General features: G+C 73.4%; 47 protein-coding genes and 4 pseudogenes (1 of these 51 running past the window's edge). 27 read left to right on the forward strand and 24 right to left on the reverse strand.

Going from position 1 to position 56071, the window contains the following annotated elements; translation table 11 throughout:
* Positions 1-136: 136 nt before the first annotated feature.
* Positions 137-1639 (reverse strand): LVIVD repeat-containing protein, encoded by a 1503-nt coding sequence (locus ACZ4YY_RS22825; protein ID WP_468293058.1) that lies wholly within the window; start codon positions 1637-1639, stop codon positions 137-139.
* Positions 1640-1835: 196 nt separating this feature from the next.
* Between ACZ4YY_RS22825 and ACZ4YY_RS22830 the strand changes: the two genes are divergently transcribed.
* The 3 genes from ACZ4YY_RS22830 to ACZ4YY_RS22840 all read left to right on the forward strand — a co-directional run bounded on the left by ACZ4YY_RS22830 (position 1836) and on the right by ACZ4YY_RS22840 (position 5877).
* Positions 1836-2483 carry a DUF305 domain-containing protein gene (locus tag ACZ4YY_RS22830; RefSeq protein WP_468293061.1) on the forward strand — a complete coding sequence of 216 codons (648 nt, stop codon included), beginning with the start codon at positions 1836-1838 and terminating at the stop codon, positions 2481-2483.
* A 577-nt stretch (positions 2484-3060) separates the two neighbouring features.
* The gene (locus ACZ4YY_RS22835; RefSeq protein ID WP_468293064.1) at positions 3061-4431 is read left to right on the forward strand and encodes an FAD-dependent oxidoreductase; all 1371 of its coding nucleotides are present in this window, start codon (positions 3061-3063) and stop codon (positions 4429-4431) included.
* 99 nt (positions 4432-4530) lie between these two features.
* On the forward strand, positions 4531-5877 hold the full coding sequence (locus ACZ4YY_RS22840) for a nucleobase:cation symporter-2 family protein (protein WP_468293066.1): 1347 nt from the start codon (positions 4531-4533) through the stop codon (positions 5875-5877).
* Between the two features lie 152 nt (positions 5878-6029).
* Here the strand turns inward: ACZ4YY_RS22840 and ACZ4YY_RS22845 are convergent, their stop codons facing one another.
* A complete protein-coding gene (locus ACZ4YY_RS22845) occupies positions 6030-7343 on the reverse strand; it encodes an extracellular catalytic domain type 1 short-chain-length polyhydroxyalkanoate depolymerase (protein WP_468293068.1) in 1314 nt (437 codons plus the stop codon).
* A 441-nt stretch (positions 7344-7784) separates the two neighbouring features.
* Here ACZ4YY_RS22845 and ACZ4YY_RS22850 point away from each other — a divergent pair, with 441 nt between their 5' ends.
* A complete protein-coding gene (locus tag ACZ4YY_RS22850; protein ID WP_468293071.1) occupies positions 7785-8573 on the forward strand; it encodes a pectate lyase in 789 nt (262 codons plus the stop codon).
* A gap of 83 nt (positions 8574-8656) precedes the next feature.
* On the opposite strand, the pseudogene ACZ4YY_RS22855 reads toward ACZ4YY_RS22850, so the two are convergent.
* Positions 8657-9072 (reverse strand): annotated as a pseudogene (locus ACZ4YY_RS22855) (hypothetical protein); the annotation flags it as partial.
* Positions 9073-9312: 240 nt separating this feature from the next.
* Between ACZ4YY_RS22855 and ACZ4YY_RS22860 the strand changes: the two are divergent.
* Positions 9313-11298 (forward strand): HEAT repeat domain-containing protein, encoded by a 1986-nt coding sequence (locus tag ACZ4YY_RS22860; RefSeq protein ID WP_468293074.1) that lies wholly within the window; start codon positions 9313-9315, stop codon positions 11296-11298.
* Positions 11299-11566: 268 nt separating this feature from the next.
* Here the strand turns inward: ACZ4YY_RS22860 and ACZ4YY_RS22865 are convergent, their stop codons facing one another.
* Entirely contained in the window at positions 11567-12151 is a 585-nt protein-coding gene (locus ACZ4YY_RS22865; protein ID WP_468293077.1) for an Rv1733c family protein, read from the reverse strand.
* A 267-nt stretch (positions 12152-12418) separates the two neighbouring features.
* Between ACZ4YY_RS22865 and ACZ4YY_RS22870 the strand changes: the two genes are divergently transcribed.
* The 4 genes from ACZ4YY_RS22870 (at position 12419) to ACZ4YY_RS22885 (ending at position 16323) form a co-directional block, all read left to right on the forward strand.
* The gene (locus ACZ4YY_RS22870) at positions 12419-13504 is read left to right on the forward strand and encodes a WD40/YVTN/BNR-like repeat-containing protein (protein ID WP_468293080.1); all 1086 of its coding nucleotides are present in this window, start codon (positions 12419-12421) and stop codon (positions 13502-13504) included.
* A gap of 73 nt (positions 13505-13577) precedes the next feature.
* The gene (locus tag ACZ4YY_RS22875) at positions 13578-14255 is read left to right on the forward strand and encodes a uracil-DNA glycosylase (RefSeq protein ID WP_468293082.1); all 678 of its coding nucleotides are present in this window, start codon (positions 13578-13580) and stop codon (positions 14253-14255) included.
* Positions 14252-15241, forward strand: a complete 990-nt coding sequence (locus tag ACZ4YY_RS22880) for an N-acetylglucosamine kinase (protein ID WP_468293085.1) — start codon at positions 14252-14254, stop codon at positions 15239-15241. The genes ACZ4YY_RS22875 and ACZ4YY_RS22880 overlap by 4 nt, the downstream gene beginning before the upstream one ends.
* A 158-nt stretch (positions 15242-15399) precedes the next feature.
* Positions 15400-16323 carry a sirohydrochlorin chelatase gene (locus tag ACZ4YY_RS22885; RefSeq protein ID WP_468293088.1) on the forward strand — a complete coding sequence of 308 codons (924 nt, stop codon included), beginning with the start codon at positions 15400-15402 and terminating at the stop codon, positions 16321-16323.
* Between the two features lie 563 nt (positions 16324-16886).
* Here the strand turns inward: ACZ4YY_RS22885 and ACZ4YY_RS22890 are convergent.
* Positions 16887-17930, reverse strand: coding sequence for a lactonase family protein (locus tag ACZ4YY_RS22890; protein ID WP_468293091.1), 1044 nt, complete (start codon positions 17928-17930; stop codon positions 16887-16889).
* A 206-nt stretch (positions 17931-18136) separates the two neighbouring features.
* The gene (locus ACZ4YY_RS22895; protein WP_468293094.1) at positions 18137-19630 is read right to left on the reverse strand and encodes an FUSC family protein; all 1494 of its coding nucleotides are present in this window, start codon (positions 19628-19630) and stop codon (positions 18137-18139) included.
* A gap of 275 nt (positions 19631-19905) precedes the next feature.
* Between ACZ4YY_RS22895 and ACZ4YY_RS22900 the strand changes: the two genes are divergently transcribed.
* On the forward strand, positions 19906-20382 hold the full coding sequence (locus ACZ4YY_RS22900; RefSeq protein WP_468293097.1) for an Lrp/AsnC family transcriptional regulator: 477 nt from the start codon (positions 19906-19908) through the stop codon (positions 20380-20382).
* 301 nt (positions 20383-20683) lie between these two features.
* On the opposite strand, the gene ACZ4YY_RS22905 is transcribed toward ACZ4YY_RS22900, so the two are convergent.
* Positions 20684-21496: a LysR family substrate-binding domain-containing protein gene (locus ACZ4YY_RS22905; protein ID WP_468293100.1), complete on the reverse strand. Its 813-nt coding sequence runs from the start codon at positions 21494-21496 to the stop codon at positions 20684-20686.
* Between the two features lie 58 nt (positions 21497-21554).
* Between ACZ4YY_RS22905 and ACZ4YY_RS22910 the strand changes: the two genes are divergently transcribed.
* From ACZ4YY_RS22910 to ACZ4YY_RS22925, 4 genes and pseudogenes are all read left to right on the forward strand, one after another.
* On the forward strand, positions 21555-21950 hold the full coding sequence (locus tag ACZ4YY_RS22910) for a DUF5997 family protein (RefSeq protein ID WP_468293103.1): 396 nt from the start codon (positions 21555-21557) through the stop codon (positions 21948-21950).
* A gap of 500 nt (positions 21951-22450) precedes the next feature.
* Positions 22451-22837, forward strand: a complete 387-nt coding sequence (locus ACZ4YY_RS22915) for a cold-shock protein (protein WP_468293105.1) — start codon at positions 22451-22453, stop codon at positions 22835-22837.
* 101 nt (positions 22838-22938) lie between these two features.
* Positions 22939-24090, forward strand: a pseudogene (locus tag ACZ4YY_RS22920) (hypothetical protein); the annotation flags it as partial.
* 73 nt (positions 24091-24163) lie between these two features.
* Positions 24164-24715, forward strand: coding sequence for a DinB family protein (locus tag ACZ4YY_RS22925; protein WP_468293108.1), 552 nt, complete (start codon positions 24164-24166; stop codon positions 24713-24715).
* Positions 24716-24840: 125 nt separating this feature from the next.
* Here the strand turns inward: ACZ4YY_RS22925 and ACZ4YY_RS22930 are convergent, their stop codons facing one another.
* Together ACZ4YY_RS22930 and ACZ4YY_RS22935 are read right to left on the reverse strand one after the other, a co-directional pair.
* On the reverse strand, positions 24841-26184 hold the full coding sequence (locus ACZ4YY_RS22930; protein ID WP_468293244.1) for a cytochrome P450 family protein: 1344 nt from the start codon (positions 26182-26184) through the stop codon (positions 24841-24843).
* Positions 26185-26449: 265 nt separating this feature from the next.
* Complete coding sequence (locus tag ACZ4YY_RS22935; protein WP_468293111.1) at positions 26450-26872, reverse strand: secondary thiamine-phosphate synthase enzyme YjbQ; 423 nt, start codon at positions 26870-26872, stop codon at positions 26450-26452.
* Between the two features lie 164 nt (positions 26873-27036).
* On the opposite strand from ACZ4YY_RS22935, the gene ACZ4YY_RS22940 reads away from it, so the two are divergent.
* Positions 27037-28122, forward strand: coding sequence for an NAD(P)-binding domain-containing protein (locus ACZ4YY_RS22940; RefSeq protein WP_468293114.1), 1086 nt, complete (start codon positions 27037-27039; stop codon positions 28120-28122).
* 10 nt (positions 28123-28132) lie between these two features.
* On the opposite strand, the gene mltG is transcribed toward ACZ4YY_RS22940, so the two are convergent.
* Positions 28133-28984 (reverse strand): endolytic transglycosylase MltG, encoded by an 852-nt coding sequence (gene mltG, locus ACZ4YY_RS22945; protein ID WP_468293117.1) that lies wholly within the window; start codon positions 28982-28984, stop codon positions 28133-28135.
* A 50-nt stretch (positions 28985-29034) separates the two neighbouring features.
* Entirely contained in the window at positions 29035-30840 is a 1806-nt protein-coding gene (locus tag ACZ4YY_RS22950) for an ABC transporter ATP-binding protein (RefSeq protein ID WP_468293120.1), read from the reverse strand.
* 93 nt (positions 30841-30933) lie between these two features.
* Between ACZ4YY_RS22950 and ACZ4YY_RS22955 the strand changes: the two genes are divergently transcribed.
* On the forward strand, positions 30934-31383 hold the full coding sequence (locus ACZ4YY_RS22955) for a MarR family winged helix-turn-helix transcriptional regulator (protein ID WP_468293123.1): 450 nt from the start codon (positions 30934-30936) through the stop codon (positions 31381-31383).
* Between the two features lie 337 nt (positions 31384-31720).
* Here the strand turns inward: ACZ4YY_RS22955 and ACZ4YY_RS22960 are convergent, their stop codons facing one another.
* Complete coding sequence (locus tag ACZ4YY_RS22960; RefSeq protein WP_468293126.1) at positions 31721-33169, reverse strand: cation:dicarboxylate symporter family transporter; 1449 nt, start codon at positions 33167-33169, stop codon at positions 31721-31723.
* Positions 33170-33464: 295 nt separating this feature from the next.
* Between ACZ4YY_RS22960 and ACZ4YY_RS22965 the strand changes: the two genes are divergently transcribed.
* The 4 genes and pseudogenes from ACZ4YY_RS22965 to ACZ4YY_RS22980 all read left to right on the forward strand — a co-directional run bounded on the left by ACZ4YY_RS22965 (position 33465) and on the right by ACZ4YY_RS22980 (position 38112).
* Positions 33465-35276, forward strand: a complete 1812-nt coding sequence (locus ACZ4YY_RS22965) for an ABC transporter transmembrane domain-containing protein (protein WP_468293129.1) — start codon at positions 33465-33467, stop codon at positions 35274-35276.
* Complete coding sequence (locus tag ACZ4YY_RS22970) at positions 35273-37054, forward strand: ABC transporter ATP-binding protein (protein ID WP_468293132.1); 1782 nt, start codon at positions 35273-35275, stop codon at positions 37052-37054. Before ACZ4YY_RS22965 ends, ACZ4YY_RS22970 begins: the two co-directional genes overlap by 4 nt.
* A 295-nt stretch (positions 37055-37349) precedes the next feature.
* Positions 37350-37820 carry a DUF5709 domain-containing protein gene (locus ACZ4YY_RS22975; RefSeq protein ID WP_468293135.1) on the forward strand — a complete coding sequence of 157 codons (471 nt, stop codon included), beginning with the start codon at positions 37350-37352 and terminating at the stop codon, positions 37818-37820.
* A gap of 38 nt (positions 37821-37858) precedes the next feature.
* Positions 37859-38112 (forward strand): annotated as a pseudogene (locus ACZ4YY_RS22980) (type B 50S ribosomal protein L31).
* A 10-nt stretch (positions 38113-38122) separates the two neighbouring features.
* On the opposite strand, the gene ACZ4YY_RS22985 reads toward ACZ4YY_RS22980, so the two are convergent.
* Positions 38123-38917 carry a metal-dependent hydrolase gene (locus ACZ4YY_RS22985; protein WP_468293138.1) on the reverse strand — a complete coding sequence of 265 codons (795 nt, stop codon included), beginning with the start codon at positions 38915-38917 and terminating at the stop codon, positions 38123-38125.
* 144 nt (positions 38918-39061) lie between these two features.
* Here ACZ4YY_RS22985 and ACZ4YY_RS22990 point away from each other — a divergent pair, with 144 nt between their 5' ends.
* Entirely contained in the window at positions 39062-41575 is a 2514-nt protein-coding gene (locus ACZ4YY_RS22990; protein WP_468293141.1) for a DEAD/DEAH box helicase, read from the forward strand.
* Positions 41576-41604: 29 nt separating this feature from the next.
* Positions 41605-42474, forward strand: coding sequence for an acyl-CoA thioesterase (locus ACZ4YY_RS22995; protein ID WP_468293144.1), 870 nt, complete (start codon positions 41605-41607; stop codon positions 42472-42474).
* A gap of 7 nt (positions 42475-42481) precedes the next feature.
* Here ACZ4YY_RS22995 and ACZ4YY_RS23000 read toward each other — a convergent pair whose 3' ends face one another.
* Positions 42482-42754: a hypothetical protein gene (locus tag ACZ4YY_RS23000; RefSeq protein WP_468293147.1), complete on the reverse strand. Its 273-nt coding sequence runs from the start codon at positions 42752-42754 to the stop codon at positions 42482-42484.
* A 107-nt stretch (positions 42755-42861) separates the two neighbouring features.
* On the opposite strand from ACZ4YY_RS23000, the gene ACZ4YY_RS23005 reads away from it, so the two are divergent.
* On the forward strand, positions 42862-43623 hold the full coding sequence (locus tag ACZ4YY_RS23005; protein WP_468293150.1) for a ZIP family metal transporter: 762 nt from the start codon (positions 42862-42864) through the stop codon (positions 43621-43623).
* A gap of 110 nt (positions 43624-43733) precedes the next feature.
* On the opposite strand, the gene ACZ4YY_RS23010 is transcribed toward ACZ4YY_RS23005, so the two are convergent.
* The gene (locus tag ACZ4YY_RS23010; protein WP_468293153.1) at positions 43734-44675 is read right to left on the reverse strand and encodes an alpha/beta fold hydrolase; all 942 of its coding nucleotides are present in this window, start codon (positions 44673-44675) and stop codon (positions 43734-43736) included.
* Between the two features lie 88 nt (positions 44676-44763).
* Here ACZ4YY_RS23010 and ACZ4YY_RS23015 point away from each other — a divergent pair, with 88 nt between their 5' ends.
* Positions 44764-45411 carry a TetR/AcrR family transcriptional regulator gene (locus tag ACZ4YY_RS23015; RefSeq protein ID WP_468293156.1) on the forward strand — a complete coding sequence of 216 codons (648 nt, stop codon included), beginning with the start codon at positions 44764-44766 and terminating at the stop codon, positions 45409-45411.
* Positions 45412-46077: 666 nt separating this feature from the next.
* On the opposite strand, the pseudogene ACZ4YY_RS23020 reads toward ACZ4YY_RS23015, so the two are convergent.
* Positions 46078-46862 (reverse strand): annotated as a pseudogene (locus ACZ4YY_RS23020) (DUF6397 family protein); the annotation flags it as partial.
* Positions 46863-46990: 128 nt separating this feature from the next.
* Complete coding sequence (locus ACZ4YY_RS23025; protein WP_468293159.1) at positions 46991-47404, reverse strand: roadblock/LC7 domain-containing protein; 414 nt, start codon at positions 47402-47404, stop codon at positions 46991-46993.
* 110 nt (positions 47405-47514) lie between these two features.
* On the opposite strand from ACZ4YY_RS23025, the gene ACZ4YY_RS23030 reads away from it, so the two are divergent.
* A complete protein-coding gene (locus ACZ4YY_RS23030) occupies positions 47515-47943 on the forward strand; it encodes a PPOX class F420-dependent oxidoreductase (protein ID WP_468293161.1) in 429 nt (142 codons plus the stop codon).
* Positions 47944-48117: 174 nt separating this feature from the next.
* On the opposite strand, the gene ACZ4YY_RS23035 is transcribed toward ACZ4YY_RS23030, so the two are convergent.
* From ACZ4YY_RS23035 to ACZ4YY_RS23055, 5 genes are all read right to left on the reverse strand, one after another.
* Entirely contained in the window at positions 48118-48723 is a 606-nt protein-coding gene (locus ACZ4YY_RS23035) for a GTP-binding protein (RefSeq protein WP_468293164.1), read from the reverse strand.
* A 199-nt stretch (positions 48724-48922) separates the two neighbouring features.
* Positions 48923-49333, reverse strand: a complete 411-nt coding sequence (locus tag ACZ4YY_RS23040) for a DUF742 domain-containing protein (RefSeq protein ID WP_468293167.1) — start codon at positions 49331-49333, stop codon at positions 48923-48925.
* A 22-nt stretch (positions 49334-49355) separates the two neighbouring features.
* A complete protein-coding gene (locus ACZ4YY_RS23045) occupies positions 49356-49793 on the reverse strand; it encodes a roadblock/LC7 domain-containing protein (protein WP_468293170.1) in 438 nt (145 codons plus the stop codon).
* Positions 49790-52348, reverse strand: a complete 2559-nt coding sequence (locus ACZ4YY_RS23050) for a sensor histidine kinase (RefSeq protein ID WP_468293172.1) — start codon at positions 52346-52348, stop codon at positions 49790-49792. Before ACZ4YY_RS23050 ends, ACZ4YY_RS23045 begins: the two co-directional genes overlap by 4 nt.
* 47 nt (positions 52349-52395) lie before the next feature.
* A complete protein-coding gene (locus ACZ4YY_RS23055) occupies positions 52396-53190 on the reverse strand; it encodes an MHYT domain-containing protein (RefSeq protein WP_468293175.1) in 795 nt (264 codons plus the stop codon).
* Positions 53191-53342: 152 nt separating this feature from the next.
* Here ACZ4YY_RS23055 and ACZ4YY_RS23060 point away from each other — a divergent pair, with 152 nt between their 5' ends.
* Positions 53343-53942 carry a class I SAM-dependent methyltransferase gene (locus ACZ4YY_RS23060; protein WP_468293178.1) on the forward strand — a complete coding sequence of 200 codons (600 nt, stop codon included), beginning with the start codon at positions 53343-53345 and terminating at the stop codon, positions 53940-53942.
* Between the two features lie 4 nt (positions 53943-53946).
* On the opposite strand, the gene ACZ4YY_RS23065 is transcribed toward ACZ4YY_RS23060, so the two are convergent.
* Positions 53947-54705 (reverse strand): alpha/beta fold hydrolase, encoded by a 759-nt coding sequence (locus ACZ4YY_RS23065; RefSeq protein WP_468293181.1) that lies wholly within the window; start codon positions 54703-54705, stop codon positions 53947-53949.
* Between the two features lie 132 nt (positions 54706-54837).
* Here ACZ4YY_RS23065 and ACZ4YY_RS23070 point away from each other — a divergent pair, with 132 nt between their 5' ends.
* Positions 54838-55362, forward strand: a complete 525-nt coding sequence (locus tag ACZ4YY_RS23070; protein WP_468293184.1) for a PadR family transcriptional regulator — start codon at positions 54838-54840, stop codon at positions 55360-55362.
* Here the strand turns inward: ACZ4YY_RS23070 and ACZ4YY_RS23075 are convergent.
* A protein-coding gene (locus ACZ4YY_RS23075) for an oxygenase MpaB family protein (protein ID WP_468293187.1) crosses the window boundary here: on the reverse strand, positions 55348-56071 show its 3' portion. It continues 173 nt past the right edge of the window; only the last 724 of its 897 coding nucleotides appear in the window; its start codon lies off the right edge, out of view; it ends in the stop codon at positions 55348-55350. The genes ACZ4YY_RS23070 and ACZ4YY_RS23075 overlap by 15 nt on opposite strands.

Below are 56071 nucleotides of genomic sequence, written 5' to 3' on the forward strand. Positions count from 1 at the left end.
TTCCGGCGCCGAGCGGTTTGTGGTCCGTGGGGTGGGGGGGGGGGGGGGGGGTTCCCCCCCCCCCCCCCCCCCCCCCCCCCGGGACCCGTGACACGGATCTGTCGCGGTTCTTCGCGACACAACCGCCCGGCGGGACTCAGTCGAAGTAGTCCGGCTGGGTCTGGACGTTCAGTTCACGCAGCTTGACGCGCTGCGCCGGGTCGGTGCGCCGGTCGTGCAGCTTCAGGACGTCGAGGCCCTTGGCGATGTCGTTCGAGTAGATGTAGCCGTTGTAGTAGTACGCCGACCAGGAGCCGGCGGTGGTGAGCCGCTCGAGGTTCACCGGGCCGCGCTCGAAGTAGGCGATCTCCTCCGGGTGCGCGGAGTCGGTGAAGTCCCAGACGGAGATGCCGCCCTGGTACCAGGCCTGGACCATGAGGTCCTTGCCCCTGACGGGGATCAGCGAGCCGTTGTGGGCCACGCAGGCCTCGGTGGGACCCTGGTGGCGGTCGATCTTGAAGTAGCTGCGGAAGACGAGCTTGCGGCCGTCGCCCCTGCCGACGATGTCGTAGATGCCGTCGGCGCCGCGGTTGGGGCCGATCTCCGCGGTGCAGGTGGCCGCGCCGCCGCCGCCGAGTTCGTCGGTGAAGACGACCTTGTTCGCCTTCTGGTTGAAGGTCGCCGAGTGCCAGAACGCGAAGTTGACGTTGTCCTGGACGCGGTCGATGACCTTCGGGTGCTCCGGATCCTCGATGGAGAACAGGATGCCGTCGCCCATGCAGGCACCGGCGGCCAGGTCCTTCTCCGGCAGCACGGTGATGTCGTGGCAGCCGGTGGTCTTGGAGACTCCCGGGTTGGTGGGCCCGCCCGGGTTGCCGCCGCCGTCGGGTCCCTCACCGGGGAAGAGGACGGGGAAGCCGACGACCGCGGCCTGCTCCGGCGCGTTGCGCGGCACCTTGATGACCGAGATGCCGTCGTGCGGGGGCCGGCAGTCGGGGTAGGCCGCGTTCGGCGAGTAGGAGGAGACGTAGACGTAGACGTTGCGGCGCTCGGGCACCAGGGTGTGGGTGTGCGAGCCGCAGGCGGTCTCGACGGCGGCGACGTACTTCGGGTTCGCCTTGTCGCTGATGTCGAAGACCTTCATGCCCTCCCAGGAGGACTTTTCGGTCGCGGGCTGCGTGGTGCTGTTGCAACTGCTGTCGCTGCGCGAGGAGTCGGTGGACAGGAAGAGCAGGTTCCCGGAGACGGAGATGTCGTTCTGCGAACCCGGGCACAGGACCTGGGCGACGGTCTTCGGGGACCTCGGGTTGCTGATGTCGAAGATGCGGAAGCCGTCGTAGTTGCCGGCGAAGGCGTACCTGCCCTGGAAGGCCAGGTCCGAGTTGGTGCCGGGCAGCACGTCCTTGGGGACGTTGACGACGTGTTCGATGTTGGCGGAGTGGACGATCTCGTCCTGGCCGGGTATCTCGCCCTCGGCGATCGCCTCGGCCACCTCCGTCCGGGCGTCCTGCGACACCTCTCGCTCCACGGCGGGACCGTCCCCCGGGTCGGGGGTCGCGGCCGCCGGGGCCGCCGTGAGCAGCGCGGCCAGCAGGCCGGCACAGGCGGCGACGGCTCCCAGCCGTCTGTGCCGCGTTCGGGGATCGTTCAACAGGGTCACTGCGTCCTCCCTTGTTGCCCTTCACTGGGACCGGTTCACGGTCCTCCGAAGTATCGTCTTCATCATGGACAGATCAACAGTCGGCAACGCACTCGTAATGAAGCTGTCCGACCGGCGGCACCCCGAGCCGTGCTAGGACGGTGTCCGGTCGTCGCTGTCCCTCCGCTGCCCAACCCACCCTTTCCAGGAGGTCGTTGTGCCGTTCCGCCGCGTGCCCCTCGTCGCCGCCGCCACGCTGCTCGTCGCCGTGCTGGCGGGTTGTGACTCCGGGTCGGACTCCGAGTCGGGTGCGGCGAGCGGGCCTTCCGTGATCGCGCCGGGCAGGCCGGGCGAGGGCAACCGGACCCTGTCCGCGCAGGACGCGGCCGAACAGCGCGCCGAGGACGACACCCCCAACTCGGCGGACGTGTCCTTCGCCCACATGATGATCGAGCATCACACCCAGGCCCTGGAGATGACCGGACTCGCCCCGGACCAGGCCGAGTCGGCGAAGGTCAAGTCGCTCGCCGCGCGCATCGCGGCCGCGCAGGGCCCGGAGATCGAGGCCATGAAGGCCTGGCTCACTGCCCACGGCAAGCCCGCCGTGAGCACGCCGAGGGCGGGGCACGACCACGCCGCAATGCCCGGCATGGCGACCGGGGCGCAGATGAAGAACCTGCGGGCGGCGCGCGGAGCGGCGTTCGACGAACTGTTCCTGACCCTGATGATCACCCACCACGAGGGCGCCCTCACCATGGCCGTGGACGTCAAGACGCAGGGGAACAACATCCGGATCGAGGAGATGGCGGACGACGTGGTCGCCCAGCAGACGGCGGAGATCGCGCGCATGCGGTCGATGCTGTGAGCACGGGCGGGGGGTGACGACGCCACCGCGTGCGGACGGTGCTGTGGAGGCGCGCGCGGTGCTGTGGGGGCGTGCGCGCGGTGGTGCGTGCGGGTGAGGGAGCGTGGGGGTGCGGGTGATGGTGCGGGGAGTGGAGTGACGCCGGTGACAGGCGGTCCGCGGACGATGCGTAGAGCGTGCGGGTGACGCCGGTGACACGCGGTCCGCGGACGATGCGTAGAGCGTGCGGGTGACGGTGACAGGCGGTCCGCGGGCGATGCCGAGAGCCCGCGCGGCCGACCGCCGTCACCCACGGGCGATGTTGCAGGGCGAGTGCTGCGTGACGGGCGGTCCGCGGGCGGCCCGGGTCGTGTCCGCGCCCGCTCCCCCGGGCACCGCTCGCGCCGTCGGCCGGTGCCCGGGGTCCCCGATCGCCGCCCGTGCGTCCATGCTTCGGTGCCTCCCCCGCCCGGCAACCCCGCCTCCACGCCTCGTCGCGTCCACGTGCGGCCTACCGCACCCTGCCGATGGGGCGTCGGCGGTGGGATGCTGGAAGCACCAGCGATCTCCTCCGTCCCGCGGGGTAAGGAGTTCCGCCGTGCTGCGTGTCGCCGTCGTCGGTTCGGGGCCGAGTGGGGTCTACACCGCCCAGAGTCTCGTCCAGCAGGACCCCGGGGTGCTCGTCGACGTCCTGGACCGGCTGCCGTGCCCGTACGGGCTGGTGCGGTACGGCGTCGCCCCGGACCACGAGAAGATCAAGTCGCTCCAGCAGAACCTGCGGACGGTGCTGGAGCACGAACGGGTGCGCTTCCTCGGCGGGGTGGGGGTCGGGCCCGGCGGGGTGTCCGTGGACCGGCTCCGGGAGCTGTACCACGCGGTCGTGTACTGCGTGGGCGCCGCCGCCGACAGGCGCCTGGGGATCCCCGGCGAGGAGCTGCCGGGCAGCTGGTCGGCCACGGAGTTCGTGGCCTGGTACAGCGCCCATCCGGACGCCGTCACGGGCGCCTTCCTGGCCGGCGCCCGCTCGGCCGTGGTGGTGGGCGTCGGGAATGTCGCGGTGGACGTCACCCGGATCCTCGCCCGGGGCGCGGCGGAGCTGAGCCCCACCGACATACCGCAGGCGGCGCTGACCGCGCTCACCGCGAGCGAGGTCACCGAGATCCACATGGTGGGGCGGCGCGGCCCCTCCCAGGCCCGGTTCACCACCAAGGAGCTGCGCGAGCTGGGCGGCCTGCCGGACACCGACGTGATCGTCGACGAGGCGGAGCTGGCGCTCGACCCGGACTACGCCGACCCGTCCGCGCTGCCGGCGGCGCAGCGCCGCAACGTCGAGGTGCTGCGCGGCTGGGCCGCCCTGCCGCCACGGGGGCTGCGGCGCCGGATCCGGCTGCGGTTCTTCCTGCGGCCCGTCGAACTGGTGGCTGACGGCGGCCGGGTGGGCGCGGTGCGCTTCGAGCGGACGGTCCCGGACGGACGCGGCGGCGTCACGGGCACCGGCCGCCACGAGGACGTCGCGGCCCAGCTGGTGCTGCGGTCGGTGGGCTACCGCGGCGTGCCGCTGGAGGGGTTGCCCTTCGACGCCGAGCGGGGCACGGTGCCGCATCGGGCGGGGCGGGTGCTGCGCGGGGGTGCGGTGGCGCCGGGCGAGTACGTGGCGGGCTGGATCAAACGGGGCCCGACCGGTGTCATCGGCACCAATCGCCCGTGTGCGAAGGAGACGGTGACGTCGCTGCTGGAGGACGCCCCCGCTCTCGTACGGCGGGAGCTCTCCGGTGATCCGCTCGCACTGCTGCGGGCCGCCGGCGTCGAGCCGGTCGAGTGGGCGGGGTGGCTGGCCATCGAGCGGGCCGAGGCGGAGTGGGGTGCCGCACTGGGGCGCAGTGTGGTGAAGCTGCCGGACTGGGCGGCGCTGCGGACGGCGGCGGGCCGGGCGATCGGTGTACAGGACACACAGCCGCAACGCCCGTGACATCGACGAACCCTTCGAGGACCGTACGGTCTCGTGCTGTTCACCCGCCGCCCCCTCCCCCTTGCTCGCCGCCCCCGTCCCCGCCGCTCTGGAGTGCCCATGGCCCCGACCGCGCCCGTTCATCCCGTCGACGAAGTGCCTCCCGCACGGCAGTTGGCCGCCTTCGGGCTGCAGCACGTGCTCGCGATGTACGCGGGCGCGGTGGCCGTGCCGCTGATCGTGGGCGGCGCGATGAAGCTGTCGCCCGCCGACCTGGCGTATCTGATCACCGCGGATCTGCTGGTGTGCGGGATCGCCACGCTCGTGCAGTGCGTGGGTTTCTGGCGGTTCGGCGTGCGGTTGCCGATCATGCAGGGCTGCACGTTCGCCGCCGTGTCGCCCATGGTCCTGATCGGGACGACGGGCGGCGGACTGCCGGCCATCTACGGCTCGGTGATCGTCGCGGGGCTTGCGATCGTGCTGCTCGCGCCGGTGTTCGGCCGGCTCCTGCGGTTCTTCCCGCCGCTCGTCACGGGCACGGTGATCCTGGTCATCGGCCTCTCGCTGCTGCCGGTCGCGGGCAACTGGGCCGCGGGCGGCGCCGGTTCGAAGGATTTCGGGGAGCCGAGGAACCTCGCGCTCGCCGCGTTCGTGCTGGCGGTGGTGCTGGGCGTCCAGCGGTTCGCCCCGGATTTCCTCAGCCGGATCGCGGTGCTGATCGGCATCGTGGTGGGGCTGGCGGTCGCCGTCCCCCTCGGCTTCACGGACTTCCGCGGGGTCGGTGACGCCGACTGGGTGGGGATCAGCACGCCGTTCCACTTCGGCGCGCCCGTCTTCGAGGTGTCGGCGATCGTCTCCATGCTGGTCGTGGCGCTGGTGACGATGACCGAGACGACGGGTGACTTCATCGCGGTCGGCGAGATGACGGGCCGCGAGGTCGAGCCGCGCTCGCTCTCGGACGGTCTGCGGGCCGACGGTCTGTCGACCGTGCTCGGCGGCGTCTTCAACACCTTCCCCTACACGGCGTACGCGCAGAACGTGGGTCTGGTCGGCATGACCCGGGTGCGCAGCCGCTGGGTCGTCGCCACCGCCGGCGGCATCCTCGTCCTGCTCGGGCTGCTGCCCAAGCTGGGCGCGGTCGTGGCGGCCGTTCCGGCGCCGGTGCTCGGCGGCGCGGGCCTGGTGATGTTCGGGACGGTCGCGGCGAGCGGTCTGCGCACCCTCGCCGAGGTCGATTTCAGGAACAACCACAACCTGACGGTGGTCGCCGTGTCGGTCGCGATGGGTGTGCTGCCGGTGGGTGTGCCGACGGTCTACGAGAAGTTCCCGGACTGGTTCCAGACGGTGATGAACAGCGGCATCAGCGCGGGTTGTGTGACCGCGATCGTGCTGAACCTGCTGTTCAACCACCTTCCTTCGAAGACCGGCCCGGCACCGGCGCCACAGGGATACAAGCGCTCCGCGTGAGCGGGCACCGGCCGGCCGGCGGGACGGCACCCTCGGGCGGACACCCGCCCGGCCGCCTGGCGGGACGGCACCCTCGGGCGGACACCCGCACGGCCGTCCGGCGGGACCGCGCCGCAGGGCGCACGCCGTCCCGCCGGAGGCCTGACGTTCCGTCACCTACTCGTGCACGCAGCACCGTTGAGCGTGAAGGTGCCCGGGGCCGCACTGTTCCCGGTGTGGTTCGCCTGGTAGCCGATGGTGACGCTCGCGTTGGGTGCGAGCGTGCCGTTGTACGGGGCGTTCGTCGCCGTCACCGCGCCGGAGGCCGGTGCGTAGGCGGCGCCCCAGCCGTTGGTGATGGTCTGGCCGGCGGGCAGGGTGAGGCCGAGCCGCCAGCCGTTCACCGTGGAGGTGCCGGTGTTGGTGATCGTCACCGAGGCGGTCAGACCGGTGCTCCAGGCGTTCGTCGACGCCGTCACCCTGCAGGGGCCGGCCGGGGGTTCGGGCGTGGGGCCGCCCCCGGCGTCGAGGCCGAAGAAGGCGATCACGCGGTCGGCCATGTCCCAGGTGTACAGGTCGTGTCCGACGCCCTGGAGGCGGATGGCCTCCACGGGGGCCTGGTCACCGGTACCGCCGTAGCGGGTGCGGGTCCAGTTGGTCTGCGGCGAGTCGGTGGCGGCCGGCGTCTGACCGAGACCGCGCACGTTGGTCCACTGCTTGATCGCCTCACCGAAGTTGGGGAAGCGCAGCACGTCGTCCTCGGTGCCGTGCCACAACTGCATGCGCGGGCGCGGCCCGCTGTAGCCGGGGTGGGCGCCGCGCACGAGGTCGCCCCACTGCTGCGCGGTGCGGACGACGGTGCCGCCGGAGCAGGCGCTGTTCCACTCGGAGCCGTCGGTGGTGGCGAAGCAGCCGAAGGGCACCCCGGCGAAGGCCGAGCCGGCGGCGAACACGTCCGGATAGTCCCCGAGCAGGACGTTGGTCATCATCGCCCCGGAGGAGAGGCCGGTGGCGAACACGCGGGAGGTGTCGGCGGAGTACGTCGACGTCACCCAGTCGATCATCGACTTGATGCCGACGGGGTCACTGCCGCCGCCGCGCCGGAGCGCCTGCGGCGAGGACACGTCGAAGCACTTGCTGCTCCGGGTGACGGACGGGTAGATCACCACGAACCCGTGACGGTCGGCGAGCCGGGCGTACGGGGTGCCGGAATGCATGGCGGGTCCGGAACCGCCGCACCAGTGGACGGCGACCAGGACCGCCGGGCGGGCGGTCACGCCGGCCGGCGCGTACACGTACATCCGGAGGTTGCTGGGGTTGGCGCCGAAGCCGGTGACCTCGGTGAGGGTGGCCGGGGGGACGGCCGCCCCGGGCGCCTGGGGGCGGGCGGAGGCGGCGGCGCCGGACAGCAGGGTGCCGGTGAGCAGGAGCAGCAGTACCGCTAGCACCGAACGCAGCGCTCCGGTGAAGGAGTTGGGGGGTGACACACCGGTTCCCTTCTGGTGGCGGACGAGGGCTCGGCAGTGGGCCGTTCGCAGGGCGGAGGAACAAGGGGACAGAAGCGCATCGTGACATGCACACGCCCGCCATGGAAGCGCTCCCACGCCACTCGTGGAAGACCCGGCGGTTCCCGCGGTGTGGCCGAATGTCGCCTACGGAAAGCGTTGACTAGAAAGCGCTTGCACCCTACGGTCCGTTCAACAGTGTGACCGAGCCGCTCGCTCTGGACCCCAAAGGGCCGCACCGCACGCATCGATCGTTCAAGTAGACGGAACAAGTTCAGATATGCGACTCATCGCATTGTTCTGAAGGGACGCACCCCCACAGGTGCACGCCTGCCGCGTGCACCGCCGCAAGGATCCGCTCCGGCGGCCCCGACCGCCGCCACGACACTCCCACCCGCCCCCACGACAGAAGGAAGTCGGGACATGTCTTCTGCGACACGACCGAGCGCCCGAAGGCGCGCACTGACCGGAGCCGTGACCACGTTCGGCCTCTCCGTTGGCATGATCATGACCACCACATCGGTCCCGGCGAGTGCCGCCACCTGGCCGTCCGCCTCGGGCAGCCGGCCGGTCTCCTCGACCATCAACCTGACCAGCTCCAAGGACTACGGAATGCTGCGCCTGTACGGCAGTGGCGCCCTGGGCACCGGGGACCAGGCCGAGGACCAGCAGCCGATCCTCACCCTCGCCAACGGCGTGACCCTGAAGAACGTCATCATCGGCGCGCCCGGCGCCGACGGCATCCACTGCCTGGGCAGTTGCACGCTGCAGAACGTCTGGTGGGAGGACGTCGGCGAGGACGCCGCGACCTTCAAGGGCGGCAGCAGCGCAACGTACAACGTCGTGGGCGGCGGCGCGAAGAAGGCGTCCGACAAGGTCTTCCAGCACAACGGCGGCGGCACGGTGAACATCTCCAACTTCGCCGTGCAGGAGTTCAAGACCCTCTACCGCTCCTGCGGCGACTGCTCCACGCAGTACACGCGCAAGGTCAACCTCAACACCATCGAGGTGACCGGGACGGGCTCCACGGCGCGGCTCGTGGGCATCAACGTCAACCGCAACGACGTCGCGACCCTGCGCAAGATCACGATCCTCAACGACTCGGGCCGCAAGGTCGTCCCCTGCCAGAAGTACAACAACAACACGGCGGCGGGCGTGGGCCCCGACGGCACGAACTGCCTGTACAGCGCCTCGGACATCACCTACAGGTGAGGAGGCCGGCGCCGGCCGGCGCCGGCCCGGGTGAAGGCGGCCGTACGGAGCGTCCCTGCACGGCGCTCCGCACGGCCGCCGACTCATGCCCCGTCCTCCCGCGCGGGCGGCGAACCCGACAGCTGTCCCCGGTGACCGGCGTACGCGGCCCGCAGCGCGGCGCCCGGCCGGTCGGCCGGGAGGAGCTCCGGGGCGACGGGATCGGCCAGGAGGTGGCGCACGACGGCCGCGAAGGTGGTCGGACGGACGGCCGGCCCGCGCGCCTCCGCCGCGTGGTCGAGCGGGGAGCCATCTCCCAGTCGCCGTCCCACGCGCGCGTGGGACGGCGGTACCGCCTCGTCCTGACGGCTCTGCCGGGCCAGGAGACGGTCGCTGAGCCGGTAGTCCGCGTCGTCCGTGCGGTGCAGGTGGCCGGCGGCCACCATGCGGCCGAGCGCGGCCCGCAGGGCGGAGCCGCCGGCCCCGGGGGCTCGACCGTGCGCAGGAGGTCCTTCGCCGGCGCGATCGCCGAAGCGTTCTGCGCGACCCGGCTCGGCGGCGATGGGGGGACGCGTTCGGCACCCTGCCTGACGGAGTGCACCTTGCTGGAGCGGGCACTGCCCGCCCGGGGTTGAGCCCGCGTTTCCGGGGCGGGACGCGTTCTCCGAGCGTCACCGTTCGATTCCGCTTCGTTGTCAGTGGCGTGGTGCAGACTCGTGATCAGTTGGCGCGTCTGGCACTTCGTCCGGGGGAGGACAACGTGTTCACGGGGATCGACGAGGTGGACTGGGCCTCACTGCGGCATGCGGACGGCAGCGCGGAGGACGTGCCCGGACGGCTCAGAGGACTCGCCTCCGCGGAGCCCTCCGAGCGGGCGGACGCGCTGGACGGCCTCTACGCGACGGTGCACCGCCACGGGAAGGTGTACGACTCGACGCTCGCCTGTGTTCCGTTTCTGTTCGCGCTGGCCGCCGACGCGCGCGTGCGGGAGCGGGGCGGGCTCGTCGAGTTGCTGGTGAGCGTCGGGGACCCGGAGTGCGGTGGGGAGGAGGCCCGGGCCGGTGCCGCGGCGGTGCGTTCGGGTGCGGAGCTGTTCGTCCGGCTGGCCGGGGACCCGGACGCCGCGGTGCGGCGGGCCGCCGTCGGCGCGGTGGTGCGGTTCCTCGACGAACCCGCGCGCGTGCTGGCGCTGTTGCGCGAGCGGTTGGCCGTCGAGCGGGACGACCGGCAGGTGATCGCCGTCGTCGAGGGCCTCGGCCACGTCGCACGGCGGCACCCGGCGCGATCCGCCGAGGCGGTGGAGCTGCTGACCGCGTGGAGCCGTGCGCCGCACGGTCCGGGGCCGAGACTGGCCGCCCTGGGCCAACTCGCCGCCTGCGCACCGGACCGTCTCCCGGCCGACCTGGTGCCGGCCGCCGTCGGTCTCGTCGCGGAGCGCTCCGCGGCCCGCCCTGCGCCCGTGTCGTCGCCCGCCCCAGGGGCCCTCGCCGACCGTGTACGGCGGCTGCGCCCGACCGACGAGGAAGGCGCCCGTCTGCTGCGCACCCTGCACACCGCGCTCGACGACCGGCTGCCGGAGCGCGCCGCCCTGCTGCACGGCCAGTTGACGAGCCCGGCGGTGACCGACCGGTGCAACGGCGTGTGGCTGAGCGCAGCACTGCTGCGCGAGTGGCGCGGCGACCACAGCGCGACGGTGGCACGGCTGGGCGAGCGTCTGGAGGAGGAGGACGGGGTGCGCGACGCGGCCGTCTCCGTCCTCACCGAACTCTTCGCGTCGGCCGCCCCGGCCGCCGACGCGCTGCACACCCTCGTGTGCTCGCGCCCCGACCTGTGGGTCCGGCGGTGGCGGCGCGGGGTGACCGCTCTGGGCGGCCCGGGGCAGGCGCTGGCCAGGAGCGGGGACGCCCGGGCGGTGCCCGTGCTGGCCGAACTGCTGAGGGGGCCTGTCGTGCCGCGGGACCTGGGCGCGGTCGTCGGTCACCTGGGCGCCGCGGCGAGACCGCTGGCGCCGGCACTGCGGCGGGCGCTGGCCGCCGTCCCGCTCGGCTGCCAGGACGCGGCGGCACGCGCCACGCCGTTGCTGCGGGCACTGGGCGACCTGCGGGACCAGGACGCCGTGCCCGAGGTGCTGCGCCTGCTGGAGGCACCCGGTGGCGGGCACGGGGAGCGCCTCGCGGAGGCCGCGCTCGTGACCCTGGGCGCCATCGGGTCCGCAGCCCGCGAGGCCGTCCCGGTCCTGCGCACGCTGCTGGAGGGTGCGCAGCCCCTCCCCACCGCGGCGGCCCTGTGGGCCGTCGAGGGCGAGGCGTCCGCCGTGCTGCCCGTGCTGCTGCGGGAGGCGGCCGCCGACGACCCGCGCCGCCGTGCTGCGGCGGCCGGGACGCTGGCCCTGCTCGGCCCGGCGGCCCGCCCTGCCCTGCCGGCGCTGCGCCGCTCCGTCGGGGAGGGGTCCGGTGCGGAGCGCGCGGCGGCCGGGTGCGCCCTGGCCCGGATCACCGGGGAGGTGGACCCGGTCGTCGCCGCGGTGCTGCGGACGACATGGACGGAGAACGCGCGGGCCCGCCTGCCCGTCGCGCGCTCCCTCGTCGCGCTCGGTGAGGCAGCGGCGCCCCTGCGGGACCTGGCCGCGCGGGAACTGGCCGCGCCTCGCCGCCATGCGGCCCGTCGGGGTGGGCACGGCAGCCACGACATCCACCGGGACGAGGAACTGCTGCGGGTGTGCGGGGCGTTGGCGGGGAGGGCGTGAACCCTCATCACGCGCTCGCCGTCCGGTGGTCCCGCGCCCTTCGCACCTGACGCACGGCAACCGCTCCGGCGAACCGCTCACCGAGAAGGCGGCATGTCACCTCACGTCGCACACCTCTCGGCGGCCCGCCCGCCCGGCGGCATCCGTCGCACGCTGCCTCACGGACGCGCTTTCCTCACCTGCCGCGCTCCGTCCCCGAGCGCCGCCCGCGTCTGCGGTGGCCCTCCGACCCTCGGCGGCCCTCGGCACCGCGCGGGACGGTGTCGTCTCACCCCGCGTGTCGGCCCCGCAGCGCGTCGAACCGGGCCCAGTCCGCGTCCCACTGCTCCACGCGTCGGCGTTCCAGACGCCCCCGCAGCACTCGGCCTCCGGCGAAGGGCAGGGCCGCCGCGCCGACGCCCGTCAGGCCACCGACCAGGCAGGCTCGGATCCGGGCCTGGGAGACGGTGGCCGGCCGGGTGACCAGACGGCCCCGGCTGTCCGTCCAGACGGTGACGGGCGTACCGGCGGTGCTGCCGGGGCCGACGCGGACCTGACCGGTGTGGGCGGAGCCGTCGGGGCCCGTCCAGCCGACCCGTGCCCACACCTGGTCGCCGCTTGCGGCGCCGGTGCGCGCGGCGGCCTTTCCGGGGGCCTGCTCGGTCAGCCGTCCGGCGACGGGGCGCCACTCGTCGCGTTCCCGGGCCAGCCCGTGTTCGACGGTCCGGGAGGCCGCCCAGCCGGCCAGGGCCCCGACGAGGACCGTCAGCGCCCAGGCGCCGAGCACGACCCAGGTCTCCACCGTGTCGGCGCGACGCTTGAGCGGGTTGCGTCGCCAGCGCCACAGCCACACCTTCGGACCACGGAACGCCATGGAAGGCTTCCTCCTCATCAGCGCGTGAACATCCTGGCCGCCCTCCCATACGCGGCGGGTGGTCCGGATGCTCAGGACGAGTCCTCCGTCCCGACGGCCGCACGTGCCCCGGGGCCCGCGCAGGCGTCCGGCAGGACCCCGCCCCCCTGCGGCCGGCAACCGCCCTCGCCGTCGTGACCTGCGGCGACGCCGTGTCCGGAGGTGACTGTCAGTGGCGGGGTGCAGACTGGCCGGTGCTGGGACAAAGACGTCGCGGAGGTGACCGGAATGACCGAGGTACTGCTTGCCGTGGGCACCCGCAAAGGCCTGTTCATCGGGCGTGGGCGGGGCGGCACATGGGAGTTCGACGCAGCGCCCTACTTCAACGCTCAGGCGATCTACTCGGTCGCCGTCGACACCCGCGGTGACCGCCCGCGGCTGCTCGTCGGAGGTGACAGCGCGCACTGGGGCCCGTCGGTGTTCCACTCCGACGACCTCGGGCGGACGTGGACCGAACCGGCCAGGCCTGCCGTGAAGTTCCCTCAGGACACCGGGGCGTCGCTGGAGCGGGTGTGGCAGCTGCACCCGGCGGCCGCCGAGCCGGACGTGGTGTACGCGGGCACGGAACCGGCCGCGCTGTACCGCTCCGAGGACCGCGGGGAGAGCTTCGAGCTGGTCCGCCCGCTGTGGGAACACCCCACCCGCTCGCGGTGGGTGCCGGGCGGCGGCGGTGAGGGCCTGCACACGGTGCTCACCGACCAGCGCGACCCGCGTGCGGTGACGGTCGCCGTGTCGACCGCCGGCGTGTTCCGCACGACCGACGGCGGCGCCAGCTGGGCGCCCTCCAACTCCGGCGTCTCCGCGGTGTTCCTGCCCGACCCGAACCCGGAGTTCGGTCAGTGCGTGCACAAGGTCGCGCGGGACGCGGCCGACCCCGACCGCCTCTATCTGCAGAACCACTGGGGCGTGTACCGCAGTGACGACGCGGGCGCGCACTGGACGGACATCGGGGAAGGGCTGCCCTCCACCTTCGGCTTCGCCGCCGCCGCGCACCCCCACCGCGGCGACACGGCGTACGTGTTCCCGATCAACGCCGACGCGGACCGGGTCCCCGCCGACCACCGCTGCCGGGTCTTCCGCACGGCGGACGCGGGCAAGAGCTGGGAGCCGCTCTTCGCGGGGCTGCCGGCCCAGGACCACTACGGCACCGTGCTGCGCGACGCGCTCTGCACGGACGACGCGGACCCGGCCGGCGTCTACTTCGGCAACCGCAACGGCGAGGTGTTCGCGTCGGCGGACGACGGCGACAGCTGGCGGCAGTTGGCCTCCCACCTGCCGGACGTGCTCTGCGTGCGGGCCGCGGTCGTCGGATGAGGCGAACGGGGGGACAACAGGGCCTTGGCCACCGGTTGATCGCCGCCGCGTGCACGGCAGTAGGGTGACGCCCGTGGCACCACGACCCTTGCATGAGATCGTCGAACCGGGCTGGGCGAAGGCCCTGGAACCCGTGGCCGGAAGGATCGCCGCGATGGGCGACTTCCTGCGCGCGGAGATCGCCGCGGGACGCACCTACCTGCCCGCCGGGGCGAACGTCCTGCGGGCCTTCCAACAGCCCTTCGACAACGTCCGTGTCCTGATCGTCGGGCAGGACCCGTACCCGACGCCGGGTCACGCGGTGGGCCTGTCGTTCTCCGTGGCGGCGGACGTACGGCCGCTGCCCGGCAGCCTGATCAACATCTACCGGGAGCTCCACGCCGACCTGGGCCTGCCCGAGCCGTCCAACGGCGATCTGACGCCGTGGACGCAGCAGGGTGTGCTGCTGCTCAACAGGGCGCTGACCACGGCCCCGCGCAAGCCGGCGGCACACCGTGGCAAGGGCTGGGAGGAGGTCACCGAGCAGGCGATACGGGCGCTGGCGGCGCGCGGCAAACCCCTGGTGTCCATCCTGTGGGGCCGGGACGCGCGCAACCTGCGTCCGCTGCTGGGCGACCTGCCCTCGGTGGAGTCCGCGCACCCCTCCCCCATGTCGGCCGACCGGGGCTTCTTCGGCTCGCGTCCGTTCAGCCGGGCCAACGACCTGCTCATCCGGCAGGGTGGTCAACCGGTGGACTGGCGCCTGCCGTGACCGTCCCCGCGGGGCCGGACGCCGCCGACGGCTTCCTCGCCGTGGACTCGGGCGGCTCCGGCCTGCGGGTCGCCGTCGGCACCGCCGAGCGAGGAGTGTGGGCGCGGCGCTCGACTGAGGTACCCGTGCGCACGGGGGCGCGGGGTGTCGACGCCGACCATCTGATGGAACAACTGACGCCTCTGGTGCGGGTGCTGGCGGTGGAGTCCGGGATCCGCCCCGTCACCGCGGTCGTCGGTGCCGCCGGGTTCAGCAGCCTGGGTGACGCCCTGCGCGCCGAGTTGCCCGGGGCCCTGGCACGGGAGTTCGGCGTCCGCCGCACCGCCCTCGCCGCCGACGCGGTGACCGCCTACGCCGGCGCGCTGGGCTCGCGGCCGGGCGCCGTGGTGGTCGCCGGCACCGGTCTCATCGCCGTCGGCACGGATCTGACGGTCTGGCGGCGGGCCGACGGCTGGGGTCATCTGCTGGGCGACTGCGGCGGGGGCGCCTGGATCGGGAGGGCCGGCCTGGAGGCCGCCCTGCGCGCCCACGACGGCCGGCCGGGGGGCTCGGCCGCACTCCTGGCGAGTGCCGAGGAACAGTTCGGCCCGATGCCCGGTCTCCCCGCCCGCCTCTACCCGCGCCCGGACCGGCCGGCGGTGCTCGCCTCCTTCGCTCCCCGGGTCGCGGCCAGCGCGCCGGGCGACCCGGTGGCCGCGCACATCCTGCGGACGGCAGCCCGGCACCTGGCCGACTCGGCCGCGGCGGTCTGCCCGCCGCACGGGGAACCCCGTCTCGCCGCCACCGGTGGCCTGTTCGCCCTGGGCGACCCCCTCCTCGGGCCGCTGAGAAAGGCGGTGGCGCGGCGGCTGCCGCACGCGCGGTGGGTCGCGGCCGACGGCGAGCCGCTGGACGGCGCGGTCCGTCTCGCGGTCGAACTGGCGGCGGGCACACCGGCCCTGCCGGGCGACAAGACGATGCTGTACGTGGCGAAGGACGCACCATAAGACAAAAGGGAGATTGACCCCCTCGAGGGCAAGTCGCCCGGAAAACACGCTGATCACTTCTGATCCGTACGTAACTCATCAGACAAAAGCGGACGGATACCGCTCACCTGCACCCTCCCCGAACAGCAGAGCCCAGGAAGCCAGTAACATGCGGCGCCATGAGCTCCCCCACTGGGCCCGCGTCCGGCCTGCCTGTACGAATGCCGCGCCCCCGCCAGCCCGGGCGGCACCGCCGACCCGAGCCCGTGGCGGCCCCCGAGGGCGCGCCCGCGCTCGTCCTCGCGGTGCCGGGCACGCCGAGCGCCGCCATCCGCGGTATCGCCGAGGAGGTCGTGAGCATCGCCCGCTCCGAGCTCCCGGGCCTCGACGCGCGCATCGGGTACCTCGACGGGGACGACACCGCATTCCCCACGCTCCAGTCCGTGCTGGCGTACGCCGCCGACGAGCGCACCGCCCGTTACGAGCAGGCGCTCGCCGCGGGGCTGGACGTCAAGCAGCCCGACGGCCCCGTCGCCGTCGTGGTTCCGCTGCTGGCCGGTCCGGACAGCGCCCTGCTGCGCCAGGTCCGCCAGGCCCTCATGGACAGCCGGGTCGCCGCCGAGCTGACCGACGTCCTCGGTCCGCACCCGCTGCTCGCAGAGGCGCTGCACGTGCGGCTGTCGGAGGCCGGTCTGGCCCGCGCCGACCGCGCCCGCCTGTTCACCGTGGCCACGGCCGCGGACGGCATCATCCTGGCCTCGGTCGGCGGCGAGGAGGCCGTGCAGGCCGCCGGGATCACCGGCATGCTGCTCGCCGCGCGCCTCGCCGTGCCGGTGATGGCCGCGGCCCTCGACCAGGAGGGTTCCATCGCCTCCGTGGCCGACCAGCTGCGCTCGTCCGGCTCCCAGCAGCTGGCGCTGGCGCCGTATCTGATCGGTCCGGAGATCGACGCCCTGCTGATCGCGGAGGCGGCCAAGGAGGCGGAGTGCCCCGCCGCCGAGGCACTCGGCCCGTACCCGGCGATCGGCAAGCTCGCCCTCGCCAAGTACACGACGGCCCTGGGCATCGCCCCGCAGCAGCCGCAGGGCACGCCGGTCCGCTGAAGCAGCCGGCGGCGGAACGGTCCGCGCCGCGGGCCCTCCGGCCGGTGGCACGATCGCCCCGCGCCCCGACCGGGCGCCGGACCGCACGCGCACGTCGAAAGGGCCCGCTCCGTGGGGAGCGGGCCCTTCGTGCGCCTCCCGGACCACCTGCACGTCCCGGGCCGCATGGACCTCAGCAAGGCCGAGCCCTTCATGCGCCCTTCCGGCCGCCACCCCTTCCCGGGCCGCATCGGCCTCAGGAGGACCGGCCCCTTCAGGCACCGCTCGGGCCGCCACCACTTCCCGTACGGCATGAACCTCAGCAAGACCGGGCCCATCGTGCGCCTCTCGGGCCGTCTGCGTCCCTGTGCCGCACGAGGTCGAGGCGCTCCGCACGCCTCGCCGGCCGGCCCGCCTCACCGCCCGTCCTCGCGCTATGAGCGCCCGAGCAGGCCGCGTGGTGCGGGGCCGTGCATCGCAAGGCCCGGGAGAGCCCTGGTAGCCGAACTACCAGGGCTTTCCGGCAACGCGGCGAGGTGCGGTACCGGACCACGCGGCCCGAGCCGGCACAGTGCGGGGAGCCCTCAGCCGAGGACCACGCACGACGCCGCAGGCACCTCGACAGAGCCTGCGCGCCGGGGCAGCCCCGTGGCCGGGTCCACGGCGAACCAGGTGACGTCGCCGGAGTGTTCGTTCGCGACGTACAGCACGCCGGCGGACTCGGCGAGCGCGCGGGGCCAGCGCCCGGCGCAGGGGACCGTGCCGATCAGCCGCAGCGCGTCGCCGTCGCCCTCCACGGCGAGCACGGAGAGGACGTCCTCGCCGCGCGTGGCGGTCCACACGAAGCGTCCGTCGGCCGAGACGGCGATGCCCGAGGGGTAGGCGTCCCCGTCGGGTGCTCCGGGCAGCACCGGGACCTCGGCCAGCGGCTTCAGCACCCCCTCCGGGGCGTCCCAGCGGCAGACAGTGACGGTCGGGGTCAGTTCGTTGACCACGTACGCGTACGAGCCGCCCGGATGGAAGGCCAGGTGGCGCGGCCCGGAGCCGGGGCGCAAGGCGCTCTCCCGGTGCAGGACGAGGCCGCCGTCGCGCAGGTCGCACACCCGCACCGAGTCCGTCCCGAGGTCGACGCTGACCGCCCAGCGTCCACTCGGGTCGGGCAGCACCTGGTGGGCGTGCGGCCCCTGCTGGCGCGGGGTGTGCGGGCCGGAGCCGCTGTGCCGCAGGACGCCGGAGGCGGCCCGGGCGAGGCTGCCGTCGGGGCGCACAGGGACGGCGGTGACGCTGCCGGAGCCGTAGTTGGCGGTCAGGACGTGGCCGTCGAAGACACTGAGGTGCGTGGGACCGCTGCCGCCCACGAGAACGGGCGCGCCGGCCGGCTCCGGCACTTCGCCGTCCGTCACCCGGTACGCGGCCACCGCGCCCTCGGCGGTCTCGCTGACCGCGTACAGCGTCGCGCGGTCCGGCGAGAGGGCCAGGTAGGAGGGGTCCGCAAGGCCGTCGACACTGCCGAGGAGGGTCAGCGCGCCGCTGTCCGGGTCCACGGCCGCCGTCACGATCCCCGGCCCGCCGGCCGCCGTGAACGACCCGATGAACGCCTGTGTGCGCCGTGTGTCGACGTCTGCCACCGCTGACCCCTCTCGTGCGCCGCTGTTCGGGGTGACGGTAGCAGTCGATCACGATCGGTCTAGACCAAGAGGGTGGTGCCCGGGGGCGGCCCGCCCGGCGTCGTCGGGGTGGGCCCTCGGGCCGCGGAGGGCGTGGCGTCCGGGCGTGGCGCGGACCCTCCGGAGCACACCCGGGCCCCAGCGCCCCCGGGGCGCGGCGAGCGCGGTCAGGCTCCCACGAGCGGCGAGCCGGTGGGCGTCCGCAGCGGCTGGGCCAGCTCGGCCAGGGCGCGTTCCAGGCCGTGCAGATGGGCCAGGGCGGGCTCGCCCGCCGGCGGGTGCTCGGTGAGCGCGAGCTGCCCGGCACCGCCCTCGGTGAGCGCCTCCACCGCGCCCTGCACCCGCCAGCAGGCTGCGGCGAGCCGGGCGTCGTGGGAGGCCTCCGGGTCGGCGGCGACCGCGACCAGCCCGCGGATCTCGCGGGCACAGTCGTCGAGCAGGGCGAGGACCCGGCGGGCACGCCGCCTGCGTCCCCGCATCGGGTTCAGCGGGTGGACGAGCGGGGCGACGGAGAGCCGTACCCGGGCGAGAAGCTGCTCCAGTTCGGCGACGCGCCCGGCGGGGTCGGCGGCCGGGTCGCCCGCGAGGCGCGCGGCGGCCTCGGCGGTGCAGGCGTGCACACAGCGCAGGGCCCGCTGGATCCACCCGTCGGTGACGGTGTGGGTCGTCACCGGCAGCACGAACAGCACCGCGAGCACGGCGCCGAGGGCGCCCACGCCGGTCTCGGCCAGGCGCAGCGCGAGCAGCCCGGGGCTGAGCACGCCGAGGAGGCCGTAGAGCAGTTCGGCGAGCAGGGTGACCCAGAGCATCATCCAGGTGTAGGAGACGGCGGCCGTGTAGAAGATGCCGAAGACGCAGACGGCGACGAAGGCGACCGTGGGCACGCCGGCGCCGTGCAGGGGGACGGCGACCAGCAGGCCGAGGCCGATGCCGATGACCGTGCCGACGACCCGGCGGAAGCCGCGCACCAGGGTCTCGCCGCGCGAGGTGGTGTTGACGAAGATCCACCAGGTGGCGCCGACGGCCCAGTACCAGCGCTGGCCCGAGACGAGCTGGCCCGCGACGAGCGCGAAGCCCGCGCCGGCCGTGGCCTGGACCGCCTGACGCGTGGTGACGCGGGCCAGTCCGCGGCCGCCCGGCGCGGCGGGCACGGGCGCCGGGGGCAGCCGGCGCTCGTAGCACCAGAGACCGAAGCGCACCGCGGCCGCGGTCAGCACGGAGAGCGCGACGGCGGTGACCAGCTCGGGCAGCTGGCCGACGGTCGCGTGCAGGAACTGCGCGACGAAGAACATCATGAAGGCGAACACGCCGAGGCTGTGCCCGCGCGGTCCCCAGCGGCGGGCGTACACGCCCGCCCCGATGACGACGAGGAAGGTGAGGTCGCGGGCCACGGGGTGGGTGTGCAGGACGGCGGCGGCCGCGAGCACGGGCATGCCGACGGCCGGCAGCAGCGCGGTGGTGACCGCCTGGCCGCGCACGGTGGCGTCGGTGACTGTGAACAGGGCGAGCAGCGCGGCGAGCCCGCCGGTGACGGCGCCGGTCAGGGAGTGTCCGGCGACGCCGCAGACGAGGACCGCCAGTCCGATGCCGAGGACGGCCCGGGCGGCGAACCGCAGCCGCGCCCGCCCCGGGTCCGGAGCCACGAACACCCTCTTCAGCACTGCTTCCCGCCCCTCTGCGACATCCGGCATGAAAAAGGCGCCGCGGGGGTCCGCAGCGCCATCGACGCCCCCATGACAGCATCTGTGCCGTCACTGGCTCAAGTGGCTCGCGGATCACTGGGCCATTGGCCCACCCCGGATCGTCCGCGCAGGACCGGGAAGGGGCCAACGGACCACAGGGGGAGCGGCCCGGCCGCACGGCGCTTCGCCGGGCCGTCGGTACAGTCGGTGGTGATCACCGAGGGCCGTGCGAGGGCATGAGGGGAGCGGACGCCATGACCGTGGACGAGCTCGACACACGCATCCTGCGCCTGCTGCTGGAGCAGCCGCGCACGAGCGTGCGGGAGTACGCCCGCATCCTCGGTGTGGCCCGGGGCACCCTCCAGGCGCGCCTGGACCGGCTGGAGCGCGACGGCGTCATCACCGGCACCGGCCCCACCCTCTCCCCCGCCGCGCTCGGCCACCCGGTGCTGGCGTTCGTGCACATCGAGGTCACGCAGGGGCATCTCGACGACGTGGGCGAGGCGCTGGCCGCCGTCCCGGAGATCGTCGAGGCGTTCTCGATCACCGGCGGCGGCGATCTCCTCACCCGGGTCGTGGCGCGCGACAACGCCCACCTGGAGGACGTGATCCAGAAGCTGATCAGCCTCCCCGGCGTGGTGCGCACCCGCACCGAGGTCGCCCTGCGCGAACGGGTACCGCACCGGCTGCTGCCGCTCGTGGAGTCGATCGGCCGCGCCGCCGCCGGGTGACATCCGGCGAGGGGTCGGCTTCCCGGCACGAATCCCGTCGTCACCGTTGACGCGCTCCCGCCACCCTCATCACGTCCGGTCGACCGTGCGCACGCTGTCCGTGATGTCGGTGCAGACCCTGTTCCTCGGCCCGGTCAACCTCGTCGCCCGCGACGACGTACCTGCCGGTCGGGTCTTTACCGCAACGCGGCTCTCCGGAGACCTCCTGCCCTCCCCTGGCGGGAGGCGCCGGGACGGCAGCGGGAAGCGTCGCGGCGAAGGGAGGCGGCGGCAGCGGGAAGGGGGGCGGCGGCGAGGAGGGTCACGAGCGGCGGCGCGGCTTGCCCGTGCCCCGCTTGGCGCCACCGCCCTTGGGGCCGCCTCCCTTGTGGCCGCCCGTCCGGCCGCGGGCCGCGCCGCCCGCCGTCCGGCCCGCCGTCGGCTTGCGCGGCTCGCCGCCCTTCTTCGCGACCGCCTTCTCGGTCTTCTTCCCGGCCTTGTTCTCGGTGGGCTCGGACTGCCGGGCGCGGCCGCGCGTGCTGTTGACGGTGCGGCCGCGGACGATGCCGATGAAGTCCTCCACCAGGTCGGTCGTCGCCTCCTCGGGCCAGGACAGGGCGACGCCCGACCGGGGGGCGTCGACGACCGTGCGGTAGGTGAGGTCGCGGCGGTGATGCAGGCGCGCCAGAGACTGGGGGACGACCAGGACACCGATGTCCGCCGCGACCAACTCGATCGCCTCGGCGGTCGTCGCGGGGCGCTCGAAGGCGGCCTCGCCCGGCGGGCGCTCCCAGCCGAGGACGTCGTCGAGGGGGTGCAGGACCACCTCGTCGGCGAGGTCGTCGAGGGTGATCTCCTCGGCGGCGGTGATCACATGGTCCTTCGGGACCACGACGACGGTCGTCTCGGTGTAGAGGGGGATCGCGCTGAGGACCGTACGGTCGACCGGGAGACGCACCAGGCCCGCGTCGGCGCTGCCGTCGCGCAAGACGTCGGAGGCCTCGGCGGGCGTCACCTGGAGAAGGGTGAGGGGGACGTCGGGCGAGCGCTCCTGCCAGACCCGTACCCACTTGGCGGGCGTCACTCCGGGGACGTAGGCGAGCCGGAACGAGGGGGTGTCCGCCGAGTCGGTCATCCCGCCAGGTTACCGGCTGTGGTCGGAGCTCTTGTCGGCGGCCGATAGTCTGGACGGCATGAAGTCGCACCAGAGCACCCAGACGATGAAGCCCGCGACCGCGGCGAAGAAGCTGGGTGTGTACCTCCCCGCCACCCCCGCCGAGTTCCAGGAGGGTGTCGTCTCGCGCGCCGAGCTGAACGAGCTCCAGGCGAACCCGCCCGCGTGGCTGCGGGAGCTGCGGGAGAACGGCCCGCACCCCCGTCCGGTGGTCGCGGCGAGGCTCGGCGTGTCCATCGCCGGTCTGGCACGCGGCGGTGTGACGGAGGCGCTGACCACCGAGCAGATCCAGGAGCTGAGGGATGCCGGCCCCGAGTGGCTGGTGAAGGAGCGCGCGACGCAGGCCGAGGTGCGCAAGGAGGCGGCGCGTCTGAAGGCGCGCGACGCCGGGAAGGCGGCGGGCGCCGAGTCCTGAGCCGGTTCGGCGCCCCCGCGGCGCGAGGATGGCTCAGGGCGTTGGCCGGGGCCGGAGAGGCGTCCGTGCGCCCTGGCGGCGGAGGGTCCGCCGGCCCGGTGCTTCGGTGCGGCTCACCGCCCTCGTCGGGCGGAGGCCGCACGGGTCCGTCCCCGGGCTGCGGCCGCCCGGCGCGGCCGGCCACCGAGATCCACGACGTCGACGACCGGGCTCACGGTGATCGTCACCGGCCGCGGCCTCGGGAGCAGTGCCGAGGCGACCGCGAACCACGCCCGCGGCCCCGGATCGTCCACCGGCCGGTGCGCGACGCCGAGCCCGTCGCGGTCCGTCCGGCGTGGTGGCGCGACGACCCTCACCCCGCCGCACGCGCGGTGAGGGAACCGCTCACCGCGCCGTGCCGTGCGCGGTGAGCCCCCGGGAGTCGCTCGGGGTCCGTCGGGGTGACTACGATCTGACCAGGTCCACCGACATGGGTGTGTCGAGGTTGTTGGGGGTTCGGGATGGTTGCTGGTCGTGTGGTGCGTTTCGACAGCCAGCGGGGTTACGGGTTCATCGCGCCGGACGACGGCGGCGAGGATGTGTTCCTGCACGTGAACGACATGCTGATGCCCGAGTCGCAGGTGCGGCGGGGCGTCGTGGTGGAGTTCGAGATCGAGGACGGCGAGCGCGGCCCGAAGGCGTCGGGCGTACGGCTCGCGCGGGGCGAGGACGGCAAGCCGCTCGCGTCCGACGACGACCTGTGCGACGTGCTCAGCACGGAGGAGTTCACCCGGGACGTCACGGAGGCCCTGCTGACGGCGGCGCCCTCGCTGACCGGCGAGCAGATCCTCCAGGTCCGCTCCGGCCTCGCCCAGTTCGCCAAGAACCACGGCTGGGTCGAGGGCTGACGGCACCGGCCGGGAACGCGCGGTGTCCCGCGCAGGTGCCGGCGCGACGGGCTCGGCCGTCCACAGGTACTCGTTCCGGACGACGGACGCGGACGAGGTTCCGTGAGGTCCTCGGCATCGCCCACCGCCTGCCGGACGCCGCCGGTCCGGAGCTGTCCGCGCTGCGCGGCACGGCCCGCCGGCCCTACCGCCCGGACGGGTCCCTGCGCCTGTACGGGCTCTTCTCCGAGCCCGTCCTCACGGCGACCGGATACGCGGGCGCGGTCACCTGGACCGCCGACGCGCAGGGCCGTCTGCACACGGTCTCCGACGTGGCACCGGGCGGTCCCGGCCGGGCGACCGGTGCCGCGGACCGGGCCGTACGGATCGGCGACACCGCGTTGACCCACCGTGAACTGTCGCGCGCGGGCCTCGCGGTGTCCGGCGCCACCGTGTCCCCGACGGGCCGGCTCGGCGCGGGGGCGGGGGTCAGGGCGGTGCGCGCGTCGGGCGCCGGGTGGCGCGAGGAGCCGCTGGACCGGCTGTGGGCGGTGCCCGTCGACCAGCAGGTGGCGCGCGCGCTGAACGGCGGGCACGACCTGCTCTTCCTCGACGTCACCCTCGCCGGGACGGTCCGGGAGACGACCGGGGACTGTCTGCTGGCCGACTGCGCGGGCCTGCCCGTGCGGCTGGCCGCCGCCCACGACCACCCCGCCCTCCCCCACCGCGACAACCTGCGTCTCCTCGCCGACGCCCGGGGCAGCAGACTGCGGGTCGTCGCGCGTCTCGCGCCCGGGCCGCTCCCCCGTGCCCTGTTGCCCGCCGCCGAACACCCCACCGACCCCACCGCCCGGGTGGACCTCGGCCTGGACCGTCTGCGGCGCGCGGACCTGCCGGCCGGTTCGGTCCCGCCGCCGTCCACGCTCGCGTCCGTCCTGGACGAGGCACCGCTGCACCTGCTGCGACGCCGGGTCCGGCAGGCGGTGTCCGGTGGCCGTCGCGTCCTGGCGTTCCCGGGGAGCGCGTCGGGTGACAGCGCCCGGCTGCGGCGTCTCGGCCTCGCCACGGCGGGTGATCTCCTCAACGAGCTGCACGCGGCCGCGGCGGACCGCTCCCGCGACGCCTTCGGCCGTCTGCTCCCGGCGGACACCGGCCGTTTCGCCCGGGCCTGGCCGGCCGCGGCCGTCTACACCGACGAGGTGGAGCGGGGACTGTGCGCGGCGGCGTGGGGAGGTGCGCCCTCCGAATTCCGTCCCCCGATCGGTTCTCTTTAGGTCAGGATCCGACCTATACGGCTTCTAACGTGGTGCTTGTCCACGGAACACCACCGACGGAAGGCCGAAGACGATGACCACGACGCAGCCCCTCACCGCCCCCACCACCCTCGCCCTCACCGGCGAGTGCGCCGACCTGCTGGAGGCGCTGGCCCACCACCGCGAGTTCCTCCGCGTCACCACCCGCGGCCTCAGCGACGAGCAGGCGGCGCGCAGGACCACGGTCAGCGAGCTGTGCCTGGGCGGCCTGGTCAAGCACGTCACGGCGGTCGAACGGAACTGGGTGGGCTTCATCCTCGACGGCCCGTCGGCCATGGGCGACTTCACGCAGATGACCGAGGAGGACTGGGCCCGGCGCGCCGACGAGTTCCGGCTGCTGCCCGGCGAGACCCTGGCCGGGGTGCTGGAGGAGTACGCGGCGGTGGCCCGCCGTACGGACGAGGTGGTCGCCGCCCTGCCGGACCTGGACGTGTCCCACCCGCTGCCGCAGGCCCCGTGGTTCGAGTCCGGCAAGCGCTGGTCGGCCCGCCGGGTGCTGGTGCACATCATCGGCGAGACGGCCCAGCACGCCGGTCACGCCGACATCATCCGGGAGTCCCTGGACGGCGCCAAGAGCATGGGGTGAGCGGCGTCGGGGAGGGAGAGCTCACGACGGGGGAGCGCGGCCGGCCCGCCCCGGGCCGGCTCCCTTTCGCCCGGCCCGCCCCGGGCCGGGTTGTTCTCGACCGGCCCTGGGTCCCGGGGACCGGGTCAGCGGCCGGCGCGGATGAGGCCCGTCAGATAGCGCCACAGCGAGGAGCGCTGGCGGGCGGAGGGATCCGGCAGCACCGGCTCCCCCTCCGGCTGCGGAGCCGGACCGGCCGCGGAGGGCCGCACGGGCACCGGTGCCAGCTCGTACCGCACCGGAAGCGAACGCAGACCGCGCATGAACGGCGAGGAACGCCACGGCAGTTGATCGGCCGGCAGGGCGAGCTCCAGGCGGGAGAACCGCTCGAACAGGCGGCCCACGCCGACCGCCGCGACCGTGGACGCGAGTTCGCGTGCCGGGCACTGCCGGCGACCGGCGCCCCAGGACAGATGGGCCCGGGTGCTGATCGTCGGACCCGACGCCACGTGGTCGGCGAAGACGGGGTCGGCGTGCGCGGCGGCGGAGGAGACCCATACCGGGTCGCCCCGGCCGATCGTGTACTTCCCGAGCGGGGTGTCCCGCGCCGCGAACCGCGGGACGAAGTTCACCAGCGGCGGCTTGCGCATCACCACCCGGTTCATGGTCTCCCGGACCATCCCGGCGGACAGGCTCGCGCGCACGCCGCTCTCACCGGACACCACCTCGACGACCGTGTTGGACATGAGGATGCCGACGTGGTCGGAGGTCATGCCGAGCAGCATGAACAGCTCGCGGGCCAGCTCGTCGAGCGTGAGGTCGGGATGGGCCGCCAGGAGGCGGGAGGGGAAGTCGTCGCCGGGCTCGTCCATCTTCATCGCGGCCAGCTCCGCCAGCGTCGCGAGCAGCCTCTCCAGGGCGGCCTCGGCGTCCGAGCCCGCGTCCAGCACCCGCCACATGTCCATCAGCGCGTCGTCGCCCTGCGAGCCGGGGAACCCGAGCAGCCGGCTGGCCACCATCAGCGGCAGCGGCCGGGAGAACTGGGCGGACAGGTCCGCGACTCCGACGCCGCCGCCCTGTGCGATCAGGGTGATCAGTTCGTCGGCGTAGACGGTGACGGCCGCCTTCAGTCGTTTCGCCTGGGGGTTGCGGGGGTCCTGGAACGGCTTGAGCGCCGCGTCCCACGCCGTCCGCAGCGGCCGGTAGCCGGGGCCGCCCTGGATCAGTACGTGGTTGACCTCCAGGGACGGTCCGAGCGGCCAGTCGGCCGGCACCCTGCCCTCGGAGCGGGCCCGCCAGTTCTCCAGCCCCTTGGGCCAGCCGTCGTCGTCCTGGAGCACCTGGAGGGCCTCGCGGTAGCCGAGGACCAGCCAGGCGGGCACGCCCAGCAGGTCGACCGGCGCGACCGGTCCGTGCTGCTGCCGCAGCCGCTCGTACACGAGGGAGGGGTTCCTCTCGTAGTCGCGCGTCAGCAGCGGCTGCGGAGACATCTCGTCCCACCGGGTGCCGTCCAGGTCCACGGATCCACCTTCGCCCACCCGGGATTCCACCGTCCTGTCCTCCGACACTCACCGCACCGGCCCACCATCTGTCGGTGACCGAAACGGTGGGGACCTTACCCCAGGCCGGTCCGCGTGCGAACGACGGGTGCCCTGAAAACGAAGCCTGCCGACGCCGTCAGGAGCGACTCCGCAACCCGCGAGTAGCGTCGACGGCGCGTGGTCGCCGTCATCCCGGCGCTCCCCGGGTCGTCGCTCAGCCCAGGAAGCTCAGCCGCACCTTGCGCTCCGGGTTGTCCTTGTTGGTGTCCACCAGGCACACCGACTGCCAGGTGCCCAGCTCCAGGCGCCCGGCCACGACCGGGAGGGTCGCGTGGGGCGGGACGAAGGCCGGCAGGACATGGTCGCGGCCGTGGCCCGGGCTGCCGTGGCGGTGCTGCCAGCGGTCGTCAGCGGGCAGGAGGGTGTGCAGGGCGGCGAGCAGGTCGTCGTCGCTGCCCGCGCCGGTCTCGATGATCGCGATGCCGGCCGTGGCGTGCGGGACGAAGACGTTGAGGAGGCCGTCGCGTCCCGCGGCCGTCTCCCGCAGGAAGGCCTCGCAGTCCCCGGTGAGGTCGACGACCCGTTCCCGGGAGCCGGAGGCGATGTGCAGGACTCGAGTGGTGAACGCATCTGACATGCCCCCATCCTGACCCACAAGCGGGATTCCACACCCTCTCGAGCGCCCGGCCACGGTACGGGCGGCAGCCGGAGGGGCCGGGGCGGCGGAAGCCGGGCGGCCGGAGCTGCGGGAGCTGCGCGAGCTGCGGGAAGATCGACGGCCGCGGCGCTGTTGGGGGAAGCGTGAACGACATACGTGAGGTCGAGGTGGTCGTCATAGGCGCCGGTCAGGCGGGTCTGGCCGGCGCCTATCACCTGCGGCGCGCCGGTTTGGCACCGGAGCGCGACTTCGTGGTGCTCGACCACTCCCCCGGCCCGGGCGGAGCCTGGCAGTTCCGGTGGCCCTCCCTGACGTACGGCCGGGTGCACGGGATGCACGCCCTGCCCGGCATGGAGCTGACCGGGGCGGATCCGGCGCGGGCGTCGTCCGAGGTGATCGCCGAGTACTTCGACCGCTACGAGCGCGCCTTCGACCTGCGGGTGCGGCGGCCGGTCGACGTGCGGGCCGTGCGCGAGGGGCCCGAGGGACGGCTGCTCGTCGAGACGTCGGACGGGACCTGGGCCGCCAAGGCGCTGATCAACGCCACGGGCACCTGGGACCGGCCGTTCTGGCCGCGCTACCCCGGCCAGGAGACCTTCCGCGGCCGGCAGCTGCACACCGCCCGGTATCCGGGGCCCGAGGCGTTCGCGGGACAGCGGGTGGTCGTGGTGGGCGGCGGCGCGTCCGGCACCCAGCACCTGCTGGAGCTCGCCCCGTACGCGGCGGACACCACCTGGGTGACGCGGCGCCCGCCCGTCTTTCGCGAGGGCCCCTTCGACGAGGAGGCGGGCCGCGCCGCGGTCGCCCTCGTGAAGGAGCGCGTACGGCGGGGGCTGCCGCCGAAGAGCGTCGTCTCCGTTACCGGGCTGCCGCTGAACGACGCGGTCAGGCAGGGCCTCGCGGACGGAGTGCTCGACCGGCAACCGATGTTCGACCGCATCACCCCGGACGGCGTGGAGTGGAACGACGGACGGCACGTGCCCGCCGACGTCATCCTCTGGGCGACCGGGTTCCGGGCGGCCGTCGACCATCTCGCGCCGCTGAAACTGCGCGAGCCCGGCGGCGGGATCCGCCTCGAGGGCACGCGCGCGGTCGCCGACCCCCGTGTCCACCTCGTCGGTTACGGGCCCTCCGCGAGCACGATCGGCGCCAACCGGGCCGGCCGCGCGGCCGTCCGGGACATCGGACGGCTGCTCGCCACACCCACGGCGGAGCCGGTCGCCGCCTGACGCCTCGCCGTCACCCGGGTGACGGCGGGACCGTCCGTGCGCTGCGCAGGGCGCGTTCGAACTCGTCGACGTTGCGCCGGTGTTCCGCGAAGTCGGCCGTGAAGCGCGTGTCGCCCGGTCGGACGGTGACGAAGTACAGCCATTCGCCCGCGGGCGGGTCGATCGCGGCCCGCAGGGCCTCCTCGCCCGGGTTGTCGATCGGTGTCGGCGGCAGCCCCATGCGCTCGTAGGAGTTGTAGGGACTGTCGGTCCGGGTGTCCCGGTCGCTCGTCCGCAGGGTGAAGCGGTTGAGGGCGTAGTGGAGGGTGGAGTCCATCTGCAGGGGCATGCCGCGCTCCAGCCGGTTGAACACCACCCGGGCCACCTTGCCCATGTCGGCCCCGGTGGCGGCCTCGGCCTGGACGATGCTGGCGATGGTGACGGCCTGGTAGACGTTCATCGCGTCGCGCTGTGCCCCTGCGGCGATCGGCGTGCCGTTGAACTTCCTGTTGGCCGTGTCGACCATGTACGTCAGCAGTGTCCGCGGTGTCGACTTCTCGTCCAGCCGATAGGTCGCCGGGAAGAGGTAGCCCTCCGGATTGCCGTCCGCTTCGCTCGGCAGCTTCAGCCCGGCGCGGGGCAGGGTCCCCCTGGTGGTTCCGGCGGGGAGGGCGAGGGCCTTGTCGATGGCCGCGTAGATCTGGGCGGCCCGCCAGCCCTCCGGGATGACCAGGGTCGTCGGCTTCTTCTCCCGGTGGCCGTCGGTGTTCAGCAACGGCACCGCCACGGCGGCGCCGGCCAGGACGGCTCCGGTCGCGATGAGGGCGACACGGTCTCGGCGTGTGATGCGAACCGTGCTCCGTGGCGGGGTGTTCATCTGCATGCGGGCACGGTAACCCGCATATCATCACAAAATTGCCAGGACCGGGCGTCTCAGCGTCCGGTCGGCTCCAAACGGGCGTCCCGCCGCACCAGGGCCGCGTACCGTCCGTCCCGCGCCAGGAGTTCCTCGTGCGTGCCGCGTTCGGCCACCCGGCCGGCGTCGAGGACCACGATCTGGTCCGCGCTGCGGACGGTGGACAGCCGGTGGGCGATGGTGAGGGTGGTGCGGTCGGCCGAGAGCGCGTCGATGGCCTCTTGGACGGCGTGCTCGGTGCGGGTGTCCAGGGCGCTGGTGGCCTCGTCGAGGATCAGTACCGGAGGGTCGCGCAGGATGGTGCGGGCGATGGCCAGGCGCTGTTTCTCGCCCCCGGAGAAGCGGTGGCCGCGCTCGCCGACGACGGTGTCGTAGCCGTCGGGCAGGGCGGCGATGTGGTCGTGGATCTGGGCCGCCCTCGCCGCCGCGTGCAATTCCTCGTCGGTGGCGTCCGGTTTGGCGAAGCGCAGGTTCTCGGCGACGGAGGCGTGGAAGAGGTAGGTCTCCTGCGAGACGACGCCGACCGCGCGCGCGAGGGTGTCGAAGTCGAGGTCGCGGACGTCGACCCCGTCGAGGGTGACCCTGCCGCCCGTCACGTCGTACAGCCGGGGCACGAGGTAGCCCAGGGTGGACTTGCCGGCGCCCGTCGGGCCGACGACCGCGAGGCTGCGGCCCGCCGGGACAGTGAGGTCGACACCCTGGAGGACGGCTTCGTCCTGGTCCTCGTAGTGGAAGGACACGTCCTCGAAGCGGACCTCGCCCTTGACCTCGTCGAGGTGGCGGGGGTTCGCGCGCTCGGTGATGTCCACGGGCAGGTCGAGGTACTCGAAGATGCGCTGGAAGAGCGCGAGCGAGGTCTGGATCTGCACGCCGGTCGACAGCAGGCTCACGGCCGGGCGGAACAGGCCCTGCTGGAGCGAGACGAAGGCGACGATGGTGCCCAGGGAGACGTCCGGTCCGCCGAGTTGGAGGGCCATGCCCGCGGTCCAGTAGATGAACGCCGGCATGGCGGACATGACGATCCCGATGACGGCCATGCGCCAGCGGCCGGCCATGTTCGACCGCACCTCGAGGTCGACCAGGTGTTCCGACTCGTCGGCGAAGGAGCGCGTGAGGGAGTCGGCGCGGCCCATGGAGCGGCCGAGGAGGATGCCGCTCACGGACAGCGACTCGGTGACGGTGGCGGCCATCGCGGCCATCTGTTTCTGACGCTGGGTGGTGATCTTCCGGCGTTCGTTGCCGACGCGGCGGCTGATCCACACGAAGACCGGCAGCAGGAGCAGCGAGACGACGGTCAGCCGCCAGTCGAGGGCGACCATGGCGACGATCGTGGCGACGACGCTGGTGAAGTTGGAGACCAGGGAGGTGGCCGTGGAGGTGACGGTCGCCTGCATGCCGCCGATGTCGTTGGCGATGCGGGACTGCACCTCGCCGGTGCGCGTACGCGTGAAGAACGCGAGCGACATGCGCTGGAGGCGGCCGTAGACGGCGGTGCGCAGGTCGTGCATGACGCGCTGCCCGACCGTGGTGGAGATCAGGGTCTGCAGGACGCCGAGGACGCCCGCGAGGACGGCACTGAGGATCATGCCGAGGGCGAGCAGACTCAGCAGGCCGGTGCGGCCTTGGGGGATGGCGACATCGAGGGTCTCCTTGAGCAGGAACGGCGTGGCCACCGAGACCAGCGACGAGGCAGCGACCAGCAGACCGACGACGGCGAGGCGGCCTCTGTAGGGACGGAAGAGCCTCAGGATGCGGCGCACCTGCCGGGGCTGTTCGGCGGCGTCGGCGGGTGGGGTCCAGAGATCCGGTGTGTCGGGGTGCATGGGCTCCTACGGGAGGTGAGAGGAGGGACTGTGTGGAGCGTAGGTCATTGTTACCTATACTCACAATGAACGGCATCCTGATATTGTTCCCGCATGGCCACCCCCGATCCCGACGGCGCGCTCGCCGAGCAGCTGCTGCGGTTCACCCGCCGGGTGCACCGCATCCAGAAGCGCCATCTGGAGCTGTCCGACCTGGGCGTCACCCCCGCCCAGTCCCGTCTGCTGCGCACCCTCGCCCACTTCAGCGCACCGCCTCGGATGGCGGACCTCGCCGAGCGCCTGGAGGTCGTGCCGCGCGCGGTGACGACGCTGGTCGACGGGCTCGAGGCGAACGGCAAGGTGCGCAGGGCGCCGGATCCGACGAACCGCCGCGTGATCCGCATCGAGCTGACCGACGAGGGCCGTGACGCGCTGCGCGAGCTGCGCCGGGCGCGCCAGTCGGCCGCACGGGAGATCCTCGCTCCGCTGACGGACGTGGAGCGGGCGGTGCTCGGGGAGCTGCTGGACACGCTGATCGACGGGACGCCCGTGGGGCGCTGCTGAGACCGGTGGGCGTCAGCCGGCCCTCCCCGCCCACCCGCCGGGAACACGAACCGCGCGCCCCGCGCTCGCCCCTCCGGGACACCGACCGGCCGCGGCCCCGTCGCACCCGCCGGGAACACGAACGGGCCGCGCCTTCCGCTCACCCTTCCGCCCGGCGGACACCCCGCAGCGCCCGCTCGCCCCTCCGGAACACCGGCAGACCGCGGCCCGCGCTCGTCCGTGCGAAACACCGACAGGGTGCCGCCACCCCGCTCCCCCCTCCGCACCGCGGACAGGGCGCGGCCCCCGCTCCGCACTGCCGGAACGGGGGCCGCGACCTGTTCGTTCTGCCACCTCGTCAGCTCACCTCGGGGATGCGCTCCTTCGGCTCGGGCTGGGCCGGAACACCGGAGGCCGGCTCGCTTTCCCCGGCCGCCGGGGCGCCGATGGAGGTGCCGGTGGCGGCGTCGCCGACCGGGGCGCCGGGCTCCACGCCTTCCGCGTCCGGACCGGACACGGCCTGACCGTCCAGTACCTTCTTCGCCCGCCCCACGTCCAGCGCGCCCTCCCAGCGGGAGACGGCGAAGACCGCCACGCAGTTGCCGAGAAGGTTCGTGACGACGCGCATCGAGTCCATGATGCGGTCCACGCCCAGCAGCAGCGCCACCGCGCCGGCGGGGACCGCCCCCAGCGAGGAGGCGGTCGCGGACAGGGCGAGGAAGGCGGAGCCGGGGATGCCCGCCATGCCCTTGCTGGTGAGCATGAGCACCAGGACCACGGTGATCTGCTGCCCGAGGGTAAGGTCGACGCCCACGGCCTGGGCGATGAACAGCGTGCCGATGGACAGGTAGAGCGAGGCGCCGTCGAGGTTGAAGGAGTAACCCGTGGGCAGCACCAGGCCCACCGCGTCGTCGCGGGCCCCCGCCTTGCGCAGCTTCTGCATCACCCGCGGCATGACGGACTCGGTGGACGCGGTGCCGAGCGCGAGCAGCATCTCCTCGCGGATGTAGCGCAGGAACTTCCACAGGCTCAGGCCGGTCACCATCCGCAGGGCGACGGCGAGCAGCGCGATGAACAGCGCGGCGGCCACGTAGCACAGGACGATCAGCTTGGCGTACGTCCTCATCACGCCGAGCCCGTACTGGCCGACCAGGACGGCCATCGCACCGAAGACGGCGATCGGGGCCAGCCGCATGACGAAGCCGACGACCGCGAAGACGACCTCCTGCGCCTGCTCGATGGCGGGCAGGACCTGGGGCACCCTGGTGTGTCCGAGGTGCAGCAGCGCCGCGCCGACCAGGCAGGCCAGGACGAGCACCTGGAGCAGCTCGTTCTCGGCGAAGGCGCCGACGAAGCTGGTGGGCAGCGCGTTCAGGACGAACTCGGTCGTCGAGGGCAGTGAGCCGCCGCCGGTCTTGGCCTCGACCGCCGAGGCGTCGAGCGTGGCGGGGTCGACGTTCATCCCCGAGCCGGGCTGGACGACGTTGGCGGCCACCAGGCCGATGAGCAGGGCGGCCGTGGACGCGATCTCGAACCAGATGAGGGCTTTGAGCCCGATCCGGCCGAACGCCTTGAGATCACCGGCCTTGGCCACGCCGACGACCACCACGCAGAACACCAGCGGCGAGATCACCGTCTTGATGAGCCGGGTGAAACCGTCGCCGAGCGGCTTGAGGTCCGTGGCCACGCCGGGCCACAGCTTCCCGACGACGATGCCGAGCACCAGCGCGACGGCGACCTGGGCGAAGAGGGAGGTACGCAGTATGCGTGCGACGCGTCGCGGCAGGGACGGTACGGACTGCGGCACGAGCACTCCTAGAGGGGACGCGGACTCACAGAAGCCGAGCAGGACTTCTGCGATACGGAAAGCGGCTTCCGTAGCGATCACTCTGGAGGTGGCCTCGCTCGCGCGGAAGACCTCTGTGTTGCGACCGTGTAAATCACGCCATGAGTGACGCATCACACGCCGGTGCCGATCGGACGGCGTCCTCGGAAAATGAGTTGATCGCGGCCACCCTGCGACGCGACCCTGTCACGGTTTGTTGTCGCCGTTCCCTCGCGGCCGCCTCCCCCCATCCCCTGACACGAGCCACTGGGACGTCATGCAGATCCAAGACCTTCCGTATCCCGACCCGGGTGTGCCGGACGCACGCTCGGGACCCCGATTGCTGTGGTGGCTCGCCCGCAACCAGGTGGGCGGTCAGTTCAAGGCCCTGGCCTGGGGCCTGCTCCACTTCCTGGCCGTCTCGGCACAGCCGTTCTGCGTCGGCTTCGCCATCGAGGCCGTCGTCGACCGCTCCGGCGCGCGTCTCGCGCTCGCCGGCGGGCTGATGGCGCTGTTCGGCGCCGCCACCGCGGTCGGTGACACGTTCCTGCACCGGGCCACCGTCACCAACTGGATCACCGCGGCCGCCCGCCTCCAGCAGCTGCTCGCCCGTCAGGCCGCCCGGCAGGGCTCCGCTCTGACCCGGCGCGTCGCGGCCGGCGAGGTCGTGGCCGTGTCGACCGGCGACGTCGAGAAGGTGGGATGGTTCGTCGAGGCGGTGTCCCGGTTCACCGCGGCGGCGCTCACCGTCTGCGCCGTCTGCGTCGGGCTCGTCGTCTACCAGCCGGCCCTGGGCGTCGTCGTCGCCGTGGGCCTGCCCGTCCTCGCGCTGGCGGTGCTGCCGTTGCTGCCGCCCGCGACACGCCGCGCGGACGTCCAGCGCGAGAAGGCCGGACGCGCCACCGAACTGGCGTCGGACACCGTGGCCGGGCTGCGGGTGCTGCGCGGTATCGGCGGCGAGGAGCTGTTCCTCGACCGCTACCGCAGCGCCTCCCAGGAGGTCCGGCACGCCGCCGTGCGCAACGCCCGCATGTGGTCCCTGATCAGCGCCGTCCAGGTCCTCCTGCCCGGCCTGCTGCTGATCGCCGTCGTGCTCTACGGCGTCCATCTGGCCCGTCAGGGACGGATCTCGGTCGGCGAACTGGTCACCGTCTACAGCTCGGTCATGGTGCTGACCTATCCCCTCCGCCACTTCGAGGAGATCGCGATGGCCTACTCCTTCTCCCGTCCCTCGGCGACGCGCGCCGCCCGCGTGCTGTCGCTGGAACGGCCCACGGACGTCGGCGGATCGCGCGCCGCGGAGCTGCCTTCGGGCGAGCTGTACGACCCGGCCACGGGCCTGCTCGCCCCGGCCGCCCGCCTCACCGCCGTGGTGTGCGGCGATCCCGACGCGGCGGGTCGGCTGGCGGAACGCCTCGGTGGTCACTGCGTGCACGACGGCCCCTCGGTGCTGCTCGGCGGAGTCCCGCTGGACGAACTGCCGTTGGAGACCGCGCGCACCGCCGTCCTCGTCCAGGACAAGGACCCGGTGCTGCTGTCCGGATCCCTGCGCGAGCTGCTCGACGTGCCCGCCTCGGGCGCGGTCGACGCGGCGACGGCACTCGCCGCCGCCCGGTGCGACGACGTCCTCGACGCCCTGGTCCAGGGCTCGCACGACGCCGAGGACCCGATGGACGCCCACATCACCGAACGCGGCCGTTCCCTCTCCGGCGGCCAGCGCCAACGGCTGGCCCTGGCCCGCTCCCTGCTCACCGACCCCGAGGTCCTCGTCCTGGACGAACCCACCTCGGCCGTCGACTCCCACACCGAGGCGCGCATCGCCGAGGGCCTGCGCGAGGTGCGCGCCGGGCGCACGACGGTGGTGTTCACCTCGTCCCCGCTGCTCCTGGACCGCGCCGACCGCGTGGTCCTCGTGCACGAGGGCCGGGTCGCGGCGGCCGGCCCGCACCGCGAACTGCTGCACACCGAACCGCTCTACCGCGCCGTGGTGACCCGGGAGACCGACGAGGAGACCGCCCTGAACGGCGCCCTCGCGGAACTCGGGGACACCCGGCCGGACGCACTGCGAGAGATCGAGGAGACCGCATGATCGGCGTGCCGCCGCCGGCGTACGACCCGGCGGCACCGACGACGGCGAGCACCCTGCCCGTCGCCGCCCCCGCGACCGTCCGCGCCTACGTGGCCGACCTGCTGCGGCGGCACCGTCGCGCCTTCCTGTTCCTGGTCCTCGCCAACACGGTCGCCACCGTCGCCGCCATGGCCGGCCCGTGGCTGCTGGGCGGCCTCGTGGAACGGCTCTCGGAGGGGACCCGTGAAACACGTCTGGGCTTCACCGCGACGCTGTTCGTGCTCGCCCTGCTCGTGCAGGCCGCGTTTGTGCGGGAGGTGCGGCTGCGCGGCGCGGTGCTCGGCGAGCGGATGCTGGCCGACCTGCGCGAGGACTTCCTCGTCCGGTCCGTCGGGCTGCCGCCGGGCGTGCTGGAGCGCGCGGGGACGGGCGACCTGCTCTCCCGCATCACCACGGACATCGACCGGCTCGCCAACGCCATGCGCGAGGCGGTGCCCCAGCTGACGATCGGCGTGATGTCGGCGGGTCTGCTGCTCGGCGGACTCGTCGTCACGGCGCCGGCCCTGGCCCCGGCCGTGCTGGTCGCGGTGCCGCTGCTGGTGGTCGGCTGCCGCTGGTACTACCGGCGGGCGCCGTCGGGCTACCGCTCGGAGGCCGCGGGGTACGCCTCCGTGGCCGCCGCCCTCGCCGAGACCGTGGACGCCGGACGCACCGTCGAGGCCCACCGCCTCGGCGACCGCCGCGTCGAGCTGTCGCACCTGCGGATCAAGCAGTGGACGTCCTGGGAGCGCTACACGCTGTGGCTGCGCTCGGTGCTCTTCCCCGTCATCAACGTCGTGCACGTGACCGTTCTCGGTGCGGTCCTCATGCTCGGCGGGTTCCTCGTCCTGCGGGGCTGGATCGACGTCGGACAGCTGACCACCGGCGCGCTGCTGGCCCAGATGCTCGTCGACCCGGTGAACCTGATCCTGCGCTGGTACGACGAGCTGCAGGTGGCGCAGGTCTCCCTGGCCCGCCTCGTCGGGGTGCGCGACATCGAGCCGGACGCCGGTGACGCGACGCTGGAGCCGGACGGGCGGGACGTGCACTCCGACCGCGTCCGCTTCGGCTACCGCGAGGGCGTCGACGTCCTGCGCGAGGTGTCCCTGAAGGTCGCCCCGGGCACGCGACTGGCCCTGGTCGGGCCGTCGGGCGCGGGCAAGTCCACGCTGGGCCGGCTCCTCGCCGGCGTCTACGCGCCCCGGGGCGGCCGGGTCACGCTGGGCGGCGCCGAGCTGTCCAGGATGACCGCCGAGGGAGTCCGCTCGCACGTGGCGCTGGTCAACCAGGAGCACCACGTGTTCGTCGGCTCGCTCCGCGACAACCTCCGGCTCGCGCGCCCCGGCGCCGGGGACGCGGAGCTGTGGGCGGCACTGGGCGCCGTCGACGCGGACGTCTGGGCGCGGGCCCTGGACGACGGCCTGGACACCGAGGTCGGCTCGGGCGGACTCACGCTCACGCCGGCCCAGGCCCAGCAGATCGCCCTGGCCAGGCTGGTGCTGGCCGACCCGCACACGCTGGTCCTGGACGAGGCGACGTCGCTGCTCGACCCGCGCGCCGCCCGCCATCTGGAACGGTCCCTGGCGCGCGTCCTGGACGGCCGCACGGTCGTCGCCATCGCCCACCGCCTGCACACCGCCCATGACGCCGACGTCATCGCCGTCGTCGAGAACGGCCGCATCAGCGAACTGGGCAGCCACGCGGAGCTGGTCGCGGCGGAGGGAGCGTACGCGGCGCTGTGGAGGTCGTGGCACGGCTGAGGGCGGGGCCGGCCCCGTTCGGGTCGCCCGGGTGAGACGGCTGGTGACCGCGCGCCGCCCACCCCTTCACCGTCACGTCCGACGACCGGTGACGGCCCACGCGGCGCCCGGCGACCGTTCGCGGGTCGCTGCCGTTGCGCGCCCCCGAAGCGGGGTGGAACGCTGGAGAAGGGCACCCTCGCGGAACGTGGCCGGGCGGTTCTGCCGGAGCACGTCCTGCCCGGCCGCCGGCCCGCGCGAGGTGTCCCGTGGCCGCACCGTGGTGAGGACGGGCCCGTCACCCCTGGAGGTACCCGTGAACAGTGCCGACGGATGGGGGGACGACGTCTACCAGCCCGACGCGTCCGAGATCCAGGACGACGCGGGGCTGCTGGACGCGGAGGACACGCTGGAGAACGACGGCGTCGACGACCCCCTGGACCGCGGCTGGTCCCCTCCGGAGCGGCCGTGGGCGGTGGAGCACACCGGTGTGACGGCCGAGGAGCGCCGGCGCGGCGAGACCCTGGACCAACGGCTCGCCGAGGAGCAGCCCGATCTCGCCGCACCCGACGGCGACGGCATCGGCGACTGCGACGACACCGACGGGGAACCCCTGGACAACGAGGTGGGCGCCGCCCGCTCCGGCCGGCTCGTGGCGCCGGACGAGGGAGCCCACGAGGACGAGGAGAGCGCCATGGTCGCCACGGACGTCGGCATCGACGGTGCCGCCGCCTCCGCCGAGGAGGCTGCGATGCACGTCGTCGACGAGGACGCCCTCTCCGGCTGACCCAGGCGCACGCCGGCCCCACCGCACGAGGAGCACGCATGCAGCAGGACACGCACCCCGGCTACCACCCGGTCTCTTCCGCGATCGCGCCGCCGGTCACGCCTTCCTGACCCGCTCCACCGCCTCCGGCGATCAGACCATCGAATGGGACGACGGTGAGAGCCGCCCGGTCGTGGGCGTGGAGATCTCCTCGAAGAGTCACCCCTTCTCCACCGGCACGGCACGCACGGTGGACACCGAGGGCCGGACAGCCCGGTTCGAGCGTCGGTACGGCGAGGGCACCGCGAGCTGACCCGCGCCCGTCAGATGACGTTGAGCGCGACCGCCCCGCCCACTCCCCCGAGCAGCATGAACACCGGCATCAGCACCCTCAGCTCGACCCAGCTGCCCGCCCGGAACCGCATCGCCTTGGGCGGACCGATCGGGTACCAGCGCTTGCGGCCGATCGGGATGGGCCACAGGATCGGGCAGCCCGAGACGGTCAGCGCGTCCCCGATGTCGTGCACCAGGGCGCCGAGCAGGATCGGCAGACCCAGCCACAGGTACTCCTGACCCGGCTCGGCGAACAGCCAGTCCGCGCCGTTGCCCGGCTTGTCCAGGATGCCGGCGAGGATCCACGCACTGGTCGCCGCCAGCAGCCACACCAGCACGTCGCTGCCGGATCCGCGCGTCGCCCGCCACAGCAGTCCCTCGATGGCCAGCACCATGTGCACGAAGAGCAGTGCCAGGACCGCCCAGCGGCCGCCGGTGATCGCCAGCGCCGAACTGCCCGCGCCGATCGCGACCGCCCACAGCCAGGTGTGCGTCAGCGTGCGGTGTCCGCCGGAGCGGCGCGGGTCGCCCTGCTTCTTCGTGGCCTTGTAGACGGCGTAGGAGAGCTTGTCCACGATCTCGCACAGCCAGCGCGAGAGGGGCCCGAAGGCGCGGGAGATCGTCGCGGCCTTGTGGTCGAGGTCCGGCGCGAGCGCGGCGCCGGCGCAGATCAGCGCACCCGCCAGCAGCACCGGCCAGGGCATCGAGTGGCCGGCCGCGGCGGCGGCCGCGCCCACGCCGAGCCAGGCGGCGGCGCCCGACAGTGAGTGTGCTGGTCCCATCATGGCCGTGCCCGCCCCATTCCTCGTGTGCCGCTGTCCAGTTGACCGGGTGCGATGACGCTCCGTCGGCGACACAGCGTAGCCGCCGTGATCTTCGGGCGGGCAGCCGATTCCCCCCTGGGCCGCCGGGGCAGGCAAGATGGGGGCGTGACCCTCATCGATCAGTTGCCGCCGACCGCAGATCCCGACGCCCTGTACGACGCCTTCGAGTCCTGGGCGCAGGAGCGGGGTCTCACGCTCTACCCGCATCAGGAGGAGGCGCTGATCGAGGCCGTCTCCGGCGCGAACGTGATCGTGTCGACGCCCACCGGCTCCGGCAAGAGCATGATCGCGGCAGGTGCGCACTTCGCGGCGCTCGCCCGTGACGAGGTCACCTTCTACACCGCTCCGATCAAGGCGCTGGTGTCGGAGAAGTTCTTCGAACTGTGCAAGATCTTCGGCACGGAGAACGTCGGCATGCTCACGGGCGACGCGTCGGTCAACGCCGACGCCCCGGTCATCTGCTGCACGGCCGAAGTGCTGGCCTCGATCGCGCTGCGCGACGGCAAGGACGCCGACGTCGGCCAGGTCGTCATGGACGAGTTCCACTTCTACGCGGAGGGCGACCGCGGCTGGGCCTGGCAGATCCCGATCCTGGAACTGCCGCAGGCGCAGTTCGTCCTCATGTCGGCGACCCTCGGCGACGTGTCCTTCTTCGAGAAGGACCTCGCCCGTCGAACCGGCCGCCCGACCGCGGTGGTCCGTTCGGCCACCCGGCCGGTGCCGCTGTCGTACGAGTACCGGTACACGCCGCTCACCGAGACCCTCACCGACCTGCTGGAGACGAGGCAGGCGCCCGTCTACATCGTGCACTTCACGCAGGCACAGGCGGTGGAGCGGGCGCAGGCGCTGATGAGCATCAACATGTGCTCGCGGGAGGAGAAGGAGAAGATCGCCGAGCTGATCGGCAACTTCCGCTTCACCACCAAGTTCGGCCGCAACCTCTCGCGTTACGTGCGGCACGGCATCGGCGTGCACCACGCCGGCATGCTGCCCAAGTACCGGCGCCTGGTGGAGAAGCTCGCCCAGGCCGGACTGCTGAAGGTCATCTGCGGTACGGACACCCTCGGTGTCGGCGTCAACGTGCCCATCCGCACGGTGCTGTTCACGGCACTGACCAAGTACGACGGCAGCCGGGTGCGGACGCTGCGGGCGCGCGAGTTCCACCAGATCGCGGGCCGGGCCGGGCGGGCGGGCTTCGACACGGCGGGCCTGGTCGTCGCGCAGGCCCCCGAGCACGTCATCGAGAACGAGAAGGCGCTCGCGAAGGCCGGCGACGACCCGAAGAAGCGCCGCAAGGTGGTGCGCAAGAAGGCTCCGGAGGGCTTCGTCGGCTGGACGGAGAACACCTTCGAGAAGCTCATCGACTCCGAGCCGGAGCCGCTGACGTCGCGGTTCCGGGTGACGCACACGATGCTGCTGTCCGTGATCGCCCGGCCCGGCAACGCGTTCGAGGCGATGCGGCGGCTGCTGGAGGACAACCACGAGCCGCGCAAGCAGCAGTTGCGGCACATCCGGCGGGCGATCGCGATCTACCGTTCGCTGCTCGACGGCGGGATCGTGGAGAAGCTCGCCGTGCCGGACGCCACCGGCCGCGTCGTCCGGCTCACCGTCGACCTCCAGCAGGACTTCGCGCTGAACCAGCCGCTGTCGACGTTCGCGCTGGCCGCGTTCGAGCTGCTGGACCCGGAGTCTCCGTCGTACGCGCTCGACATGGTCTCCGTCGTGGAGTCCACCCTCGACGACCCGCGCCAGATCCTCGCCGCCCAGCAGAACAAGGCGCGCGGCGAGGCGGTCGCCGCGATGAAGGCGGACGGCGTGGAGTACGAGGAGCGCATGGAGCGTCTCCAGGACGTCACCTATCCCAAGCCGCTGGAGGAGCTGCTCTTCCACGCCTACGACACGTACCGCAAGAGCCACCCGTGGGTCGGCGACCACCCGCTGTCGCCGAAGTCGGTGATCCGGGACATGTACGAGCGGGCGATGTCCTTCACCGAGCTGGTGTCGCACTACGAGCTGGCGCGCACCGAGGGCATCGTGCTGCGGTACCTGGCCAGTGCCTACAAGGCCCTCGACCACACCGTCCCGGACGACCTCAAGTCGGAGGATCTGCAGGACCTGATCGAGTGGCTGGGCGAGATGGTGCGCCAGGTCGACTCCAGTCTGCTCGACGAGTGGGAGCAGCTGGCCAACCCGGAGGAGATGACCGCCGAGGAGGCCCAGGAGAAGGCCGACGAGGTCAAGCCGGTCACCACGAACGCGCGCGCCTTCCGCGTCCTCGTCCGCAACGCGATGTTCCGCCGGGTGGAGCTCGCCGCCCTCGACCAGGTCGCCGAGCTGGGCGAGATGGACGGCGAGTCCGGCTGGGACGCCGACGCGTGGGGCGAGGCGATGGACGGCTACTGGGACGAGTACGACGACCTCGGCACCGGCCCGAACGCCCGCGGCCCCAAGCTGCTCGTCATCCAGGAGGAGCCGGAGAACCGTCTGTGGCGCGTCCGCCAGATCTTCGACGACCCCAACGGCGACCACGACTGGGGCATCAGCGCGGAGGTCGACCTCACGGCTTCCGACGCCGAGGGCCGCGCGATCGTCCGCGTCACCGGCGTCGGCCAGCTGTGAGCACCGAGCGAGGCACAGGAGACCCGACCATGACGAATCCGGCCGAGAGGCTCGTCGACCTGCTCGACCTGGAGCAGATCGAGGTCAACATCTTCCGCGGTCGCAGCCCGCACGAGTCCCTCCAGCGGGTGTTCGGCGGTCAGGTGGCGGGTCAGGCGCTGGTCGCGGCCGGCCGGACCACGGAGGGCGACCGGCCCGTGCACTCGCTGCACGCGTACTTCCTGCGCCCGGGCCGCCCGGGCGTGCCGATCGTGTACCAGGTCGAGCGGGTGCGGGACGGGCGGTCGTTCACGACGCGCCGGGTCACGGCCGTACAGCAGGGCCGCACGATCTTCAATCTGACGGCGTCCTTCCACCAGCCGGAGGAAGGTCCCTTCGAGCACCAGTTGCCGCCGGCCCGCGAGGTGTCGGACCCGGAGTCGCTGCCGACGGTCGCGGAGGAGGTGCGGGAGCACCTGGGCGGGCTGCCCGAGCAGTTGGAGCGGATGGCGCGCCGTCAGCCGTTCGACATCCGCTACGCCGACGGGCTGCGCTGGAGCCCCGAGGAGATCAAGGACGCCGAGCCGCGCAGCGCGGTGTGGATGCGGGCGGTCGGTCCACTGGGTGACGATCCGCTCGTCCACACCTGCGCGTTGACCTACGCCAGCGACATGACCCTGCTGGACGCCGTGCGCCTGCCGGTCGAGCCGCTGTGGGGCCCGAGGAACTTCGACATGGCGTCGCTGGACCACGCGATGTGGTTCCACCGGCCGTTCCGGGCCGACGAGTGGCTGCTGTACGACCAGGAGTCGCCTATCGCGGTGGGCGGGCGCGGGCTGGCGCGGGGCCGGATCTACGACCGTGAGGGGCATCTGGTGGTGTCGGTGGTCCAGGAGGGGCTCTTCCGCACGCTGGGCTGATCTCGGCTCAGGAGGATCCGAGGGCGGGCCGGGGCCCGCCCTCGGGTGTGTTCGCGGCCCGGCGTCGCTCGATGCGCACGCCCTGGAAGTCCGTGCGGATCCTGGCGCCGTCGGCGTTCCGTATCGGCTCGGTGCCGTGGTGACCAGCCGCAGGGCGGGGTGTCGTGGTGCCGCTCGGGCCGTAGCCGTGGGTGGGTGCGAGGTCGACGAGGGCGCCGCGGGCGGAGGGCACGCTGACGGTCTGCGGGCGGCCGGACTCGTCGACGCCCGCCCCCTGCACCGAAGTTCTCCGTGCGGCAGAGGTCGTCGGGCCGACCGGGTGACCGGCGGCGCCCCGTACAGCGCCTCGCAGGTGACACCGGAGCGGCCACGGGTACCGGTAACGGCATGGCTGACGTGGTGCAGGCGGGACTGTGGGGACTGCTGGCGGGCTCGGCGCTGCTCGTCGGAGCCGCCCTGGGATTCGGGCTGCGCGTCCCGCAGAAGGTGATCGCCGCGGTGATGGCCTTCGGCGCCGGCGTGCTGCTGTCGGCGGTCTCCTTCGAACTGGTCGGTGAGGCGTACGAGGAGGCCGGGCTCGCCCCGGCGGCGATCGGCACGCTCCTCGGCGCCGGCGCCTACACCCTGGGCAACGTCTGGCTGGCACGGCGGGGCGCCCGGCACCGCAAACGCTCCGGGCACCAGTCGGCGCAGTCGCAACCCTCGGAGGAGCAGCAGGACGGCTCCGGTATGGCGCTGGCGCTGGGAGCCCTGCTGGACGGCGTCCCGGAGTCCGCGGTCATCGGCGTCAGCCTGCTCGACGGCGGGGCGGTCAGCCTGGTGACCGTCGCGGCGGTGTTCATCAGCAACGTCCCGGAGGGCCTGTCCAGTTCGGCGGGGATGAGGCGGGCCGGGCGCGGCTCGGCGTACGTCTTCGGCGTGTGGACGGCGATCGCCGCCGCCGGCACCGTCTCGGCCGTCCTCGGTTACACGGTCGTCGGGGCGTTCTCCCCGGCGGTGATCGCGGCGGTCACGGCGGTGGCCGCCGGGGCGATTCTCGCGATGGTCGCCGACACGATGATCCCCGAGGCGTTCCAGGACGCCCATCTCGCCATCGGACTGATCACCGTGTGCGGCTTCCTCGTCTCGTTCGCCCTCTCCCACACCTGACCGACGCGCGGCCCCGGGCCGTACCGGCTCGACGGCGCGCGGAGGTGCGCGCCGCGGCGCTCCGCAGCTCCCTTCCCACTCGTCCCGGACCAGGGCACCGCGGTCGCGGCCTACCGAGCCGGCCGGACGCGCCCGGTGTGCCGCAGGATCTCGTCGGCAAGACGGTCGTCCAGGGCCGTGGGCAGGGTGTGCCCCATGCCGTCGATCATGACCAGCCGGGACCCGGGGATCACGGCGGCCGTGGCCTCGGCGTGCGCGGGCGGGAACATCGGGTCCTCGGTGCCGTGCAGCACCAGCGTCGGCACGGCGATGGAGGCCGGGTCCACCGTCGCATCCCCGCCGGCGGCCCCGGCGAACGTGTGGTTCAGCACGGCCTGGAGATCACGCGCCCGCTCGTACACCCGCTGTTCCATCGCGCGGTACTCGTCCTCGTGGAACGGCAGCACCGAGCCGTGCAGCACCCGCCACAGCGGCAGCCGGGCGGCGAGGTACTCCGCCGGCCCTGTCCCCGCCGGGGGAAAGGCGGTCGCGAGTGCGGCCATCAACTCCGGTGTGGGGGGCGGAAGTTCGCCGGGAAGCGGCGGCTGTCCCTCGAGGGCGCGCAGGACCACCGACGCCATGTCCGTGCCCAGCGGCTGGGAGGACAGACTCGTCAGAGTCAGCACCCGGTGCGGGTGGGTGACCGCCAGACGCTGGGCGATGACGCCACCCAGGGACGCGCCCACCAGGTGGGCTCGGTCGACGCCGAACGCGTCCAGGACGGCGAGCGCGTCCGAGGCCATGTCGGCGACGGCGTACGGCCGCGCGGCGAAGTCGACGGTCGAGGAGCGGCCGGTGTCGCGGTGGTCGTAGCGGACGACCCGCAGGCCGCCGTCGGTCAGCCGTCGCACGAGGCCGTCGTTCCACTGCACGCCCTGTGCCTGTGCGCCCATCACCAGCAGCACCGCCGGATGCCCCGGCTCGCCGAAGTCCTCCGCCCACAAGTCGAGATCGTCTACGCGGACGGTGCGCTCGCGGCCCGTCAGATGCTGGTCCCTCTTATTTTCCTGCATGGTCGTTCAATATAATGGCCGCGTCCGCGCGCGGCACCTGATATGCGCGAGTTGGACGCCGCGGACCCCTGCGGGCACCCTGATGCCCATGGTGGGAGTCAAGGGGCAGGTGCAGAGGCGTGGCGTGGAGCGCCGTCGCGCCATGGTGGACGCGGCGATCGAGCTGTTCGCACGGCAGGGCGTACGCGGCACCGGCGTTGCCTCGATCGCCGAGCGGGCCGGCGTCACCCCGTCCGCCCTCATCCACCACTTCGGCAACAAGGACGGGCTCGTCCGAGCGGTCCTGGAGGAGGCGGACCGGCGCGCCCTGGAACGCCTGTCCGCCACGCCGGACTCCGAACCCACCCTGGAGCAGGCCTTCGACTGGTTCGTGCGAGACGCCGAGCACACCGCCGCCGCCGAACGCGAACTGGCGGCCCTGCACACCACCCTCACCGCCGAGAACCTGGAGCCCGGCTCCGCCCTCCACTCCTGGTTCCGCGACCGCGGCCGGGCGCTGCGCGCCCACCTCGTCTCGCTGTTCACGCGCGCCGCGGCCGACGGTTCCGCCCGCACCGACCTCGACCCGGCGACCCTGGCCGCGGAGACGGCCGCGTTCGTCGAGGGCGCCCATCTGCTGTGGCTGCTGGATCCCGAGCAGGTGGACCTGACCGCCGTGCACCGCAGCTACTTCGAGGGCCTGGCCGCCCGACTCCAAGGGCGTGGGGAGTCAGGGGGCCGGCGTGAGGGGCGGTGAGAGGGGGCTGTGAGTGAGGGCGCGGGAGGGGGCCCGAGAGAGATGGGCGGGAGAGAGCCGCGAGCAGGCGGCCAGCCGGGGAGACACCCGGGCGAGGAAGCCGCGCGCCCGGGACAGCCCGTCGTGAGCGGAGGGCGGTGAACGGGGGGCGGTGAGCGGGGGGCAGTGAAGGAGAGTGGGCGCTGGTCGTGTCGCAGACACGGGAGGCGCTCGTCGCGAGCGGGTATGACCCCTCAGGGCCCGGCTTTGCCAGAACGGGGCGGGTGCGCGGGGTCAGGCGCTTCTGCGGCGCAGCCAGCCGAACAGTCCGGCCCCGGCCCGTGCCGGTCGAGCCGCGACGGACGCCGCGTCGGACAGCTCGGCCGTCCCCGCCGGCTCACCGCCGCAGAACACTTCGACCCCGCCACACAGCCCGCCCCCGCCCGACGTCTCGGATCCGCGCGGCACCTCGGATCCGCCCGGCACCTCGGATCCGCCCGACTCCTCAGGCCCACCCGACACCCCACCCCCGCCGAACACCGAGCGCCCTCCGGTGAGCTCGGGCCTCCCGACCGTCTCGCCTCCGCCCGGTACCTCGCTCCCTCCCGTGGCCTCTCCCCAGCGGAACACCTCGCCCGCTCCGAACAGCTCGCGCCCCACGCCCGGCCAGGCGTCGCGCGTCCGGGTGGGCTGCGCGTACGGGCGGGGCGCCGGCTGGCGGGCGCGGGCCTCCTGCACGGTGCGCGCCAGGTCGGAGCGCAGCCAGCCGATCTCGTCGGGTTCGTCGGCCGTCGCGATCGCTGAGCGGCCGGTGAGCCCGGCGCGCCGTGAGCCGGCGGTCCGGGCCGGAACCGGTCGAGGTGGGAACGCTCGTAGGGGTCGGTGACGATCTCGGCGACCTGGCCGGGATCGAGGAACCCGGCCAGCACACCGGCGCGCTGCCACGGGTCGTCCGCCCGGCACAGCAGGAACCCCAGTCGGCGCCCCCGCCAGTTCCGGGGCCGCCGGTCCACGCCCGCCCGCACCTGTTCCCGCAGCGCCCGGGGTGTGCGACCGGTCAGCAGGAAGGCGTTGCTCCTGTCGTCGGCGAACTGCCGCAGTTCGGCGGCAAGATACAGCCAGACGACGGCTCGGTAGCGGTTGACGTAGAACTTCACCGGCAGCAGGAGCCCCATCCTGGCCAGGCGGGTGAACCGGGTCGGCGGCACATCCATCAGCGCTGCGCCGTCGCGGGTGCCGACGGCGCGGACGCTCTCGAGGAGTGCCTCGGGGAACCCGGGGGCCGAGCGCAGCCGGTCGATCTCGGCGTGGGGGACGCGGCGGCTGCCCCCGCCCCCTTCGTCGGGCACGGTGTTCAGGCGCCCGAGGTCGACGGCGAGGTCGAACTCGCTCCGCTTCAGGCCCAGTTCCCGTGCGGCGCGGCTGAGGCTGTGGGTGAGGGCGAGCGGTGGGGTGCTGGTGGTTCGGGACATGGTCGGTCTCCCCCGTGGAGTGATGTGGGCCGCGCTGTCCGCGTCGGCCTCGGGAAAAAACCGTAGCCGGATCCGCGGATCTCGTGGCGGACCTGTGGATAACTCCACGGAGAAGGGAAAAGTGCAGGTCAGAGATCTGTGAAGGGGATTCGGTCGGGGTGGCGCGCGTCCACGGTGAGGTGTTCGCCGACCCGGTTGACGAGCAGGGCCATCTCGTAGGCGATCTGGCCCATGTCCGCCTCCGCCGCGCTGAGCACGCACAGGCAGCTGCCGGTGCCGGCCGCGGTGACGAACAGCACCGCGTCGTCGAACTCGACCATGGTCTGGCGGACGCGGCCCGCTCCGAAGTGGCGTGCGGTTCCCTTCGCCAGGCTGTGCAGTCCGGAGGAGACGGCGGCGAGATGCTCGGCGTCCTCCTGGCGCAGCCCCGTGCTCGCGCCCGCCACCAGTCCGTCGTTGGACAGGACCAGGGCGTGCCGCACGTGCTCGACGCGCTCGGTGAGGTCGTCCAACAACCACCCCAGGCCCTTTTTCTGCGCCATGTCAGGTTCCCCCCTGAGACGTTTCCCCGTGTGATGTCCCCGCCTGGCCGACGGGTTCCGCGGCCGCAAGCCTTCCCCACCACCGGCCGCCGGGCAAGGAGGATGGAGGCATGGCGCACAAGATGACCGATGAGGAATGGCGGGCGTTCGTCTCGCACGGCACCCGCACCGCGAAGCTGTCGACGGTACGGGCCGACGGCCGTCCGCACGTGGCACCGATCTGGTTCCTGCTCGAGGGGGACGAAGTCGTGTTCAACACCGGGAAGGAGACCGTGAAGGGGCGCAACCTGGCGCGTGACGGCCGGGTCGCCCTGTGCGTGGACGACGACCGGCCGCCGTTCGGCTACGTGGTGCTCCATGGCCTGGCCCGTCTGTCGGAGGACCTCGACGAGGTGCGGCACTGGGCGGCCCGCATCGGGGCGCGCTACATGGGCGAGGAGCGCGCCGAGGAGTTCGGGGCACGCAACGGCGTACCCGGCGAGCTGCTGGTGCACGTCGAGATCGAGAAGGTGCTGGCGGAGAAGGCCGTCGCGGAATAGTCTCCTGAGTCAGGATTTCGATTATATGCGTAGGGTTGCGGGGTTGCGCGTACTGGGCGGCCGAAGGCCGAGTTAATCCTGTCGGACGAGGAGCGGGGCGGTCCGGCGGGCCCCGGACGAACAAGAGGGGAGCCGGGCTCCCCTCTTGTTCGGAGCTCTAACAGGCCGTCCGCCTCAGCCGACCGAGTCCAGCAGCCGGGCGGTGTGCATCCGCCCGGCGTACTCGACCAGCCTGATCAGCACCTCCTTGCCGGAGGCCCGGTCGCGGGCGTCGCACAGGACGACGGGGGTCCCGGGGTCGAGGTCGAGGGCCCGCGAGACCTCCGGGGGGCCGTAGGCCCGCGCTCCCGTGAAGCAGTTCACGGCCACCACGAACGGGATGTGGCGGTGCTCGAAGTAGTCGACGGCGGGAAAGCAGTCCTCCAGGCGCCGGGTGTCGGCGAGGACGACGGCTCCCAGCGCCCCCTGGGACAGCTCGTCCCACAGGAACCAGAAGCGGTCCTGGCCCGGGGTGCCGAACAGGTAGAGGGAGAGGCCGGAGCGGATGGTGATGCGACCGAAGTCCATGGCGACGGTGGTCGTGACCTTCTGGTCCACGCCGTCGGTGTCGTCCACCGACTGGCCCGCCTCGCTGAGGAGTTCCTCGGTGCGCAGTGGTCTGATCTCGCTCACGGCGCCCACCAGGGTGGTCTTGCCCACGCCGAACCCGCCGGCGACCAGTATCTTCAACGCCAGCGGGGCCTGGTCGCCGCCTGTGGTGTCGGAGTGCTCGGAGGCCATGGATCACTTCTCTCGGGAGTGCCGGCAAGCGGTCGATGTCGGTACGGGGTCAGGGCCGGGCCGGTGCGGGAGTCCGGGGTGGCGGTGCTCGTGGCGCGCGGCCCTGGCCACGGTGGGGTGTCCGGACTCCGGCCCGCGACGCGTCCGGAGTGGCGCGTTCCGGCAGGTGGTCCGGAGGCGGCCGTGAGGGCCCGGTCGGCTACAGGGCCCGCAGCCCGGCGATGACCTCGCGCAGGATGCGTTCGTCGGGCAGTTGGGCGGGCGGGACCGGACGGCTGACGGTGACGCAGCCGAGTTCCAGCAGGTCGCCGAGGAGTACCCGCACGACGCCCACGGGCAGGTCCGAGCCCGCCGAGAGTTCCGCGACCGACTGGGTCTCCGTGCGGCACAGCTCGATGAGGGCCCGGTGTTCCGGCCCGAGCCCCACACCGTCGGTGCCTGGTGCGCTCGGATCCAGGGTGACCAGGGCGATCAGGTCGAAGCGCACCCCGGTGGGGCCGGGCCTCGTCCGTCCGCCCGTCATGGCGTAGGGGCGGACGAGGGGTCCGGCCTCCTGGTCGTACCACTGGCTGCCCTGCTCGCGCGGGACGCCGGTCAGGTCCTCGGTCATCGGTGCGGGTCACCCTCTCGCCTCAGCCCGCGGCGGGTGGTCGCGTCGAGACGCGGGGCGCCGTGTACAGGTGCTCGCCGACACGTTTGACCAGACGTGCCATCTCGTAGGCGACGAGGCCGATGTCGGCGGTCACGGCGGTGAGCACGGCGAGGCAGGAACCGTCTCCGGCGGCGGCGACGAACAGGAAGGCGTCGTCCATCTCCACCATGGTCTGGCGGACGCCGCCGACGCCGAAGTGGCGGCCGGTGCCCTTGGCGAGACTGTGGAAGCCGGAGGCGACGGCGGCGAGGTGTTCGGCGTCCTCGCGGCTGAGGCCGGTGGAGGCGCCGACGGCCAGGCCGTCGTTGGACAGCACCACCACGTGCCGTACCTCGCCGACGCGCATCACCAGGTCGTCCAGCAACCAGTCGAGTTCGCCCGACCCTTGGGACGCTCTCGGGCTCGGGTCATGGATCATGCCGGGTCTCCTTCGCTGCTGTCGCCGTCCGGTGCGGGATGCGGGGTACGTCCTGGGCCGGGCTGCCGGCCACCGCCCCGTGCCCAGCCCTCCCGGTAGGCGGCCATCCGGTCGCGGACGAGTTCGGGGGTGCGCCGGTCGTCGGCGCGCGGGTCGGCCGCCGCCCCGGCCGGTTCCTCGGGCAGCTGTCGGCGCAGCTGGGGGGCGAGGCTGGCCTGCCGTACCCGGCGCGGGAGGCCGTCCGAGCCGTCCGGTTCCGCCGTGCCCCGCTGGCCTTCGGAGTCGTCCGGTGGTCGGTGCAGGCGCAAGGTCGTGACTCCGGGAGGTGGGGTGCCGGCGGTCGTCGGTGCGGCGGCACGGACGGGTGCGACCAGCGCCGGCCGGTCGGCGGCCGTGGTAACGGCCTCCTGGTGCGGGCGCCGCTGCGGGTCGGCGGCGGACACGTGCGCGTAGGCGCGTTCTTCGGGCCGCTCCGCCTGCGCCGGGTCGTGGGCGGCGCGTTCCGGTGCCGCGCTGTGCAGCAGGGCGGTGGGCAGCAGGACGACCGCCGTGGTGCCGCCGTAGGGCGAGGTCCGCAGGTGGACCTTGACGGCGTGGCGTGCGGCGAGCCGGCTGACCACGAACAGTCCGAGCCGGTCGCTGTCGAACAGGTCGAGGGCCTCGGACTGTGCGATGCGCCGGTTGGCCTCCGCGAGGGCTTCCTTGCCCATGCCGAGTCCGCGGTCCTCGACCTCCACGGCGTAGCCGTTGCCGACGGGTTCGCCGGTGACGCGCACGCGCGTGTGCGGGGGCGAGAACTGGGCGGCGTTCTCGACGAGTTCGGCGAGCAGGTGGGTGAGGTCGGCGACGGCGGAGCCGATGACGGACGCCTCGGGGAGCTGTCGTACCTCCACGCGCGCGTAGTCCTCGACCTCGGAGACGGCGGCGCGGACCACGTCGGTCAGGGACACCGGAACGCGCCAGGCCCGGCCGGGGGCGGCCCCGGAGAGGATGATCAGGCTCTCCGCGTGCCGGCGCATGCGGGTGGTGAGGTGGTCGAGGCGGAACAGGTCGCCGAGTTCGTTCGGGTCGTCGGAGCGGCGCTCCATGCTGTCCAGGAGGGTGAGCTGGCGATGGACGAGGACCTGGCTGCGGCGGGCGAGGTTGACGAAGACCCCGGAGATGCCGCTGGCGAGCTCGGCGCGTTCCACGGCGGCCCGCAGTGCGGCGCGGTGCACGGTGTCGAGCGCTTCGGCGACCTGCCCGGTCTCGTCCTCGGCGCGGGGGCCGGCAGGGGCCTCGGAGTCGATGTCGATCTCCTCGCCGGCCCGCAGCTTCCGCATGGCCCCCGGGAGTTTGTGCCGGGCGATCTCCAGGGCGCTGTCGCGCAGGTGGACGAGTTCGACGACGAGCGCGCGGCCGATGCGCACGGAGATGACGAGCGAGGCGGCGACGGCGGCGAGGCCGAACAGGACCGCGGCGCCCGCGGGGGTGAGCAGGCCGCGCGCGAACGGGTCGGCCCGGTCGGCCACCTGACGCCCCGCGTCCGCCTCGACGGTGCGCATCCCTTCCTGCACACGCGCGTGGGCCTCGCCCCAGGTGGCCTGCGGCGCCGCGGCGAGGGCCTTCGCGCCGGACCCGTGGGCGAGGACCTTCTCCTCGACCGCGCCCACGGCGGCGTAGGCGCTCCCGGCCGCGAGACGCTGCCAGGCGGTGCGTTCGGGGCCGCGCAGGTCCGCGACGGCCGATGCGGTGAGGAGACGGCGGGTGGCGACGGCGCCGGCGAACAGCCGCAGGCGCTGTGCGTCGAGCCGGCCGGCGAGGCGTGCGCCGGCGAGGACGACGTCCTCCTGGGCCAGTGCCTCGCCCGCGCGGGAGAACTCGAGCAGCACGCGCGCGTCGGAGCCGAGTTCGGCGTCCTGGATGCCGGACAGGGCGCCACCCACGGAGAAGGCGGCGGAGATCGTCGTCGTGTAGCGGCCGTACGTCTCCTGCCAGCCCGCGGTGCCGTCGAGCACGGCGGTCCGCAGGGGGCGCAGCCGCTCCGCCCCGGAGACGAACGCCGCGAGGCGCCGGGCGACTCCGGCGGGCAGGTCCTGGCCGTCGGCGACGGTGCTGTCCTCGTCCAGGCGGAGCGCGGCGACCGCGCGGTCGGTGGTCTCGCCGAGCCTGGTCAGATCCGCGCCGCGGGCGGCGGCCGGGGCGGTGGCGTGCCGCACGGCGGCCGCGCGTTCGTTCTGCAGCGCGGTCACGGCGGCCGCGACCGGGGTGCGGACCTCGGAGTCGACGCGCTGCAACTGGCGCAGCCGGGAGACGTCCTGAGCGGTGCTGACGGTGGCGTACGCCCACAGGGCCAGCAGGGAGACGACGGGCACCATGAGCAGGCAGACGATCTTGGCACGGACGGTGCGGGGGCGGATCCGCCAGCCGCCCGGGCGCGAGGGTGTCGCATCCGCCGACGGGTCCGTCCGCTCGTCCGGGCCCTCGTCGGCGGGTGGTCCGGCGTGGGCGCGGCGCCCGCGGACGGGGGGTGGCGCGTCGGCGCCGGCCGTGGGGGTCCTCCGGGGTGTACGCATGGCCTCCTCGCTCGGAAGGGGTTCGGGGGGCGTGCCGTGCGGTCCCGTCACGCGGTGCGGGCCGAGCGGCGGGCGGCGGCGCTCTGGGCCGGCTGCTGGGCGGAGGCGAGGGCCTCTCGCTCCCCCGTGGTGGGTGACAGCGCGACGAAGGCCGAGGTCAGGAAGAGGTAGGACCCGAGGCCGACGGCGAGGGGGAAGATGAACTGCATCGCCGTGGCCCCGGGCAGGGCCTCGCCGGAGGGCGAGACGCGCACGCTCACCGCGAACATGCCGGTGTAGTGCATGCTGCTGACGGCCGCGCCCATGACGAGGGAGGCGACGGTGACCGCCACCGGCGACTTGATGTTGAGGGCCGCCCAGAGGGCCGCGGTCGCCGCGACGACGGCGATCAGGACGGAGAGTCCCACGAGCGCCGGGTCGTACGTCACGTCACCGTGCAGCCGGACGGCTGCCATGCCCAGGTAGTGCATGCTCGCCACGCCGACGCCGGTGGTGAGCCCGCCGGTCAGCAACGCGCGCGTGCGGTCGCGGCCGTAGCCGACGGCGAAAACGCCCGCGCAGACGACGACCATGGCGACGAGGAGGCTCAGCACGGTGCGGGGGACGTCGTAGCGGATGTCGGTGCCGCTGACGCCGAAGCCGAGCATGGCCACGAAGTGCATGGTCCAGATGCCGGTGCCGATCGCCGACGCGGCGGTGACGAGCCAGTTGCGCCGCGACCGTCCGGTGGTGGCCAGGGCGCGCACCGTGCAGCGCAGCCCGAGGGCGGCGCCGATGCAGGCCATCACGTACGACAGCGCGGGGGTCAGCCAGCCGAAGGTGGCGTGGTCCAGGTGTCCCATGGACCCGGGACGCTAGCCGGGGCACGGAAGCACAAAGGGGGCGCATTTCGAAAGGTGCCGCAATATGACGTGGAAATGCGCTGGAACGACCGCCTCACGCTCGAACGTGTGCCCTCTGACGTCCCCCGTACTGGTGGGGGATCATGCGGAGCATGAGCGACGAGCACACACATGTCCGGGAGTTCTTCACCGCGCGCGCGGCGGACTGGGACAGCCGCTTCCCCGACGACGGTCCCGCCTACGCGGCCGCGGTCGCCGACCTCGGGCTGCGCGAGGGCGACCGGGTCCTGGACGCGGGCTGCGGCACCGGACGGGCCCTGCCGCCCCTGCGGGCCGCCGTGGGGCCGTCGGGGGTGGTCCTCGGGGCCGACCTGACCCCGGCCATGCTGGAGGCCGCCGTGGAGGCGGGACGGGACCGCGACGGGCGGCTGGTCCTCGCCGACGTCGCCGCGCTCCCGCTGCGCTCCGGATCGCTCGACGCCGTGTTCGGTGCCGGGCTCGTCTCCCACCTGCCGGATCCGTTGGAGAACCTGCGGGAGTTGGCCCGGGTGGTGCGTCCGGGCGGGTCGCTGGCACTGTTCCATCCGATCGGCCGAGCGGCCCTCGCCGCCCGCCACGGCCGCCGGATCACCCCGGACGACCTGCGGGCCGAGGACAACCTCCGCCCGCTGCTGGCCGCCGCCGGGTGGCGCATGACGTCGTACGTCGACGAGGACGCCCGTTTCCTCGCTCTCGCCGTGCGCGAGGCTTGAGGTCTCACGCCTTCCCGGCGACCGCGGCCACGAAGGCGTCGGGGTTGTCGAACATGACGTTGTGACCGGCGCCGGGCACCGTCACCACGCGCACCCCCGCCGCCTCCAGGGCGTCCGCCCCGTCGAGTTCGCCGCTCAGTTCGCCCTGGAGGTAGACCCGCTCGATCCCGTCCAGTCCGGTCAGGATGTCGCGCATCACCGGGACCGATCCGCTCCTCAGTCCGACCGCGCTGCGATGCAGGGCGCGCGGGTCGGCCAGCCGCATGGTCGCCGCCCACATCGGTCCGACCCGCTCCAGCACACGCGCGTGGCCGCCGTCGAGGAACTCCTCCTCGGTGTGGGAGGCGATGCCGCTGCTGCCCGCGCTCGGCGGCGGGAAGGCGTCGAGGTTGGCCTCGGTGAGGACGAGCCGTGCGACCAGTTCGGGCCGGCGGTGCGCGAGGACGACGGCCACGGAGCCGCCCATGCTGTGGGCGACGAGCTCGGCGCCGGTCACCCCCGCGGCGTCCAGCGCGGCCGCCAGGGCGTCGGCGTGGTCCTCGAGCGTGTACCCGAAGTCCCGGGGCCGGTCACTGATGCCGTGGCCGGGCAGGTCGACGAAGAGGCTGCGGCGTCCTGCGAGTTCCGGGCGCGCCGCCACATGCGCGTGGTAGACGGCCGAGGCGGCTCCCAGGCCGTGCACGTACACGCGCGCGGGTTCCGCGCCCGGTGTCTCCGTCCACCGGATCCGACTTCCCCCGCCACCGAACTCGGCCTGCCGCATCGTCCGCCTCCTCAGGGCACGTTGTCCGAGCCCCGACAATACATCGATAGCGATGTACTACGGTATCGATATACCACCCAGCAGCGGTACGACCCCTGTGAGGTACCTCGTCGGATGCGACACAATGCGGGCATGCTGGAGCTCTCCATCCTCGGCTTCCTGTACGACGCGCCACTGCACGGCTACGAGCTGCGCAAACGCATCACGGCACTGACGGGTCACGTGCGGCCCGTGGCCGAGAGCACCCTGTATCCGGCGATCAAGCGCCTGGAGAAGGCGGGCCTCCTGGTACGGGCCACGGAGCCCGGTGCGGTGGCCGCCCCGCGGCACGTCCTGAGCCTCACCGACGATGGCCGGCGCGAACTGCGCCGGCGGCTCGCCGAGCCCGCCCGGGGGGACATCAGCGACGAGAACCGCTGGTTCACGGTGCTCGCCTTCCTGCGGCACCTGGACGACACCGCGGCCCAGGCGACGGTGCTGCGACGCCGCCTGGCCTTCCTGACGGAACCGACGAGCTTCTTCTACGACGGCGACCGGCCACTCAGCGCCGAGGAGTTCGACGATCCGTTCCGGCGCGGCGTGCTGACCATCGCGCGGGCGACCTCCCGGGCCGAGATCGCGTGGCTGCACGACACGCTGGACTCACTGCGCGGCTGACCCGCCCCCGTGCCGCACGGGGCAGCCGCCTAGGCCGGGCACCGGGCGGGTGCCCAGTTCCTCCAGTACGTAGCCGTCGGGGTAGCCCTTGATCTCCCGGTTCTGGCGTGCGAAGTGCGGTGCGCGGCGGGGCGGGAGCAGCCGGACGGCACGCCCACGCGCGCGTACCGCCCGGCGGACCAGCGCGCGGGCGGCGGGGCTCGGCGGGGTGTAGCGGAAGGCCTTCAGCAGGGAGTCGTCGAGGAGGGCGAGCAGGCCGGTGCGCAGCACGGGCGCCAGGGGGCGCGGGTACCAGGACACCATCAGGTCGAGCGTGGCGTCCGAGACCCGCCGCCCGCCCTCGTCCCAGGCGAAGTGGGCCTCCTCGTAGGCGTCGAGGCAGGCCTCGAACTCCTCGTAGGACGCGGGTATGTCCTGGATGCCCATACGGCGGCCGAGGGTGCGGTAGTGGACGGAGGTGGCGACGACCTCGTGGCGTGACAGCCGGCGCCAACCGTAGGCGTCGATCCAGCGCTTGGGCATCACGACGAAGGTGCACAGCACGTACCGCATGTCGTCGTCGGCGATGTCGTAGCTGCGGTGCATCTGGTTGATGCGGCGGACTGCGGTGCGGCCCCGGTCGCTGTCGAAGCCGTGCTCGACGACGGCGTCGAGGAGCAGCGCGGTGTCGTCGTAACGCTTCTGCGTGCGGTCCGTGAGTTCGGCCGTG

The organism is Streptomyces sp. NPDC030143, assembly GCF_055573695.1.

What these genes read in the sequence shown, in the direction of transcription:
- ACZ4YY_RS22865 (WP_468293077.1), bottom strand. Translation starts at nt 12,151, where the DNA reads ATGGCGTTCCGTGGTCCGAAGGTGTGGCTGTGGCGCTGGCGACGCAAC.
- ACZ4YY_RS23005 (WP_468293150.1), top strand. Translation starts at nt 42,862, where the DNA reads ATGGCTGACGTGGTGCAGGCGGGACTGTGGGGACTGCTGGCGGGCTCG.
- ACZ4YY_RS22950 (WP_468293120.1), bottom strand. Translation starts at nt 30,840, where the DNA reads ATGCACCCCGACACACCGGATCTCTGGACCCCACCCGCCGACGCCGCC.
- ACZ4YY_RS23045 (WP_468293170.1), bottom strand. Translation starts at nt 49,793, where the DNA reads ATGATCCATGACCCGAGCCCGAGAGCGTCCCAAGGGTCGGGCGAACTC.
- mltG (WP_468293117.1), bottom strand. Translation starts at nt 28,984, where the DNA reads ATGCAGATGAACACCCCGCCACGGAGCACGGTTCGCATCACACGCCGA.
- ACZ4YY_RS22965 (WP_468293129.1), top strand. Translation starts at nt 33,465, where the DNA reads ATGCAGATCCAAGACCTTCCGTATCCCGACCCGGGTGTGCCGGACGCA.
- ACZ4YY_RS22995 (WP_468293144.1), top strand. Translation starts at nt 41,605, where the DNA reads ATGACGAATCCGGCCGAGAGGCTCGTCGACCTGCTCGACCTGGAGCAG.
- ACZ4YY_RS22910 (WP_468293103.1), top strand. Translation starts at nt 21,555, where the DNA reads ATGAAGTCGCACCAGAGCACCCAGACGATGAAGCCCGCGACCGCGGCG.
- ACZ4YY_RS23055 (WP_468293175.1), bottom strand. Translation starts at nt 53,190, where the DNA reads ATGGGACACCTGGACCACGCCACCTTCGGCTGGCTGACCCCCGCGCTG.
- ACZ4YY_RS23025 (WP_468293159.1), bottom strand. Translation starts at nt 47,404, where the DNA reads ATGGCGCAGAAAAAGGGCCTGGGGTGGTTGTTGGACGACCTCACCGAG.
- ACZ4YY_RS22925 (WP_468293108.1), top strand. Translation starts at nt 24,164, where the DNA reads ATGACCACGACGCAGCCCCTCACCGCCCCCACCACCCTCGCCCTCACC.
- ACZ4YY_RS23070 (WP_468293184.1), top strand. Translation starts at nt 54,838, where the DNA reads ATGCTGGAGCTCTCCATCCTCGGCTTCCTGTACGACGCGCCACTGCAC.
- ACZ4YY_RS22850 (WP_468293071.1), top strand. Translation starts at nt 7,785, where the DNA reads ATGTCTTCTGCGACACGACCGAGCGCCCGAAGGCGCGCACTGACCGGA.
- ACZ4YY_RS22970 (WP_468293132.1), top strand. Translation starts at nt 35,273, where the DNA reads ATGATCGGCGTGCCGCCGCCGGCGTACGACCCGGCGGCACCGACGACG.
- ACZ4YY_RS23015 (WP_468293156.1), top strand. Translation starts at nt 44,764, where the DNA reads ATGGTGGGAGTCAAGGGGCAGGTGCAGAGGCGTGGCGTGGAGCGCCGT.
- ACZ4YY_RS22955 (WP_468293123.1), top strand. Translation starts at nt 30,934, where the DNA reads ATGGCCACCCCCGATCCCGACGGCGCGCTCGCCGAGCAGCTGCTGCGG.
- ACZ4YY_RS23050 (WP_468293172.1), bottom strand. Translation starts at nt 52,348, where the DNA reads ATGCGTACACCCCGGAGGACCCCCACGGCCGGCGCCGACGCGCCACCC.
- ACZ4YY_RS22985 (WP_468293138.1), bottom strand. Translation starts at nt 38,917, where the DNA reads ATGATGGGACCAGCACACTCACTGTCGGGCGCCGCCGCCTGGCTCGGC.
- ACZ4YY_RS22885 (WP_468293088.1), top strand. Translation starts at nt 15,400, where the DNA reads ATGAGCTCCCCCACTGGGCCCGCGTCCGGCCTGCCTGTACGAATGCCG.
- ACZ4YY_RS22905 (WP_468293100.1), bottom strand. Translation starts at nt 21,496, where the DNA reads ATGACCGACTCGGCGGACACCCCCTCGTTCCGGCTCGCCTACGTCCCC.
- ACZ4YY_RS22840 (WP_468293066.1), top strand. Translation starts at nt 4,531, where the DNA reads ATGGCCCCGACCGCGCCCGTTCATCCCGTCGACGAAGTGCCTCCCGCA.
- ACZ4YY_RS22870 (WP_468293080.1), top strand. Translation starts at nt 12,419, where the DNA reads ATGACCGAGGTACTGCTTGCCGTGGGCACCCGCAAAGGCCTGTTCATC.
- ACZ4YY_RS23030 (WP_468293161.1), top strand. Translation starts at nt 47,515, where the DNA reads ATGGCGCACAAGATGACCGATGAGGAATGGCGGGCGTTCGTCTCGCAC.
- ACZ4YY_RS23065 (WP_468293181.1), bottom strand. Translation starts at nt 54,705, where the DNA reads ATGCGGCAGGCCGAGTTCGGTGGCGGGGGAAGTCGGATCCGGTGGACG.
- ACZ4YY_RS22935 (WP_468293111.1), bottom strand. Translation starts at nt 26,872, where the DNA reads ATGTCAGATGCGTTCACCACTCGAGTCCTGCACATCGCCTCCGGCTCC.
- ACZ4YY_RS22930 (WP_468293244.1), bottom strand. Translation starts at nt 26,184, where the DNA reads ATGTCTCCGCAGCCGCTGCTGACGCGCGACTACGAGAGGAACCCCTCC.
- ACZ4YY_RS22915 (WP_468293105.1), top strand. Translation starts at nt 22,451, where the DNA reads ATGGTTGCTGGTCGTGTGGTGCGTTTCGACAGCCAGCGGGGTTACGGG.
- ACZ4YY_RS23040 (WP_468293167.1), bottom strand. Translation starts at nt 49,333, where the DNA reads ATGACCGAGGACCTGACCGGCGTCCCGCGCGAGCAGGGCAGCCAGTGG.
- ACZ4YY_RS22900 (WP_468293097.1), top strand. Translation starts at nt 19,906, where the DNA reads ATGACCGTGGACGAGCTCGACACACGCATCCTGCGCCTGCTGCTGGAG.
- ACZ4YY_RS23035 (WP_468293164.1), bottom strand. Translation starts at nt 48,723, where the DNA reads ATGGCCTCCGAGCACTCCGACACCACAGGCGGCGACCAGGCCCCGCTG.
- ACZ4YY_RS23010 (WP_468293153.1), bottom strand. Translation starts at nt 44,675, where the DNA reads ATGCAGGAAAATAAGAGGGACCAGCATCTGACGGGCCGCGAGCGCACC.
- ACZ4YY_RS23060 (WP_468293178.1), top strand. Translation starts at nt 53,343, where the DNA reads ATGAGCGACGAGCACACACATGTCCGGGAGTTCTTCACCGCGCGCGCG.